Source organism: Promicromonospora sp. NPDC019610 (assembly GCF_044389365.1).
Classification (GTDB): Bacteria; Actinomycetota; Actinomycetes; order Actinomycetales; family Cellulomonadaceae; genus Promicromonospora.
On record NZ_JBIRXX010000001.1, the window covers coordinates 1,585,303 to 1,641,746 of the forward strand.

General features: G+C 71.6%; 56 protein-coding genes (1 of these 56 running past the window's edge). 38 read left to right on the forward strand and 18 right to left on the reverse strand.

The genetic code is table 11. The features are described 5' to 3' along the window. The 3 genes from ACH45N_RS07070 to ACH45N_RS07080 all read left to right on the forward strand — a co-directional run. Positions 1 to 524 (forward strand): hypothetical protein (locus ACH45N_RS07070; RefSeq protein WP_397392479.1); only part of this gene is annotated, 524 nt, incomplete at its 5' end. Further along, entirely contained in the window at positions 521 to 1,057 is a 537-nt protein-coding gene (locus ACH45N_RS07075) for a hypothetical protein (protein ID WP_397392481.1), read from the forward strand. The genes ACH45N_RS07070 and ACH45N_RS07075, both read left to right, overlap by 4 nt. 67 nt (positions 1,058 to 1,124) lie before the next feature. Then, entirely contained in the window at positions 1,125 to 1,418 is a 294-nt protein-coding gene (locus ACH45N_RS07080) for a hypothetical protein (protein ID WP_397392483.1), read from the forward strand. Positions 1,419 to 1,434: 16 nt separating this feature from the next. On the opposite strand, the gene ACH45N_RS07085 is transcribed toward ACH45N_RS07080, so the two are convergent. The 4 genes from ACH45N_RS07085 to ACH45N_RS07100 form a co-directional block, all read right to left on the reverse strand. Beyond that, on the reverse strand, positions 1,435 to 1,800 hold the full coding sequence (locus tag ACH45N_RS07085; RefSeq protein WP_397392485.1) for a nuclear transport factor 2 family protein: 366 nt from the start codon (positions 1,798 to 1,800) through the stop codon (positions 1,435 to 1,437). A 128-nt stretch (positions 1,801 to 1,928) separates the two neighbouring features. Continuing rightward, complete coding sequence (locus tag ACH45N_RS07090) at positions 1,929 to 3,611, reverse strand: discoidin domain-containing protein (protein WP_397392487.1); 1,683 nt, start codon at positions 3,609 to 3,611, stop codon at positions 1,929 to 1,931. A gap of 246 nt (positions 3,612 to 3,857) precedes the next feature. Then, positions 3,858 to 5,147 carry an endo-1,4-beta-xylanase gene (locus tag ACH45N_RS07095; RefSeq protein WP_397392489.1) on the reverse strand — a complete coding sequence of 430 codons (1,290 nt, stop codon included), beginning with the start codon at positions 5,145 to 5,147 and terminating at the stop codon, positions 3,858 to 3,860. An 83-nt stretch (positions 5,148 to 5,230) separates the two neighbouring features. Beyond that, positions 5,231 to 6,346, reverse strand: a complete 1,116-nt coding sequence (locus tag ACH45N_RS07100; RefSeq protein WP_397392491.1) for a LacI family DNA-binding transcriptional regulator — start codon at positions 6,344 to 6,346, stop codon at positions 5,231 to 5,233. A 93-nt stretch (positions 6,347 to 6,439) separates the two neighbouring features. Between ACH45N_RS07100 and ACH45N_RS07105 the strand changes: the two genes are divergently transcribed. The 11 genes from ACH45N_RS07105 (at position 6,440) to chrA (ending at position 15,808) form a co-directional block, all read left to right on the forward strand. After that, positions 6,440 to 7,831: an extracellular solute-binding protein gene (locus ACH45N_RS07105; protein ID WP_397392493.1), complete on the forward strand. Its 1,392-nt coding sequence runs from the start codon at positions 6,440 to 6,442 to the stop codon at positions 7,829 to 7,831. Positions 7,832 to 7,940: 109 nt separating this feature from the next. Further along, positions 7,941 to 8,888: a carbohydrate ABC transporter permease gene (locus ACH45N_RS07110; RefSeq protein ID WP_397392495.1), complete on the forward strand. Its 948-nt coding sequence runs from the start codon at positions 7,941 to 7,943 to the stop codon at positions 8,886 to 8,888. A gap of 2 nt (positions 8,889 to 8,890) precedes the next feature. Next, on the forward strand, positions 8,891 to 9,679 hold the full coding sequence (locus tag ACH45N_RS07115; protein ID WP_397392497.1) for a carbohydrate ABC transporter permease: 789 nt from the start codon (positions 8,891 to 8,893) through the stop codon (positions 9,677 to 9,679). A gap of 47 nt (positions 9,680 to 9,726) precedes the next feature. After that, positions 9,727 to 10,470: an SDR family oxidoreductase gene (locus ACH45N_RS07120; RefSeq protein ID WP_397392499.1), complete on the forward strand. Its 744-nt coding sequence runs from the start codon at positions 9,727 to 9,729 to the stop codon at positions 10,468 to 10,470. 60 nt (positions 10,471 to 10,530) lie between these two features. Continuing rightward, positions 10,531 to 11,604, forward strand: a complete 1,074-nt coding sequence (locus ACH45N_RS07125; RefSeq protein WP_397392501.1) for a Gfo/Idh/MocA family protein — start codon at positions 10,531 to 10,533, stop codon at positions 11,602 to 11,604. After that, positions 11,601 to 12,053, forward strand: a complete 453-nt coding sequence (locus ACH45N_RS07130) for a VOC family protein (protein ID WP_397392503.1) — start codon at positions 11,601 to 11,603, stop codon at positions 12,051 to 12,053. The genes ACH45N_RS07125 and ACH45N_RS07130 overlap by 4 nt, the downstream gene beginning before the upstream one ends. Beyond that, a complete protein-coding gene (locus tag ACH45N_RS07135) occupies positions 12,053 to 12,904 on the forward strand; it encodes an amidohydrolase family protein (protein ID WP_397392505.1) in 852 nt (283 codons plus the stop codon). The genes ACH45N_RS07130 and ACH45N_RS07135 overlap by 1 nt, the downstream gene beginning before the upstream one ends. Positions 12,905 to 13,018: 114 nt before the next feature. Beyond that, on the forward strand, positions 13,019 to 13,396 hold the full coding sequence (locus tag ACH45N_RS07140; RefSeq protein WP_397392507.1) for a DUF4259 domain-containing protein: 378 nt from the start codon (positions 13,019 to 13,021) through the stop codon (positions 13,394 to 13,396). Between the two features lie 44 nt (positions 13,397 to 13,440). Beyond that, complete coding sequence (locus ACH45N_RS07145) at positions 13,441 to 13,962, forward strand: Chromate resistance protein ChrB (protein WP_397392509.1); 522 nt, start codon at positions 13,441 to 13,443, stop codon at positions 13,960 to 13,962. Then, a complete protein-coding gene (locus tag ACH45N_RS07150) occupies positions 13,959 to 14,390 on the forward strand; it encodes a chromate resistance protein ChrB domain-containing protein (protein ID WP_397392511.1) in 432 nt (143 codons plus the stop codon). Before ACH45N_RS07145 ends, ACH45N_RS07150 begins: the two co-directional genes overlap by 4 nt. Before the next feature lie 29 nt (positions 14,391 to 14,419). Beyond that, positions 14,420 to 15,808 (forward strand): chromate efflux transporter, encoded by a 1,389-nt coding sequence (chrA, locus tag ACH45N_RS07155; RefSeq protein WP_397392513.1) that lies wholly within the window; start codon positions 14,420 to 14,422, stop codon positions 15,806 to 15,808. A gap of 36 nt (positions 15,809 to 15,844) precedes the next feature. On the opposite strand, the gene ACH45N_RS07160 is transcribed toward chrA, so the two are convergent. Continuing rightward, positions 15,845 to 16,222: an ArsR/SmtB family transcription factor gene (locus ACH45N_RS07160; protein WP_397392515.1), complete on the reverse strand. Its 378-nt coding sequence runs from the start codon at positions 16,220 to 16,222 to the stop codon at positions 15,845 to 15,847. An 86-nt stretch (positions 16,223 to 16,308) separates the two neighbouring features. Between ACH45N_RS07160 and ACH45N_RS07165 the strand changes: the two genes are divergently transcribed. After that, a complete protein-coding gene (locus tag ACH45N_RS07165; RefSeq protein ID WP_397392517.1) occupies positions 16,309 to 17,823 on the forward strand; it encodes an FAD-dependent oxidoreductase in 1,515 nt (504 codons plus the stop codon). Positions 17,824 to 17,893: 70 nt separating this feature from the next. Here ACH45N_RS07165 and ACH45N_RS07170 read toward each other — a convergent pair whose 3' ends face one another. From ACH45N_RS07170 to ACH45N_RS07190, 5 genes are all read right to left on the reverse strand, one after another. Continuing rightward, positions 17,894 to 19,579 carry an FAD-dependent oxidoreductase gene (locus ACH45N_RS07170; protein ID WP_397392519.1) on the reverse strand — a complete coding sequence of 562 codons (1,686 nt, stop codon included), beginning with the start codon at positions 19,577 to 19,579 and terminating at the stop codon, positions 17,894 to 17,896. After that, positions 19,576 to 20,298, reverse strand: coding sequence for an aquaporin (locus ACH45N_RS07175; protein ID WP_397393815.1), 723 nt, complete (start codon positions 20,296 to 20,298; stop codon positions 19,576 to 19,578). Before ACH45N_RS07175 ends, ACH45N_RS07170 begins: the two co-directional genes overlap by 4 nt. A gap of 77 nt (positions 20,299 to 20,375) precedes the next feature. Then, entirely contained in the window at positions 20,376 to 20,801 is a 426-nt protein-coding gene (locus ACH45N_RS07180) for an arsenate reductase ArsC (protein ID WP_397392521.1), read from the reverse strand. A 26-nt stretch (positions 20,802 to 20,827) separates the two neighbouring features. Then, complete coding sequence (locus tag ACH45N_RS07185) at positions 20,828 to 21,856, reverse strand: metalloregulator ArsR/SmtB family transcription factor (protein WP_397392523.1); 1,029 nt, start codon at positions 21,854 to 21,856, stop codon at positions 20,828 to 20,830. Between the two features lie 173 nt (positions 21,857 to 22,029). Beyond that, entirely contained in the window at positions 22,030 to 23,742 is a 1,713-nt protein-coding gene (locus ACH45N_RS07190; protein ID WP_397392525.1) for a DUF1349 domain-containing protein, read from the reverse strand. A gap of 284 nt (positions 23,743 to 24,026) precedes the next feature. On the opposite strand from ACH45N_RS07190, the gene ACH45N_RS07195 reads away from it, so the two are divergent. The 7 genes from ACH45N_RS07195 (at position 24,027) to ACH45N_RS07225 (ending at position 32,841) form a co-directional block, all read left to right on the forward strand. After that, positions 24,027 to 25,142, forward strand: coding sequence for a LacI family DNA-binding transcriptional regulator (locus ACH45N_RS07195; RefSeq protein WP_397392527.1), 1,116 nt, complete (start codon positions 24,027 to 24,029; stop codon positions 25,140 to 25,142). Next, positions 25,139 to 26,761 (forward strand): FAD-dependent oxidoreductase, encoded by a 1,623-nt coding sequence (locus ACH45N_RS07200; protein ID WP_397392529.1) that lies wholly within the window; start codon positions 25,139 to 25,141, stop codon positions 26,759 to 26,761. Before ACH45N_RS07195 ends, ACH45N_RS07200 begins: the two co-directional genes overlap by 4 nt. Positions 26,762 to 26,827: 66 nt before the next feature. Next, entirely contained in the window at positions 26,828 to 28,141 is a 1,314-nt protein-coding gene (locus ACH45N_RS07205; RefSeq protein WP_397392531.1) for an ABC transporter substrate-binding protein, read from the forward strand. Positions 28,142 to 28,143: 2 nt separating this feature from the next. Continuing rightward, positions 28,144 to 29,034 carry a carbohydrate ABC transporter permease gene (locus tag ACH45N_RS07210; protein WP_397392533.1) on the forward strand — a complete coding sequence of 297 codons (891 nt, stop codon included), beginning with the start codon at positions 28,144 to 28,146 and terminating at the stop codon, positions 29,032 to 29,034. Next, positions 29,024 to 29,992, forward strand: coding sequence for a carbohydrate ABC transporter permease (locus tag ACH45N_RS07215; RefSeq protein WP_397392535.1), 969 nt, complete (start codon positions 29,024 to 29,026; stop codon positions 29,990 to 29,992). The genes ACH45N_RS07210 and ACH45N_RS07215 overlap by 11 nt, the downstream gene beginning before the upstream one ends. A 175-nt stretch (positions 29,993 to 30,167) precedes the next feature. After that, a complete protein-coding gene (locus ACH45N_RS07220) occupies positions 30,168 to 32,009 on the forward strand; it encodes a BCCT family transporter (protein WP_397392537.1) in 1,842 nt (613 codons plus the stop codon). A gap of 43 nt (positions 32,010 to 32,052) precedes the next feature. Beyond that, positions 32,053 to 32,841, forward strand: coding sequence for a GNAT family N-acetyltransferase (locus ACH45N_RS07225; protein WP_397392539.1), 789 nt, complete (start codon positions 32,053 to 32,055; stop codon positions 32,839 to 32,841). A gap of 3 nt (positions 32,842 to 32,844) precedes the next feature. Here ACH45N_RS07225 and ACH45N_RS07230 read toward each other — a convergent pair whose 3' ends face one another. Together ACH45N_RS07230 and ACH45N_RS07235 are read right to left on the reverse strand one after the other, a co-directional pair. Further along, positions 32,845 to 33,375, reverse strand: coding sequence for a GNAT family N-acetyltransferase (locus tag ACH45N_RS07230; protein WP_397392541.1), 531 nt, complete (start codon positions 33,373 to 33,375; stop codon positions 32,845 to 32,847). A gap of 9 nt (positions 33,376 to 33,384) precedes the next feature. Then, positions 33,385 to 34,020 (reverse strand): histone deacetylase, encoded by a 636-nt coding sequence (locus tag ACH45N_RS07235; RefSeq protein ID WP_397392543.1) that lies wholly within the window; start codon positions 34,018 to 34,020, stop codon positions 33,385 to 33,387. 164 nt (positions 34,021 to 34,184) lie between these two features. On the opposite strand from ACH45N_RS07235, the gene ACH45N_RS07240 reads away from it, so the two are divergent. From ACH45N_RS07240 to ACH45N_RS07260, 5 genes are all read left to right on the forward strand, one after another. Beyond that, positions 34,185 to 34,628: a cold-shock protein gene (locus ACH45N_RS07240; protein WP_397392545.1), complete on the forward strand. Its 444-nt coding sequence runs from the start codon at positions 34,185 to 34,187 to the stop codon at positions 34,626 to 34,628. A 230-nt stretch (positions 34,629 to 34,858) separates the two neighbouring features. Continuing rightward, the gene (locus ACH45N_RS07245; RefSeq protein WP_397392547.1) at positions 34,859 to 36,673 is read left to right on the forward strand and encodes an ABC transporter substrate-binding protein; all 1,815 of its coding nucleotides are present in this window, start codon (positions 34,859 to 34,861) and stop codon (positions 36,671 to 36,673) included. A gap of 194 nt (positions 36,674 to 36,867) precedes the next feature. Further along, positions 36,868 to 38,388: an ABC transporter permease gene (locus tag ACH45N_RS07250; RefSeq protein WP_397392549.1), complete on the forward strand. Its 1,521-nt coding sequence runs from the start codon at positions 36,868 to 36,870 to the stop codon at positions 38,386 to 38,388. 27 nt (positions 38,389 to 38,415) lie between these two features. Beyond that, positions 38,416 to 39,414, forward strand: coding sequence for an ABC transporter permease (locus ACH45N_RS07255; RefSeq protein WP_397392551.1), 999 nt, complete (start codon positions 38,416 to 38,418; stop codon positions 39,412 to 39,414). A 2-nt stretch (positions 39,415 to 39,416) separates the two neighbouring features. Beyond that, on the forward strand, positions 39,417 to 41,234 hold the full coding sequence (locus tag ACH45N_RS07260; protein WP_397392553.1) for an ABC transporter ATP-binding protein: 1,818 nt from the start codon (positions 39,417 to 39,419) through the stop codon (positions 41,232 to 41,234). Between the two features lie 65 nt (positions 41,235 to 41,299). On the opposite strand, the gene ACH45N_RS07265 is transcribed toward ACH45N_RS07260, so the two are convergent. Then, a complete protein-coding gene (locus ACH45N_RS07265) occupies positions 41,300 to 42,268 on the reverse strand; it encodes a hypothetical protein (RefSeq protein WP_397392555.1) in 969 nt (322 codons plus the stop codon). A gap of 89 nt (positions 42,269 to 42,357) precedes the next feature. Then, a complete protein-coding gene (gene dapD, locus ACH45N_RS07270; RefSeq protein WP_397392557.1) occupies positions 42,358 to 43,305 on the reverse strand; it encodes a 2,3,4,5-tetrahydropyridine-2,6-dicarboxylate N-succinyltransferase in 948 nt (315 codons plus the stop codon). 42 nt (positions 43,306 to 43,347) lie between these two features. On the opposite strand from dapD, the gene dapE reads away from it, so the two are divergent. The 4 genes from dapE to ACH45N_RS07290 all read left to right on the forward strand — a co-directional run bounded on the left by dapE (position 43,348) and on the right by ACH45N_RS07290 (position 46,706). Beyond that, positions 43,348 to 44,499 (forward strand): succinyl-diaminopimelate desuccinylase, encoded by a 1,152-nt coding sequence (dapE, locus tag ACH45N_RS07275; RefSeq protein ID WP_397392559.1) that lies wholly within the window; start codon positions 43,348 to 43,350, stop codon positions 44,497 to 44,499. A 9-nt stretch (positions 44,500 to 44,508) separates the two neighbouring features. Next, positions 44,509 to 45,360 (forward strand): TIGR00730 family Rossman fold protein, encoded by an 852-nt coding sequence (locus ACH45N_RS07280; protein ID WP_397392561.1) that lies wholly within the window; start codon positions 44,509 to 44,511, stop codon positions 45,358 to 45,360. Beyond that, positions 45,361 to 46,368, forward strand: coding sequence for a dihydropteroate synthase (locus ACH45N_RS07285; RefSeq protein ID WP_397392563.1), 1,008 nt, complete (start codon positions 45,361 to 45,363; stop codon positions 46,366 to 46,368). 170 nt (positions 46,369 to 46,538) lie between these two features. After that, on the forward strand, positions 46,539 to 46,706 hold the full coding sequence (locus tag ACH45N_RS07290; RefSeq protein WP_084467633.1) for a DUF3117 domain-containing protein: 168 nt from the start codon (positions 46,539 to 46,541) through the stop codon (positions 46,704 to 46,706). A 64-nt stretch (positions 46,707 to 46,770) separates the two neighbouring features. On the opposite strand, the gene ACH45N_RS07295 is transcribed toward ACH45N_RS07290, so the two are convergent. Further along, positions 46,771 to 47,343, reverse strand: coding sequence for an O-methyltransferase (locus ACH45N_RS07295; RefSeq protein WP_397392565.1), 573 nt, complete (start codon positions 47,341 to 47,343; stop codon positions 46,771 to 46,773). 175 nt (positions 47,344 to 47,518) lie between these two features. Here ACH45N_RS07295 and sigE point away from each other — a divergent pair, with 175 nt between their 5' ends. From sigE to ACH45N_RS07330, 7 genes are read left to right on the forward strand one after another with little or no spacing between them, the layout of a single operon-like run. Continuing rightward, positions 47,519 to 48,124, forward strand: a complete 606-nt coding sequence (gene sigE, locus ACH45N_RS07300) for an RNA polymerase sigma factor SigE (protein ID WP_397392567.1) — start codon at positions 47,519 to 47,521, stop codon at positions 48,122 to 48,124. Continuing rightward, on the forward strand, positions 48,121 to 49,059 hold the full coding sequence (locus tag ACH45N_RS07305; RefSeq protein ID WP_397392569.1) for a zf-HC2 domain-containing protein: 939 nt from the start codon (positions 48,121 to 48,123) through the stop codon (positions 49,057 to 49,059). Before sigE ends, ACH45N_RS07305 begins: the two co-directional genes overlap by 4 nt. After that, positions 49,056 to 50,570, forward strand: a complete 1,515-nt coding sequence (locus tag ACH45N_RS07310; RefSeq protein ID WP_397392571.1) for a trypsin-like peptidase domain-containing protein — start codon at positions 49,056 to 49,058, stop codon at positions 50,568 to 50,570. Before ACH45N_RS07305 ends, ACH45N_RS07310 begins: the two co-directional genes overlap by 4 nt. Before the next feature lie 55 nt (positions 50,571 to 50,625). Then, entirely contained in the window at positions 50,626 to 51,012 is a 387-nt protein-coding gene (locus ACH45N_RS07315) for a twin-arginine translocase TatA/TatE family subunit (protein WP_397392573.1), read from the forward strand. 40 nt (positions 51,013 to 51,052) lie between these two features. Beyond that, a complete protein-coding gene (trpS, locus tag ACH45N_RS07320) occupies positions 51,053 to 52,126 on the forward strand; it encodes a tryptophan--tRNA ligase (protein WP_397392575.1) in 1,074 nt (357 codons plus the stop codon). Then, entirely contained in the window at positions 52,123 to 52,662 is a 540-nt protein-coding gene (locus ACH45N_RS07325) for a 2'-5' RNA ligase family protein (RefSeq protein ID WP_397392577.1), read from the forward strand. The genes trpS and ACH45N_RS07325 overlap by 4 nt, the downstream gene beginning before the upstream one ends. Positions 52,663 to 52,672: 10 nt before the next feature. Next, positions 52,673 to 53,566: a YihY/virulence factor BrkB family protein gene (locus tag ACH45N_RS07330; RefSeq protein WP_397392579.1), complete on the forward strand. Its 894-nt coding sequence runs from the start codon at positions 52,673 to 52,675 to the stop codon at positions 53,564 to 53,566. A 35-nt stretch (positions 53,567 to 53,601) separates the two neighbouring features. Here ACH45N_RS07330 and ACH45N_RS07335 read toward each other — a convergent pair whose 3' ends face one another. The 3 genes from ACH45N_RS07335 to ACH45N_RS07345 all read right to left on the reverse strand — a co-directional run. Continuing rightward, on the reverse strand, positions 53,602 to 54,363 hold the full coding sequence (locus ACH45N_RS07335) for a succinate dehydrogenase iron-sulfur subunit (RefSeq protein ID WP_397392581.1): 762 nt from the start codon (positions 54,361 to 54,363) through the stop codon (positions 53,602 to 53,604). After that, positions 54,363 to 56,195, reverse strand: a complete 1,833-nt coding sequence (gene sdhA / locus ACH45N_RS07340) for a succinate dehydrogenase flavoprotein subunit (protein ID WP_397392583.1) — start codon at positions 56,193 to 56,195, stop codon at positions 54,363 to 54,365. The genes ACH45N_RS07335 and sdhA overlap by 1 nt, the downstream gene beginning before the upstream one ends. Positions 56,196 to 56,263: 68 nt before the next feature. Continuing rightward, positions 56,264 to 56,444 carry the 3' end of a succinate dehydrogenase hydrophobic membrane anchor subunit gene (locus ACH45N_RS07345; RefSeq protein WP_377228863.1) on the reverse strand. 284 nt of this gene lie beyond the right edge of the window, so 181 of the gene's 465 nt are visible here — the last part of the coding sequence; its start codon lies beyond the right edge, outside the window — the gene reads right to left on this strand; it ends in the stop codon at positions 56,264 to 56,266.

Below are 56,444 nucleotides of genomic sequence, written 5' to 3' on the forward strand. Positions count from 1 at the left end.
CGGTGCAGAGGCAAGATCTGCAAGTGCCTGACCTGCGGTGGGTCGAAGTCAAAGAGTTCTTCGACCCCGATCTGATGGGTGCGTTGCCGGACTTGCTCGTACCCGGCGCGTCGGTAGAGGACTGGCAGGCCGTCCTCGACCTCATCGACGAGCGGGGTTGGAAGCACCAGTACTCTGACGGGCAAGGGGTAATTCCGGTGCCGCGGTCGGAAATCGTCCTGTCGCGTGCGTCGGATGACGTGAGCCCAGAGCTGCAGGTCTGGTTCGCCGCCGACGCATTGGCGATCTTCCGCTTCCACTCGGCGGACGAGATCGACTTTGATGTCGATCTGCGGGAGCTTCAGGGGCAGGACCGCCTCGACCTGTTCTGCGAGTTTCTCTCCGCGATAGGACGGAAGGTGGCGAAACCAGTGCTGATGAGCTCTGAAGGCGGAGACTGGCACCATCCTCTACTCGGCTTCGATGTCGAGAGCGATCGGGTAGTGCTGTTGGCGGAGCCGTTCAAGAACACGGTCAGGACATGATCGACAAGATCCAGCGCCGTGCGCGTTCGCGGCTGGTCATGATCAGCGGCCCGATCGCGTCCGGGAAGAGCACACTGGCCGGCGAAGTGGTTCGGCTGTTACGGCTGGAAGGCTTCTCTGTGGCGCTCACCGACCTCGACACCGTCGCGGAGATGGCGCTACCGACGCTTCCGGACTGGGACTGGGCGCATGGGATCCATGCACAGCTGGTCGGCACCTGGCTGACGACTGATATCGACATCGTGGTCGACGAAGGCACGTCCAACCCGACCGAAGTGCAACAGGTCCTTGACCAGGTGCCTGAGGGCACCGATGTTCTCCACGTCGTGCTGACGGCTGACTTCGACGCTTCTCTCGCCCGGGCGAGAGCAGATTCCGGACGCGGGGTGAGTAAGGATCCAGGGTTCCTCCGCGCTGAGCACGAGGCCTACTCGCATCATGTGGCGCACCTGCCGGGCGGCCTACGCCTGCACGTCGAGGGTCAGGAACCCGCGGGGTTGGCGCGCCAGGTGATCAACAGCCTTCTGCCATGAAGACATCGCACGCGGCGAGAGGTCGCGGGGCGCCGCACCGAAACCACGCGCCCCATAGGCTGTCCCGATGGCAAGAGTGCGGGCTACCGCCGTCAGATGGGAGTCAGACGACTTTCCCGGATTCATCGAGGCCTCCGTCCGCGATGCCGGCGGCGAGGACCACCGCATCATCGACAAAGTTGCCGTTCTCACGACGCTGGACATCACCCCCGGGTCGACTCTTCCCCTTGAGCTCTGGATCGAAGCAGATATCGAACTCGTCGAGGCCAAAGGGGTTCAGGTGACGTTCAAACATGGAGTCCGGACGGTGAATGGCTTGGGAAAGCTGGTTGTCTCGGCTGATGACGTGACAACCGATTGACCCCCGTTCGCCCCGGTCAGGCCGCCTCCGCCGCCGGCGCAAGCGTCGCCGCCAGCACCCGCCACCCCTCGTCCGAACGCACCCAGAGCCGCGTGTAGACCAACCGCGCGGAGACCGCGACGCCGCCCTGCATCGCATCCACGGCGGCGACCAGCCTGGTCGCCCCGCTCACGGCGTCCTCCTGGACGTCCAGCGCCTCCTCCTCCAGGTGCGTGATCCGCAGCGCACCCGAGCGGTAGCTCTCCAGGTCGTCCTCCTTGGAGAACACCGACCCGTCCGGGCCGGCGCCGACGCACCGAGGATGAAGCAGCGCGTCCAGCGCGTCGACGTCGCCGGCCCGCTGGGCGGCCTGGAGCGCGTGCTCTGCGGCAAGAAGGCTCATCGCCCGAGTCTAGGCACCGGGACCGGACGATTGCGGGCATATCTCCCGCAAGCGAAATCGCGACAGCCACGCCGCCGAGGGCCGGGCCGCGCCTCGAAGAGCGCGCCCCGACCCCAGGCGAGAACCGATCAGTGCCCGGCGTTCACCCTCTCCAGCGCCTCCTTGTACCCCCGCAGCTCCCGCCACGTCGAGTCCTCGTCAAGCCGCGCGGTCTCTGCGGCAACCAGCAGATCGCCGACCGTGCCGCCCCCGCGAACCCGGTCCGACAGGGCGACCGAACCCGCCGCGACGTTGAGCCACGCTCCGAGCAGCTGCCGGTCGAACGCGTCGACCCGCTCGTCGTGGTGGCGCGCCCACAGCACCTGCACGGCGTCGTCCAGCGTGGTCAGGTCGACCACCTCGTCGAACACGTCGCTCCGCGCGCGGGTGGCCGACAGGAAGCACTCCAGCTCGTCGGTCGTGTGGTCCGGGTTCCTGACCTGCCGGTACTCCGACGTCCAGTACCCGGCGTCGCGGGTCTCGGGCTCCGGCGTCGGCTCCGCGCCGGCCGGCGTGCCGTAGACCTCCAGCTCGTAGAGCGAGAAGCCCCACTGCGTCGCGCGTTCGGTTGCGTACAGGCGCACATGCCGGCCGGTGCCCGAGAGGTCGATCTCGTCGAAGAAGCCGTCACCGTCGGCGACGGTGTGCACCGTGGTCCAGGTCTCGCCGTCCGGCGAGGTCTGGATCTCGTAGCCCGACGCGTACGCCGTCTCCCAGTCGATCACGACGCGGCTGAGGTCGTACTCGGCCCCGAGGTCCACCGCGATCCACTCCGGCTCGCTCCACTGGCTGCCCCACCGGGTGCCGGCGTTGCCGTCCACCGCCTTGTCGCCGGTGCGCGTCGGGTCGTCGATGCTGGACGTGGTGACCGGGCGCCCCAGCGCCAGCGACGGACCGTCGTCCGGTTCGCAGACGTCGCCCCCGCCGTCGGCCAGGTAGCAGCGCAGGTACCGGTAGGACTCCGCGGACGTCTCGAACGACGGCGCGTTGTCCCACTCGTAGGTGTAGTACTCCACGTACGGCTCGGACGCGGCGATGATCGCGGGCAGGTCGATGTCTCCGCTGCCCAGGGCGACCTGCCGCATGTCGCCCTCGGCGTTGACGTTCACGGCGTCCTTGACGTGCAGGAGCTCGATGCGGTCCCCGTACTCCTCGATCCACGCCGGGACGTCGATGCCGGCGTCCGCGGCCCAGCCGACGTCGAGCTCGAACGTCACGTAGCGCGGGTCGGTGTTCTCCTCGATGACCTGCCAGGCGCTGACCGTCTCACCCGTCTCCGGGTCCGCGTAGCGCGTGGTGAACTCGCTCTGGTGGTTGTGCAGCACGATCTTGCCCGCGCCGTGCTCGTGCGCGTACTGGCCGAGCTCGTTGACGTACGCCGCGGTCGCGACCGCTTCCTCGTAGGTGCCGTAGTTGCCGGCCATCCCGCCGGTCCCGATGTAGTCCTGGCCCAGGGCGACGGCGTAGTCGACCGTGGCGGGCCACGTGCCCCGGTCCGTGCTGCCGTGGCTCGAGGACACCTCGAGGCCGTACCTGTCGAGGATCGCCTTGTAGTCGTCGACCGGCATCGAGTAGGGCTGGTTGAACGGCTCGACGTTGGTGAAGCCCGCGTTCGCCACCTCCCCGAGCACGCGGTCGATCGTCTCCGGGCTCGGTGTGCCGGACCCGAGCTCGCCGACATGGGTGTACAGCTGGATGGAGATCTTGGAGTCGGGCAGCCCGTCGCCCTCTCCACACTCCTGGGCTGCCGTGGTGGTCGGCGTAGAAGCCACGAGGGTGGAAGGAGCGGCGACGGCCGGGGCCCCGGCGAGTGCGCCCGCGAGGAGCGCACCGCCCGTCAGGGCCGTTGTGAGGCGGCGCGCACGACGCGAATCTAGCGAGATTTGCATGGATGCTCCGATTGACGACTTTGTCGGTTGATAGCGACGACCATGCGACTTCTGCCGCTATACGTGCAAAAGTAGGATGCTGGTCGGCCAATGTCCGTGTCAAGGGTGGAGCGAGTCCAGGCGTCCAGGTCAGAGGGCGATCGACAGCTCCTGGTCGCCGGCGGCCAGTGCGAGGTCGGCCCTGCGGCCGTCCGTGCTGAGCCGGAAGTCTCCCGCGAAGGCGTCGATCTCGATCCGGCCGCGCTCGTCGGTGCGCGCCGTCGTCGGCGGCAGCCACCACGCGCCCTTGATCAGGCCCTTGAGCGCCTCGTACGCGGGCTTGGGCGTGTGGTCGGCGCGGACGAGCCCGCACGGCGCGCCCAGCCAGGCACCTTCGTCGGTGAGCCCCCAGTAGTTGACGGCCTGGACGGCGGGGTGCGCGACGAGCTGGCTGTAGTGGCGCACGATCTCGTCGGCCTGCCTGGCCTCGCCCTCGGGGGTCGACGGCCAGTGGTCGACGACGTAGTCGTTGAGGTCGGTGATCTCGGCCGGCATGGGGTCGCCGGACAGCAGCGTGTTCTCGGTGAGGTGCAGCGGCAGCCCGAAGCGGCTGAACCGGTCGAGCACGTCGGCGAAGTACTCCTCGCCGCGGTAGCCCTGGTGCATGTGCGACTGCAGCCCGATCGCGTCGATCCGGATCCCGGCCGCCAGCACCTCCTCGACGAGCCGCTCGTAGTCGGCCGAGAGGTTGAAGTCGTTGAGCACGAGCGAGACCGGCCGGTCCGCGTCCCGGGCGGCCTCCCGGGCGGTGTCGACCGCGAGCCCCACCATGCCGACCCGGCCGAGCCGCTGCGCCAGGCGTGTGACCGCGTTGTCCTCCCGGTCGAACACCGGCATGATCACCACCTCGTTGATGGCGTCCCACGTGGGCACGACGTCGCCGAGCGTGGACACCTCGCGGGTGATCCGGTGCCGGATCTCGTGCTCGACCTCCTCGTCGGAGAGGTCGAGGAGCCAGGTGGGCGCCAGCGTGTGCCACAGCAGGGGGTGGCCCTTGACGGCGACGCCGTGCTCGGCGAACCACTCCGCGGTGCGGCGCAGCCGCTCGGTCTCGGGCGCGCCGCGCACCGGCTCGAACCCGCGCCAGTAGAACGGCAGCGTCACCTGGTTGAACAGGTCGAACCAGAGTGGTGCGACCGCGCGCGCCGCCTCGACCGACGCCCCGCCGAACGGCGAGGAGGGCGGCGTCGTGCCGAGGTCGTTGGCCAGGTCGACGAAGTCGAAGCCGATGTTGCCGAACAGGAACGCGTGCCCCGTCTGCTCGACACGGACCTCCTGCCCTGCCAAGGGTCGGCCCGCACCGTCGGTGACCGTGACGGTGGCCCGGGTGTGCCGGTGGGAGTTGCGGGGATCGGCGGTGATCGCGACGCGATGGTTCATGGAAAGTTTCCTTAACGGGAGTTCAGTGTTGTGGGCGGGCTTCGCGCGGCGTCAGTGCCGCGGGGTGTCGTTGCCGCGCGGCGTCAGTGCCGCGGGGCTGCCGTAGAGCGGCGCTCGACGAGCGACGTCGCCAGCTCGGTGCGCAGGGCCGGCCGCAGCTCGTTGCGGGACATCTCGATGACGATCCGCGCCGCCTCGCGGCCCATCTCGAGCAGGGGCTGGCGCACGGTGGTCAGGTGCGGCGTGACCCACTGGCAGAGCTCGACGTCGTCGAACCCGACGACGGACACGTCCGCCGGCACCGAGAGCCCGAGCTCCTCGGCGGCGAGGTAGACGCCGTAGGCCTGCTCGTCCGAGCCGGAGACGACGGCGGTCGGGCGGTCCGGGAGCGACAGCAGCTCGCGGCCGTGCTCGCGGCCGCCGCCGACCAGCGAGTCGCCGTGCCGGACCAGCGCCTCGTCGACGGGCAGGCCGTGCCGCTGCAGCGCGCTGCGGTACCCGTCGAGACGGTCGCGGTGCGCCTCCTCGTCCATCGGGCCGGTGATCACGGCGATCCGGGTGTGGCCCAGGGCGATGAGGTGCTCCGTCGCGTCGCGCCCGCCGGCCCAGTTCGTGGCGGCGACCGTCGGGAGCGACGGGGGAGCGGCGCCTATCGGGTCCACGAGCACCACGGGCACGCGCAAGCGGGACAGCTCGGACTCGACCGACTCCTGCACGTGCGCCGCCACCAGGACGACGCCCTCCGAGCCGCGCTCGGCGAGGTGGTCGACCCAGGCCGCCGTGCCGAACGAGTCGCCGCTGGAGGTGGTGAGCACCAGGTCGAGGCCGAGCCGGGCGGCCTCCGTCTGGGCGCCGCGCAGCAGCGTCGTGGCCCACTGGGTGTCGAGGGTCTCGATCACGAAGTCGACGAGCCCGCTCCCGGCGCCGGGGTGCGGGCGGCGCTGCTCGTAGCCCCGCTCGGCGAGCACCTCCTCCACCTGGCGGCGCGTGGCCGCGGAGACTCCCGGGCGCCCGTTGAGGACCTTCGAGACCGTGGGCGCCGAGACCCCGGCGGCCTCGGCGACCTCGGCGATGGTGACGCCGCCGCGCCGCTCCCTCTTCCCCGCGCCGGCCTCGGGCCTCGTGGCCGTCCCTGTCATCTCGCGCCCTTCCTCGGTGTCGAACAGCGTGCACGACGGGTGTTGACGCCGTCGTGGCACGGACTCTATCGTACCGACAAGCGAAAGTATTAAAGAAACTTTCGCGCCTCGCTGAGACCGCAGCGGTCGCGAGGACGAGGAAAGGATGCAGAGATGCAGACGTCGAAGAAGACGTTGTCCGGCCGTCGTGTCGGTGCTGTCGCGGCGGTGGCCACGGCGAGCCTCCTCCTGGCGGCGTGCACCCCGAGCGCGATGGGCGGCCAGAGCGGAGCCGTGAGCGGTGACGCGACCAAGGGCAGCATCACCTGGTGGGGCTGGACGCCCGACGCGAACAACGCGGAGAAGCTGATCGCGGCCTTCAACGAGGAGTACCCCGACATCGAGGTCGAGTTCGTCTCGAAGCCGATCGACAGCTACGACTCGGTGCTGTCGCCGGCGATCACGTCGTCGGACGGCCCGGACGTGTTCAACGTCGCGCCGGGCTCGGCGAACGGCGGCGTCGACACGTTCGGGCCGGGGGCGATCGACCTCACCCCGGCGGTCGAGAAGGCGCTCGGCCCCGACTGGGCGACCAAGGTCTCCGGGCTCGGCGTCAGCGGCCTGACCGTGGACGACAAGCTGGTCGGGCTGTCCGCCGGCGCCGTCTACTCCGGCAACCTGTGGATCAACCAGGGGATCTTCGACGAGTACGGCCTCGAGCCGCCGACCGACCTCGCCTCCTGGAAGCAGGTGTGCGACACCCTCGAGGCGGCCGGCGAGGGCTGCTTCGTCCAGGGCGCCGGGCAGTGGGCGTTCGACATGGACACCTTCGAGGCCATCGTCGAGAACATCGAGCCCGGGCTGTACCAGAAGGCCTCGCTCGGGGAGGCGTCGTACACCGAGGGCGACTCCGGCCAGAAGTTCACGCAGGCGATGGAGACCTGGAAGTCGCTGTTCGACGAGGGGATCATGCAGGACGGCGCCGTCGGCCTGCAGCAGTACCCCGACGCGAACAACGAGTTCATGCAGGGCAAGTACGCCATGATCATGATGGGCTCCTGGTACACCCAGTACGCCGTCAAGGACTCGATGGTCACGGCCATGGAGGCCGCGGGCGTCTCCGACCCGGACCCCATCACGCTCGTCCCCGTGGACTTCCCCGACCTCGCCGGGACCGGCCAGGTGGGCAACATGTTCGGTGACGCGGACTACGGCCTCGCCGTCTCCGGCCGCTCGGACAACCAGGCCGCGGCCACCACGTTCGTCACCTGGCTCTCCACGTCGCAGGCCGGCCAGCAGGCCGTGGCGAACACGCTGAACAACATCCCCGCCCTGCAGGGCGTCACCCCCGACTGGGACCAGATCGACCTCGTGGACCCGGCCGCGCAGGCGGACGTGCTGTCCGCCTACAGCGAGCGGGCCGCGGCGGCCACGCAGCCGCGCTTCGCGTCCGTCAGCTCCGAGCTCAACACGGCCTTCCGCGACGCGCTGGTCGGCGTCGCGAGCGGGGACGTGTCGATCCCGGACGCGCTCCAGACCCTCCAGGGCGTCGTCGACGCGGAGTGAACGACCGGGGTGGGCCGGCCGACCCCTTGCGGTCGGCCCACCCCTTCCTCCCGGCACGAGCCGCCCGGCGCGGCGTCGTCCCACCCTCAACCCACCCGAAGGACAAGTGATGAGCCTCAGCGCAACGCTGCCTGACGCCGCGACACCCACCGGGCGCGCGCCCGCCGCGCGACCCCGCCGCCACGGGCTGAAGCCGACGGCCAACGGTCTGCCGTGGATCCTGCCCGCGGTCGTCGTGGTGGTCGGGCTGATCTACTTCTCGATCGGTTACACCGGCTACGTCTCCACCCTCGACTGGAACGGCTTCATCCTCACGGAGCCCACGTTCCTGGGGCTCGCGAACTTCTCCGAGATGTTCGGCGACCCGGTCTTCTGGAAGGCGCTGGAGCACACTGCCGTCTTCTACGTGGTCACGTTCACCGTGCAGACGGCGCTCGGCTTCACGTTCGCGGCGCTCATGCACTCCCAGGTCCACCTGCGCGGCGTGTACAAGGTCGTGATCTTCGTGCCGACCGTGCTCGCCCCCGCCACGATGGCGCCCGTGTTCCGCCAGATCTTCGACGCGGACGGTCAGCTCAACACGTTCCTGCGGGCCGTCGGGCTCGACGGTCTCGCGCAGACCTGGCTGGCCGGCGGCACCACCGCGATGGCCGTGGTCATGCTCGCCACCATCTGGCAGTGGACCGGCCTGACGTTCATCCTCTTCTACGCCGCCATGAGCCAGATCGACACCGAGGTGCTCGAGGCGGCCCGGGTGGACGGCGCCGGCAACCTTCGGACGCTGTGGTCGATCGTGTGGCCGATGTGCCGGGGCACCACCGTCGCGCTCGCCACCCTCGGCCTCATCGGGGCCCTGAAGACGTTCGACTGGCCGTACCTGATCACCAAGGGCGGCCCCAACTACGCGACCGAGTTCCTGGGCACGTACATCTACCACACGATGCTGTCGGAGAAGCGGTTCGGCTACGCCGCCGCGATCTCGGTCGCCCTCCTCGTCCTCGCCCTCGCCTGCGGCGTCTTCATGTCGCTGCGCAACCGCCACGAGGGAAGGGCCTGACCATGCTCGTGACACGTACACGCACGTCGAGGATCGTCATCCAGGTCGTCGTGACCCTGCTGGCGCTGCCGTTCCTGGCGCCGCTGGTGGCGATGGTCCAGGGGTCGCTCGGCGGCCTGGGCCTCGGCAACTACGTCAAGGTCTGGGAGACGGGCGTCCTGCCCACCTACCTGCTCAACTCCGTGCTGATCTCCGTCTTCGCGATCCTCATCGTCTACGCCTGCACCATGCTCGCCGGGTTCGGGTTCTCCAAGCTGCGCATCGCGGGCAAGGAGGTCTGGTTCTGGGCCCTGCTCCTGGCGCTGACCATGCCCGAGGCGGTGCTGCTGACGCCGCTGTTCGTCACCGCGTCGGCCTTCGACATGTACAACCAGCTCGTCGCGGTGATCCTGCCGGTCGCGGCGCTGCAGATCCCGTTCACGGTGCTGCTGGCCCGCAACTTCTACGACGGCATCCCCTCGGAGATCATGGAGGCCGCCCGCGTCGACGGCGCCAACATCTGGCAGGTCTTCTGGCAGGTCGTCCTGCCCCTGACCCGCCCGATCGCCGCCGCGATCGTCGTCCTGACGCTCATCTCCGCGTGGAACGCGTACCTGCTGCCGATGCTCATGCTCAACGACCCCGGCCGGCAGGTCCTGACGCTGCTCCCGTCGTACTTCGTCAGCCAGTACACGAACGACCAGACCGGGGTGCTCGCCGCGGCGGTCATCGCCGCGATCCCCATGCTCGTCGCCTACCTCGCGCTCCAGAAGTACTTCGAGCGCGGCCTCGCGGCGGGCGCGCTCAAGTGAACAGCGCTCAGGCGAACAGCGCTCCAGCGAACACGGAGGGAACCCCCATGGGGCTGCTCGAAGGACGGCTCGCCGTCGTCACCGCGGGGACGGCCGGCATCGGCCTGGCCGTCGCGACCCGCTTCGTCGCGGAGGGCGCGACGGTCGTGGTGACCTCGCCGTCGGCGGCCTCGGTCGACGCGGCGGTCGCCCGGCTCGGGCCGCGGGCGGTCGGCGTCGTGGGCGACGCGTCCAGCGTCACCGACCTGGAGCGGCTGGCGGACGCCGTCGGCCGGCTCGGGCGGAAGGTCGACGTGCTGCACGTCAACGCGGGCCGCGACGTCGAGCCCACTCCGGTGAGCGAGCTGACGCCCGAGCAGTTCGACGCCGTCGTGGGGCTGACCTTCCGGGGCGCACTCTTCACGGTGCGAGCGCTGGCCGGGCACCTGGCCGACGGCGCGTCGATCGTGCTGACGTCGTCGATCGCCGGCACGAACGGCGGCCCCGGCCACGCCGTCTACAACGCGAGCAAGGCGGCCGTGCGCTCGCTGGCCCGCACCCTGACGGCCGAGCTCGGCCACCGCGGGATCCGGGCGAACGCCGTGAGCCCGGGTCCGACCCGGACCGCCGCCTTCGACGCGTTCACCGGCGGGTCGGACGCCGTCGAGGCGGCGGTCGTCGCGCAGATCCCGTTGCGCCGTGTCGGGCGTCCGGAGGAGGTCGCGGCCGCCGTGTGCTTCCTCGCGAGCGACGAGTCGAGCTTCGTCGCGGGCACGGAGCTGACCGTCGACGGCGGCATGAGCCAGGTCTGACCCCGGACCCGACCCGGGCCGATCGACACACCAGACGTTTTCACCGAGAGGACAGCACGAATGAGCAACCCCGTACGTTTCGCCGTCATCGGCAGCGGGTGGCGCGCACGGTTCCACCTGCGCGTGGCCGCCGCCGACCCCACCCGGCTCGAGGCGGTCGCCGTCATGGCGCGCGACCAGGCGAAGGCCGACGCGATCGGCGCCCGCCACGGCGTGCCCGGCGTCACCACGATCGACGACCTCCTCGCCCACGAGCCGGAGTTCGTGGTCGCCGACGTCTCGTGGCCCGCCATGCCCGGCATCATCAAGGAGCTGAGCGCGCGTGGCGTCCGGGTGCTGGCCGAGACCCCGCCCGCTCCCGACCTGGCCGGCCTGCGCGACCTGTGGACCACCGTCAAGGACGAGTCCCTCGTCCAGGTGGCCGAGCAGTACGTGCTGATGCCCGGCCACGCCGCGCGGCTGGCGGTGATCGCCGGCGGCGTCATCGGCACGCCGCAGGCGGTCGAGGTCGCCTCGACGCACCTTTACCACGCGACGTCGCTGATCCGCGCGTTCCTCGCGGTGGGAACCGACCGGGCGGTCGTGTCCGGGCGCTCCTTCGAGACCCGGATGGCCCTGCCGCTCGGCTTCGACGGCTGGAACACCGACCCGCAGCCCGAGGCGCAGACCTCCACCTACGCGACCCTCGACTTCGGCGACGGGCGCGTGGGCGTGTACGACTTCATGAACATGCAGTGGTGGAACCCGCTGCTGGCGCGTCGCGTCGTGGTGCGCGGCACCTTGGGTGAGCTGGTCGACGACACCGTGACCTCGTGGGACGGCCACGACCCCGTCACGTCTCGGATCGAGTACCGCCGGACCGGCGTCGACATGAACCTGGAGGGCAACGAGGTGGTCCACGCCTCGTTCAACGGCACGGTGGTGTGGCGCAACGCCTGGGTCGGGACCCGTCTCTCGGAGGACGACCTGGCCGTCGCCGACCACCTGGTCGCCGTCGGCGTGTGGGCGCGCGGTGAGGCCGAGGGTCCGTACTCGCTCGCCGCCGCCTGCCAGGACCATGCGCTCGGGCTCGCGATCGAGGAGTCGGCCCGCACGCACCAGGACGTCGTCGTCGAGGGCGAGCCGTGGGCATGAGCGCCCCGGTGCCCGTGGCCGGGCTGATCCAGGTGGCGCTCGCCGTCGAGGACATCGAGGCGTCGCTCGACCGGTGGTGCGCCCTGTTCGACATCGAGCGGCCCGAGGTGGTGACGCTGGAGCCCAACCCCGACGAGACCTACCGGGGACAGCCGGCCGGCTACCGGCTGCGGCTCGCCGTCATCACGGTCCCCGGCAGCCAGGTGGTCATCGAGCTCAACGAACCCGACGCCAACCCGTCGACGTTCCGCGAGTTCCTGACGGAGCACGGCGAGGGCGTCCACCACCTCGGCTTCGCCGTCGGCGACGCCCGCGACGCGGTCGTGGCCGGACTCGGGGCGGCGGGCTTCGCCAAGCGCGTCGAGGCCTACTACCCGGGCGGCTCCTGGACCGTCCTGGACACCGAGGCCGCGCTCGGCGTCAACCTCAACATCAAGCCGCACGCCTGATGTTCGTCGACACCCACGTGCACCTCTGGGACCGGCGCGGGCGCGACCTCGGGTACGGGTGGCTGGACGGCGACGACTTCCCCTTCGGGGACCTCGTCGCCGTCCGCACGGCCCGCTTCTCGGTACCCGAGCTGCGGGCGGAGGGGCGCCTGGCAGGGCTCACCAAGGTGGTGCACATGAACGCCGCCTCCACCGCCGCCGACCCCGTCGCGGAGACCGCCTGGCTCCAGCAGCTGTCCGACGCGACGGGCTGGCCCGACGCCGCCGTGGTGACCTGCGACCTCGCCGCTCCCGACGTCGTCGAGCAGCTCGCCCGGCACGCCGCCCACCGCATCTTCCGGGGTGTGCGCGAGATGGGGCCCGTCGCGCGGTTCGCGGACCCCGCCTTCCGGCGCGGCTACGCCGAGCTCGGCCGGGTCGGCGGCCTGTTCTTCCACACCGTCGGCCTGACGGGCACGGCGGCGGCGCTGGACCTCGTGCGCTCGAACCCGGGGACCGTCTTCGTGCTCGACCAGGCGGGCATGCCCCCGGACCGCGGCATCGACACCTTCGAGGCGTGGACGGCCATGCTGCGGGCGCTCGCGGCGGAGCCGAACACGCTCTGCAAGGTCTCCTCGCTCGGCATGGCCGACCCGGTGTGGACCCCGGCGTCGCGCAGGCCGTGGGTGCTCGCGCCGATCGAGGCGTTCGGCGCCGACCGGGTCTTCCTCGGGTCGAACTGGCCGGTCGAGCGGCTGTACTCCAGCTATACCGACGTGGTCGACGCCTTCCGGCACGCGGTCCGGGACCTCGCCCCCGCGGACCGGGACGCCGTGCTGGCGGGCACCGCCGAGCGGGTGTTCAGGATCTAGCGGGGCGTTCCAGGGCGCAGGTCCTGGGCCGCGACCAGGAACGCGGCGCATCGGTAGGCTCCGACCGTCACTCGGCCCGCGGCAAGCGCGGGACGGCGAACGGGAGAGAGATCCATGGGTACCTGGGGTCCGGGAAACTTCGACGACGACACGGCCGCCGACCACCTCTCCCGCCTCTCCGACCAGCTCGTCACCGAGGTGGCGGAGGCGATGTCCGGTGATCCGGTGGGCATCGAGCCCGACGAGTACTGGGGCGTGGCGGTCCCGGCGAACCTCGAGCTGCTGGCGCTGCTCGCCCGCACGAGCTACGTCGGTGTCCTGCTGCCGGAGGTCGCGACGCTCGAAGCCTGGAAGAGCGCCTTCCTGGCGGTCTGGGACGGCGCGATCGACGGGCTCGAACCCTCGGCGGCGTTCAAGGACGCCCGGCGTTCGGTCCTGGTGCGCACGTTCGACGACCTCGTCGAGCTCAGGAAGGCGGAGGACGCCGGCTGACCCGGCCCTTGTCGCTGCGCGTGTAACCGTGGTTACATCAGGAGGTGACGGGTGAGTGGGTGCTCCTGAGCTACCGGCTCCCGCGGGAGCCGTCGGCCCCGCGGGTCGCGCTCTGGCGCCGGCTCAAGCGGCTCGGCGTCGCACAGGTCCTGGACGGGCTGGTGGCCCTGCCCGCGGATGCCCGCACCCGTGAGCAGCTGGACTGGGCGGCCGACGACGTGATCGAGCGCGGCGGTACTGCGCACGTGTGGCTGGCACGACCTGCGTCGGTGGCGCAGGAGCGCGATCTCGCGAGGGCCATGGCAGCCGACCGCGCCGCGGAGTACGTCGAGCTCGAGTCGACCGTGGTCCAGGCGCTGGGCGCGCCACCCGCCGAGCGGCGCAAGGTGGTCGCCAAGGCGCGTCGCGCGATCCGCGAGGTGCGGCGCCGGGACTTCTTTCCGCCCGGGGAGCGCGACCGTGCCCAGGCGGCGCTGAGCCGTCTCGAGCGGTCGCTCGACGAACCGCCAGGGGCCGACGCCGACGCCGCGTCGGCCACCCGAGCGGTCGCGCGAGGTGAGTCATGAGGTGGGCCACGCGCGCCGGCGTGCACATCGACCGCGCCGCGTGCGCCTGGCTGATCGGGCGTTTCGTCGACCCGGACGCCGAGTTCGTGTTCGTGACCGATCCGTCCGAAATCCCCGTCGACGCGACGCCGTTCGACATGCGCGGTGCCGGGCTGGGCCACCACGGGCAGGACTGCAGCTTCGAGACCTTCCTGAGCCGGTACGACCTGGCCGACCCGGTCCTGGCGCGGATCGGCGAGATCGTGCACGAGGCCGACCTGGACGACGGCCGGTACGACGCCCCCGAGGCACCCGGTCTGGACGTCGTCCTGCGCGGGCTGTCGATGATCGGGGACGACGAACGCACCCTGGCCGTCTCCGGACCGGTGTTCGACGGCCTGTACGAGTTCTTCCGACGTTCCTACCTGCTGGGACGTGAACCCTCGTGACCCCACGACCATCCGAGCGCAGGAGAACCATGAGCACCGAGCAGGACGGCGCCGGCCCGCCCGCCGCCACCCCGCGCGACCTGATCCCGTTCCGGACCGCGGTGCGGGCCTGGTTCGCGATCTCCTGGCAGACGTTCGGCGGCCCCGCCGGCCAGATAGCCGTCATGCAGCGCACGCTGGTGGACGAGAAGCGGTGGATCGGGCAGGGCAGGTTCCTGCACGCCCTGAACTACTGCATGCTGCTGCCCGGACCCGAGGCGCAGCAGCTCGCCGTCTACACCGGCTGGCTGCTCAACGGGTGGCGCGGCGGCCTGGTCGCCGGGGGACTGTTCGTGCTGCCCGGGATGCTGGCCCTGCTGCTCCTGTCCGCGGTGTACGTCGCGTTCGGCGACACGACCCTGGTGGCCGGGCTGTTCGCCGGCCTGGCGCCCGCGGTGCTGGCCATCGTGGTCCAGGCCGTGCTCCGGGTCGGCAAGCGCGCCCTGACCAGCCCCGCCCTGATCGTCCTCGCGGTGGGCGCGTTCGTGGCGCTGACGCTGTTCGGTGTGCCGTTCCCGCTGGTCGTCCTCGGCGCCGGGGTGGTCGGCTGGCTGGTGCACCGCCTCGCGCCGTCCTGGATCGCCACGCCGACGTCCGCGGTCGAGGACGACGGCCCCGCGCCCCTCATCCCGGACGACACCCTGCACGCCGAGCGTCCGTCGGGCCGCCGGGCGCTGCGCGTGCTGCTGCTCGGCCTGCTCGCCTGGTCGCTCCCGGTCGCCGCGGTCGCCCTGCTGACCGGCGTCGACAGCGTGTTCACCCAGCAGGGCCTGTTCTTCTCCGGCAGTGCCCTGGTGACGTTCGGCGGGGCGTACGCCGTGCTGGCCTACGTGGCGCAGCAGGCGGTGCAGACCTACGCCTGGGTGACGCCGGGGGAGATGACGCGCGGCCTGGCGCTGGCCGAGACCACGCCGGGTCCGCTGATCATGGTGGTGCAGTTCGTCGCGTTCCTGGGCGCCTACCGCAACCCCGGCGACCTCGACCCCTGGGCCGCGGCGCTGCTCGGCGCGCTGCTGACCACCTGGGTCACGTTCGTGCCGTCGTTCCTGTTCATCTTCCTCGGCGCGCCCTACGTGGAGCGGCTGCGCGGCAACCGCACCCTGTCCGCCGCGCTGACCGCGATCACGGCCGCGGTGGTCGGCGTCATCGCCAACCTGGCGCTGTACTTCACCACCCACACCCTGTTCGCCGACTCCACCACCTGGACCGCCGGGCCCCTGAGCCTCGACGTCCCGGACCTCACCAGTGTGGAACCGGTCGCGCTCGGCGTCGCCGTCCTGGCCGCGCTGCTGCTCTTCGTCGTGCGCTGGTCGGTGCTGCGCACCCTCGGCGTGTGCGCGGTGCTCGGTCTCGCGCTCGGGCTGGCCGGGCTGGTCTGAACGCCCTGGCCGGCCCGGCCAGACCGTCGCCGAGGCTCAGCCGGTCGCCTCCGTGAGCAGCAGCCCGAGCCGGTTCAGTGCGCCCGGCACCACCGAGTAGTAGGCCCACTTGCCGCGCTGCTCGCGCGTGAGCAGGCCGGCGTCGACCATCAGCTTGAGGTGATGGCTCACGGTGGGCTGCGACAGCCCGACGGGCTCGGTGAGGTCGCAGACGCACGCCTCGCCGCCGTCGTGCGCCGCGACGATCGACAGCAGGCGCACCCGGGTGGGGTCACCCAGCGCCTTGAACACCCGGGCCAGCTCGGCGGCGGTCTGCGGGTCCGCCGCCTCGCGAACAAGGGGCGCGCAGCAGGCGCCCGACGCCGTGTCCGGGCTGGTGCGCGACATGTCCGTGAGGGTGAGAGCGGTGGCCATGCGCCCATCTTGCCACGCATTGAAGATTATGGATATGTTGCACACGTCATCCCATCGAGAAACTTCGATCTGAGAAGGAGTGGGTCATGTCCGAGACGTCCCGCGAGAACCTGCCCGTCGTGGTTGTCGGCGCCGGGCCGGTCGGCCTCGCCGCCGCGGCACACCTGCTGGAACGCGGCCTGGAGCCGCTCGTGCTGGAGGCCGGCGGCGGCCCTGGCGCCGCCGTCGCCTCGTGGGGCCACGTGCGCCTCTTCTCCCCGTGGCGGTACGACGTCGACGCCGCCGCCCGCCGTCTGCTGACGGGGACGGGCTGGTTGGAGCCCCACCCGGACGCCCTGCCCACCGGCCGCGACCTGGTGGAGAGCTACCTGGCGCCGCTGGCGGACGCCCTCGGCGACCGCGTCCGCTACGGCGCCCGCGTCACCGACGTCGCCCGGGACGGGGCCGACCGGTCCCGGTCGCTCGGTCGCGAGCGCCGTCCGTACCTCGTGCGGTACACCACCGACGGGCAGGTCCGCGAGACAAGGGCGCGCGCGGTGATCGACGCCTCGGGCACGTACGGCACGCCCAACCCGCTGGGCCTGTCAGGTCTCCCGGCGATCGGCGAGGAGTCGGCGGACGGCCACCTGACCGGCGCCCTGCCCGACGTGCTCGGTGCCGACCGGGATCGCTTCGCCGGGCGCACCGCCCTGGTCGTGGGCATGGGTCACTCGGCTGCGAACACGCTGCTCAGCCTGGTCGAGCTGGCGAAGGACGAGCCCGCTACCCGCATCGTGTGGGCCATCCGCGGCGGGTCGGCACGCCGCCTGTACGGCGGCGGGTCGGACGACGAGCTGCCCGCCCGCGGCCTGCTCGGCACCCGGCTGCGCGACGCGGTCGAGGCCGGGCACGTCGAGCTCCTCACGCGGATGGCGATCGAGCGACTGGAGCCGGCGGCCTCGGGTGTCCGCGTGCTGGGGACGGCGCGTGCGGACGGCGTCGACGCCGCCCTGGACCTGCGCGTGGACACGATCGTCAACGCCACCGGCTTCCGGCCCGACCTGGGCATGCTGCGCGAGGTGCGCCTCGACCTGGACCCCGTGGTCGAGGCACCGCGGCGGATCGCGTCCCTGATCGACCCGAACCTCCACTCCTGCGGCACGGTGCCCGCGCACGGCGAGACGGAGCTGGCCCACCCGGACGACGGGTTCTACCTGGTCGGCATGAAGTCCTACGGCCGGGCGCCGACGTTCCTGCTGGCCACCGGGTACGAGCAGGTGCGGTCCGTGGTGGCCGCGCTGGCGGGGGACCGCGCCGCGGCCGACGCCGTCGAGCTGAACCTGCCGCAGACCGGCGTCTGCTCCTCGGACCTGGCGTTCGCGGCGGACGCGGACGGCGTGGTCTCCCCGGACGCCCTCGCGCTGGCGGGCGGCTCGGGCGGCGGGTGCTGCGCGGCGCCGTCGGGCCCGCAGGCGGTGACGCTCGGCCTGGGCGCCCCCGCCGCGCCGGCGGGCGGTTGCGGTGGGACGGACGAGGCGGCGTCGGGCTGCGGCTCCGCGCCCGAACCGGTCAAGGTCGGGTTCGCGACCGGCGTCGAGCACGGCCGCTCCGGCGACGAGTGAGTCCGCGGTGAACGGCGGGCGCGAGCCCGGGCACGGTGCCCGGGCCCGCGCCCGCCGGCCCCAGCGATGACTACCGGACGCTCGCCCAGGACTGGTAGTTCTTGTTGCCGCCGGAGAGGTTGTAGACCCGTTCGAACCCGAGGTTGCGCAGCACGTTCTGGCCGGCGTTCCCGGTGACGCCCTTGTTGCAGTACGTCACGGTGAGCACGGCCGGGTCCAGCTCGCTCGATCGAGCCCGCAGCTCCGCGAGCGGAATGTGCACGGACCCGTCCACGAAGCCCTTGGCCCGGTCCTTGGCCGAGCGCACGTCAACGACCTGCACCTTCTCGCCGTCCGCTCGGCGCCGGGCCAGCTCGGCCGGAGTGATCAGCGGCGCGCTCCCGTGGATCGCGTTCGTCAGCGCCATTCCCGTGTAGTGCACCGGGTCCTTCGTGGTCGCGTACGTGGGGGAGTAGGCCAGGTCGAGGTGGAACAGGTCGGCGACGTCCGCCCCGTAGGTGATGGCGGTGGCCAGCACGTCGATGCGCTTGTCCGCGCCCGAGGCGCCGATCGCCTGGGCGCCCAGCAGCCGCCCGGAGGCGCGGTCGGCCACAGCCTTGATGAGCAGGGGCTTTCCGCCGAGGTACTCCGGCCGGTCGGGCTTGACGTTGTGCAGCACCTCGACGTCGTACCCGGCCGCCCGGGCCTGGTCCTCGGTGAGTCCTGTCTGGGCCACGGCCACGTCGAAGACCCGGACGATCGAGGTGCCGAGGATGCCGCGGTGCTCCAACGTGCCGCCGGTGATCGCGTCGCCGGTGATGCGGCCCATCTTGTTCGCCGTCGAGCCCAGCGACACCCAGGCCGGCTCGCCGGTGATCAGGTTGAACGACTCGGCGACGTCACCGACCGCCCACACGTGCGGCACGTCCGTGCGCCCCTGAGGGTCGACGGCGATCGCACCGGTCGGCCCGATCGTCACGCCGGCCTGCCGTGCGAGCCCCAGGTCGGGCCGCACGCCCACCGAGACGATCACCAGGTCGGCCGGCACGGACTCGCCGTTCCCGGCCGAGCCGACGCGCACACCGGTCACACCCGTCCCGTCGCCCTCGATCGCGCCGACCCGCGTGGCCAGGCGCAGGTCGACGTCGTTGCGGCGCAGCTCGGCGTCCACGCGTGCCGACATGTCGGCGTCCATCCGGGGCATGGCGTGCTCCAGGGCCTCGACCACCGTCACCGCGATGCCGCGCTCGGTGAGCTGCTCGGTCATCTCCAGCCCGATGTACCCCGCGCCGACCACGACCGCCCGGTGTACCTGACGGGTCTCGACCCAGTCGCGGATCGCCCGGGCGTCCGAGGGGTTGCGCACGGTGAACACGCCGGGCAGGTCGACACCGGGCAGCGGCGGGACCACGCTGCGCACGCCGGTGGCCAGGACCAGCTCGTCGTACGCGTCCTCGGACGTGGCCCCCGTGGCCAGGTCGCGCACCGTGACGGTGCGGGCAGCGGCGTCCACGGCCGTGACCTCGTGACCGGTGCGGACGTCGACGTCGTACCGGTCCTTGAACCACGCCGCGTCGCGGGGAGTGAGCTCGTCGATCGTCTCGACCTCGCCGCCCACGAAGTAGGGCAGGCCGCAGCCGGAGTAGGAGATGTCGTGGTCGCGCTCGTAGATGGTGATCCGGGCGGTCTCGCTGTTGCGCCGCGCCTTGGCGGCGGCCGAGGTGCCCGCAGCCACGGATCCGACGACGACGATCTTGAGGGACGGTGAGGTGCTCACAGGGTTTCCTCTGGTGGACGGGCGGCGGTCGCGCCGCTCTCGATCTGCCGGACGGGCAGTCGTGGGAACAGGGCCGCTGCGATCAGCACGCCGAGCGCACCGCCTACCAGCTGGGCGGCCACGAACGGCAGCACCGAGGGCGGGGCGATACCGGCGAACGTGTCGCTGAACAGACGCCCGACGGTCACGGCGGGGTTGGCGAACGACGTCGAGCTCGTGAACCAGTAGGCCGCGCCGATGTAGGCGCCGACCGTCGCGGGGATCCAGGCGGCCCGCCCGGACCGCTGCAGCCCGAGGATCACCAGCACCAGCCCTGCGGTCGCCACGACCTCGGCCAGCAGGTGCGGCCCGGTCACCCGTTCGGTCGCCGACAACCCCGCCGGGACGCCGAACATCGCGTTCGCCAGCAGCGCGCCGCCCACTGCTCCCGCGACCTGTGCGAGGACGTAGACGCCGCCGTGGCCCGCGCGCACACCGGACCCGTCGCGGCGACCGGTGCACCAGTCCACCCCCGTGACCACCGGGTTGAGGTGCGCTCCGCTGACCGGTCCGAGCACCCCGATCAGCACGGCGAGCCCGAGGGCCGTGGCCAGGCTGTTCTGCAGGAGCTGCAGCCCGACATCGTCCGGCGAGAGGCTCTGCGCCGCGATCCCGGACCCGACCACGATCACCACCAGCAGTCCCGTGCCCAGGGCCTCGGCGAGGGCGCGCCGCCACAGCTCCGGTCGAGCCGGAGCGGCGGGCGCGGCGGGCTCCGGCCCGACCTGCTGGAGTGTGGGCGTCGAGACGTCGTGCGTCACGCGGTGGGCTCCACGCCGAGCTGCGTCAGCAGGCCGCGCACGCGGCGCTCGATCTCGTCGCGGATGGGCCGCACCGCCTCGATGCCCTGGCCGGCCGGGTCGTCGAGCGCCCAGTCCTGGTAGTCCTTGCCGGGGTACCAGGGGCAGGCGTCTCCGCAGCCCATGGTGATGACGACGTCGGAGGCCCGCACGGCCTCGTCCGTCAGCACCTTCGGCTGCTCGGCGCGGAGGTCGATGCCGCGCTCCAGCATGGCCTCGACGGCGGTCGGGTTGATCAGCTGCGCGGGCATGGACCCGGCCGAGCGCACCTCGACCGCACCGCCGGACAGCTCGCGCAGGAACCCCGCGGCCATCTGGGAGCGGCCCGCGTTGTGCACGCAGACGAACAGGGCGGACGGCTTGGTGGTCTCGGTGCTGCTCATGAGTCTCTCCGGCTCTGTGCGGTGGGTCAGGCGGCCTGGGGTGCCAGGTCGGCGAGCAGGGCGCGGACGCGCTCGTCGAGCTCGTCGCGGATCGCGGCGACGCCGGCGGGGGAGGCGAGGGCGGGGTCGCCCACCATCCAGTCCTCGTACCGGGTGCCGGGCAGCACCGGGCAGACGTCGCCGCAGCCCATGGTCACCACGACGTCGGCGGCACGGACGGCGTCGTCGGTCAGCGGCTTGGGGTAGAAGCGGGTCACGTCGTCCACCTCGTCGGCCGCCGCGGCGTCGCCGAGCTCGGCGAGGAGCCCGCGGACGCCGGCGTGCACGTCGGACGCCGGGGCCGAACCGGCGGAGCGGACCACCACCCGGTCGCCCGCGTAGTGCCGCAGCAGGGCGGCCGCGAGCTGGGACCTGCCGGCGTTGGCCACGCAGACGAACAGCACCTGCGGGCGCCGCGCGCCGTCCGCGCCGCTCTCCCGCGCGTGCGCCCGCTCGGCGTCGGCGATCCGCTGGCGGGCGAAGTGCTCGGTGAGCGGCACGAGTTCGCCGGCCTCGCCGCCCCGGCGGGCCAGCGCCACGTACGACTCGCGGACCACCCGCACGCACTCGCCGCGCGGCGTCGCCGGGAACTGCCCGGCCAGCACGGCGGCCAGGCGGTCGAGGTCCGGGTCGACGTCCTCCAGGGCGGCCGGGTGCGCCCGGACCGCCCTGTCGACGGCGGCCGGGGCGAACCGGTCCAGCAGCGTGTGCACCGCGCCGCGGTAGGCCGGCTCGATGCGGTACCAGACCGAGGTGCCGCGCCGGTCCGCGGCGAGCACGCCGACGTCGCGCAGCACCTTGAGGTGGTGGGACACGGTGGGTTGCGACACGTCGGTCAGCGTGGCTAGCTCGCCCGCGGAGAGCTCGTCGTCCGCGCTCGTCGCGAGGGCCGACAGCATGCGCAGCCGCAGCGGCTCGGCCAGGGCCTTCAGCGTGGACGCCACGGCGGTCGCGGCGTCCACGCCGATCGCGTGCGACTCCAGCCCGCGGGAGGCTGACGGCGTGGACGCTGTCATCGCGGCCCTCCTGCTGTATCGATGTGTGTCTATGTTGACGCTCATCAATATAGCTGGCCGGGGGTCGCGACCGGAAGTGGGAGAACCTGGCGATCTTCGACGGTGCACTCACCGACGACGACGCCCCCTGATCACCGCCCTGGACCACCCGGCCCCGGCAGCGCCGCACCACCTCACCCGCAGGCGGCCAGCTCCTCCTCGTCCGGCGTGAACCGGATCCAGTCGAAGGCCGCCGTGAGCTCGGGCGTCGCCGCCGGCCCGCGGTACGCGAACGGCCCGACGTCGGTCGCGGCGAGCTGTCCGGCCGGGGTGGCGCGCCCGAGGTTGACGAACGTCGCGCCATCCACGCTGTACGAGGCCGTGAGCCACTCGCCGTGGTGCGTGATCCGCAGCCACACGGTGTCGCCCGTCTCGGGCGGGGCGAGAGCGGAGTCCTCCGCCGTCCAGGAGTTGTTCCGGTCCACCCCGTTGTTGCGCCACACGAAGTCGAACCGCTTGCCCGCGTCGACGTGCGAGATGTCGATGCGCACCGAGTTGGCGTCGTCGCGCCGCACGATCAGGCCGGCCTGCTGGAAGTTGACCTGCGGATCCAGCGTGACCTGGGTCGTCACCTCCCAGGGCGTCTCCGGCACCGGCTGCAGCACCAGCGGGGCCGACGTCGAGTTACCGGTGTACGTCGGGATGCGCCACGCGCCGTCGGCCACGACGGAGCGGTCCAGGGCGCCCCGCACCGACGTCGACCACAGGGTGCGGTCGAGCGCATCGCCGTCCAGCTCGTCGGAGCCCGCGCCCGTGCACTGCGCGTACATCGGGTCGTCCGGCCGGGTGTTCAGCGGGTCCCGGACGCCGTCCGGGTCGAGCACCGCGTGCCCGATCGTCGTGTGCGACCGCTCGCCGTACTCGTAGACCAGGTGCGTCCGGCCGCGGTCGGTGACGATCTGCGGGGACGACGCCCGACCGGCCTCGGGCGGCGCCGGGCGCGGGACGAACAGCGGCTCCGGCTCGCCGACGTCGGTCAGGGTCCGGTCCACCTGGCGCGCGAAGATCGTGCCGACCGTGGAGCCGTAGACGATGTAGTCCTGGCCCTTCCAACGCCACAGGTCGGCGGCCGACACGTTCGTACCCTCCGCCGGTCCCGGCGTCACGATCGGCTCGGGCTCGACCCGCCAGTCCTTGCCGTCCCGCGAGTACGCCAGGTTGATGTGCCGCACGTTCGTGTCGTAGTTGGTCATGAACAGCATCGCCCAGCGGTCGCGGGACGAGCGGTCCGGGTTGGGGAAGACCCGCGCGTACGACGTCTCGGTGGCGTGCCGGCCGGGCTGGGCGGCGTCGACCATCTCGGTGGTGACCGCCTCGTCGCCGTAGTCGAAGGTGACGCCGTCGGTCGAGGTCGCGTAGCGGGTCACCGTGTTGTCGCCGTGGAAGTACAGGTACATCTTGCGCTCGGCGGCGTTCCACACGGCGTCGGGGGAGGAGACGTGCGGCACGTCGTAGATGCCCTCCCACTGGTTGGCGACCACCGGGCTGCCCTCGTACTGGGTCCACGGTCCGTCGAGGGAGTCGGCGTACATCAGGTTGATGCCGCCCGGGTCGTCGTGCGGCGCGTAGTAGACGTACCACTCGCCCAGCGGGTCGCTCAGGTGCGCCCCGGCGTGGAACACGGACGGGAAGATGAACTCCTGGTTGGGGTTGTGCGGGAGCGTGTCGTCGAGCGGGTCGACGATCGCGCCGGTCGAGGTGAAGACCGGCAGCGCGGCCCCGGGCGCCCCGGGTGCGCCATGACCCGGTGGCGCGGCGGTCGCCGCCTGCGTCACGCCCGGGATCAGCGCGACCACGAGGGCGAGGGCGGCGCCGGCGAGGGCTCGGCGCGCGGTGGGAACAGCCATGATGCGTACTCCTTCGTCGCAGTTCCATGACGTCGTGTGTCACGACCCGCGCCAGCCTTCGGGCGCACCGGACCGGCGGTCAAGGGAGGTAATCAAGCTCAGCAACGCGGCCGCTGATAATGCGCCACATCCGGCGCCGACGGCGGTCCGGGCGCGGTTTCCGGGCCCGGCGCCCTCGTCGGGCGGGTTGCTAATAATGCGCATCATCAGATTGACCGCGCGCTCGGCGGCCCGTGAGACTCCCGGGGTCAACGATGACCCGACCGGGCGTTCGAGGAGGAGCCGTGCCACGTCGTCGCATCACCCAGACGGACGTCGCCGCCATGGCGGGCGTCAGCCAGGCCACCGTCTCGTTCGTGCTCAACGGCAGCACGCCGGCCGGCGTGCGGATCAGCGAGGAGACCCGTCAGCGCGTCCTGGACGCCATCCGCATCACCGGCTACACCGCCAACCCGGCCGCGCAGCGCCTCGCGGGCGGGCTCGCCCAGATCCTCGGCGTCTTCACCTACGAGGCCACGTTCCCGCGGGCCAGCCGCGACTTCTACGGGCCGTTCCTGACCGGGATCGAGCACGCCGCCGAGCGGCTGGGCGTCGACATCCTGCTGTTCACCAGCGCGCCCGTGGCGGACGGGCGCCGCCGGCTCACCCGGGACGGCTGGCAGCGGCTCGGCGTGGCCGACGGCTGCCTGCTGCTCGGGCAGCACGAGCACCGCGGTGAGCTGCAGCACCTGCTCGACACCAACTACCCGTTCGTCTTCATCGGCAAGCGCGGCAGCGACGGGGGCCGGCTGCCCTACGTGGGCGCCGACTACGTGGGCGGCACCGTGCGGCAGATCGACCGTCTGGTCGCCCACGGCCACCAGCGCATCGGCTACGTGGGGATGCGCGGCACCGACCAGCCCACGCTCGACCGCGTCGAGGGCTACCGCACCGCGATGAAGACCCACGGGCTCACCACCCGGTTCGTCGAGCTGGAGGACGTCGCCGCGACCGCGGCCGAGATCGTCGACCAGCGCTTCACCGCCGTCGTCGTGGCCCCGGAGAACCATCCCGAGGAGCTCGCCGACGAGCTCGAACGGCGCGGACGGCGCGTGCCCGACGACGTCTCGGTGCTGCTGCTCGGGCAGCCGCACCACCCGCGGCGCGGCGGCCGGCAGTGGTCCGGCTTCTCCGTGCCCCGCGAGGAGATGGGCGCCCGCGCGCTCTACCTCCTCTCACGCCTCGTGTCCGACGACGAGCCACGGCGGGAGCGCGACACCCGGCGGCCCGCCGCCGTGACGGACGCCGAGCTGCACCAGGTCCTCGTGTGCCCGGACGTGGAGGGCGCCACCGTCGCGCCGTCGCCGGGCGCGCGCACCAGCCCCCGAACCGCAACTCATGACAGGACGGACCCCGCGTGACCCCTCAAGACCTGCAGACCGACGTGCTCGTGGTGGGCGCGGGGCTCGGCGGCATCGCCGCCGCGCTGGCCGCCGCCGACCGGGGCGCGAGCGTCGTCCTCACGGAGGAGCATCCGTGGATCGGCGGCCAGCTCACGTCGCAGGCCGTGCCGCCGGACGAGCACCCCTGGGTGGAGCGGTTCGGCGTGACGGCCCGCTACCGCGCGCTGCGCGACGGGATCCGCGACGTCTACCGGCGGCGCTACCCGCTGACCGACGGGGCGCGGGACCGGGCGGAGCTCAACCCGGGGGCCGGGTGGGTTTCCAAGCTGTGCCACGAGCCGCGGGTCGCCGTGGGCGTGCTGGAGGAGATGCTCGCCCCGTACCGCTCGTCCGGCCGCATCCGGCTGCTGGAGCGCGTCCGCCCGACGTCGGCCACCACCGACGGCGACCGGGTCACCTCGGTGACGCTCCGCTCCGTCGTGGACGGCGCGGACGTGACGGTCGGCGCGGCCTACACGATCGATGCGACCGAGACCGGCGAGCTCCTGCCGCTGACCGGCACGGAGTACGTCACCGGGTTCGAGTCGCGGCACGAGACGGGGGAGCCCAGCGCCCCGGACGAGGCCCAGCCGGACAACGTCCAGGCCCTGAGCGTGTGCTTCGTCGTCGAGCACACGGACGGCGACCACACGATCGACAAGCCCGAGCGCTACGACTTCTGGCGTGCCTACGCGCCCGCCGCCTGGGGCGGCGAGCAGCTCCTGTCGTGGACGGCGCCCAACCCGCGCACGCTCGCGCTGGAGAAGCGGTCGTTCACCCCCAACCCGGGCGACGACCCCCTTGCCGTGGACGCCGACCAGTCGAAGAACGCCGGCGACGGCAACCTGTGGCTGTTCCGGCGCATCGCCGCGCGCGACCTGCACGCCCCGGGCTTCTACGCCAGCGACCTCTGCCTGGTGAACTGGCCGAGCATCGACTACTTCCTGGGCCATGTCCTGGACGTGCCGCGCGACGTCGAGGAGGCACGGATCGCGGACGCCCGGCAGCTCAGCCTGTCGATGCTCTACTGGATGCAGACCGAGGCGCCGCGCGCCGACGGCGGCACGGGGTTCCCGGGCCTGCGCCTGCGCCCCGACGTCATGGGCAACCCGGACGGGCTGGCCCAGGCCGCGTACCACCGCGAGTCCCGCCGCATCAAGGCGGTTACGACCGTCACCGAGAACGACGTCTCCTACGCCGTGCGCGGCGACCGGGGCGCCACCCGGTACGCGGACTCGGTCGGCGTGGGCATGTACCGCATCGACCTGCACCCCTCCACGGGCGGCGACACGTACATCGACGTGCCGTCCACCCCGTTCGAGATCCCGCTCGGCGCCCTGCTGCCGCGGCGTACGACCAACCTGCTCGCCGGCAACAAGAACATCGGCACCACGCACATCACGAACGGGTGCTACCGGCTGCACCCGGTCGAGTGGAACGTCGGCGAGGCCGCCGGCCACCTGGCCGCGCACTGCCTCGCCACCGGCCGCACCCCGCACGCGGTCCAGTCCGAGCCGGACCTGCTCGCCGACTACCAGGGCGAGCTCGTCGCCTCCGGCGTCGAGCTGCGCTGGCCGGCCGAGGCCCACCCGTACTGACGCCGTCGACGCTCAGCCGTACGGCGCCCACCCTCATTGCCGCACCCCCCGTTCAAAGGAGAACTGATGTCTGCACTGCACCCCCGGACCCGCAGGACGGCGGGAACCGCCGCCGTCCTCGGGACGGCCCTGGCCCTGTCCGCCTGCGCGGGCGGTAACGACGCGCCCGTCGGCGAGCCCGAGACCCCGTCCGAGCCGGTCGACCTGCGGATGACCGTCTGGACGGCGGACGAGACCCAGCTCGACCTCTTCCAGTCCATCGCGGACGCCTACGTGGCCGACAACCCGGAGCTGGTCTCCGGCGTGACGTTCGAGACCATCCCGTTCGAGGACTACACGACGGCGCTGACCACGCAGCTCGCGGGCGGCAACGCACCTGACCTGGCGTGGGTCTTCGAGAGCAACGCCCCGGAGTTCGTGGCCAGCGGCGCGCTCGTGGACCTGGCCCCGGTGCTCGAGGGCACCGAGGGTTACGCGTACGACGACCTGGTGCCCAGCGCCCTGTCGCTGTGGCAGGACGGCGACGGGCTGTACGCCTACCCGTTCTCCAACAGCCCGTTCGCGATGTTCGTCAACACCGACCAGATCGAGGCGGCGGGCCAGCCCAACCCGGTCGACCTGGTCGAGGACGGCGAGTGGACCTTCGACGCCGCCCGGGACATCGCCGCGGCGACGGCGGCGGACTCCGGCAAGCAGGGCCTAGTGGTGCGGGACTTCGACTACCAGGCGTGGGAGAACCTGGCCACGGTGTGGGCCGGGTGGAAGGCGGCCCCGTGGAGCGCGGACGGGACCCAGTGCACGTTCACGGAGCCCGAGATGGTCGACGCCATGACCTGGTTCCACGACGCCGTGTTCACCGACGGCGCCCTGCCGACGCCGGGCACCACCGCCGACTTCTTCGCCGGTGACGCCGCGATGACGATCACCCAGATCAGCCGGGCGTCGTCGCTCGACGACTCCTTCCACTGGGACATCGTGCCCATGCCCGAGGGGCCGGCCGGCCGGCAGAACGTCGTGGGCCAGGCCGGGGTAGGGGTCTTCGCCGCGGGCGAGCACCCGGACGTCGCCGCCGACTTCCTCGCGTACTTCACCAACCCGGAGAACGCCGAGCAGCTCGCGGCTTACTTCCCGCCGCCCCGCCAGTCCCTGCTCAACGGGGACAGCCTGGCCGCCGCCAACCCGAAGCTCACCGCCGACCAGCTCGAGGCCGTGGTCGTCGAGGGTGTCGAGGACGCGGTGACCAAGCCCGCGCACAAGAACTTCGCCAAGCTGTCGGAGACGGTGCGCGCCGAGCTCGACGCGCTCTGGGTCGAGGACGCCGACGTCGAGGCCGTCCTGACCGACACCTGCGCGGCGATCACGCCGCTGCTGGAGGACTGACCGTGGCAACGGCGTCAGCGGCGGTGCGCCGCGACTGGCTCGTCGGGTACACCATGGTCGCCCCGGTGGTGCTGGGGTCTCTCGCCTTCGTCGTCCTGCCGCTCGGCATGGTGGTCTGGTACTCCCTGCACGAGTGGAACGTCCTGGCGAACACGTTCACGTTCGTCGGGGCGGAGAACTACCAGCGCATGGCGTCCGACCCCGGGCTGACGGACGCGCTGCTCGCGACCGTGTGGTTCTCGATCGGGCTCGTCGTGGTGAACATCGCGCTGGCGCTGTTGCTCGCCGTCCTGCTCAACCAGAAGCTGCCCGGGACCACCACGTTCCGGACGTTCTTCTTCTCGCCGGTCGTCGTCTCGCTGGTCGCCTGGACCATCGTCTGGAGCTTCCTGCTCCAGGCCGACGGCGGCATCAACGGGTTCCTGGAGCAGGTAGGCGTCCAGGGCCCGAACTGGCTGCGGCACCCCACCACGGCCATGATCGCCGTGATCGTCGTCCAGGTGTTCAAGAACGTCGGGCTGAACATGATCCTGTTCCTCGCCGCGCTGCAGGGCGTGCCCGAGGAGCTGCAGGAGGCGGCCCGGCTGGACGGCGCCGGCGCGTGGCGGCGGTTCCGCTCGATCACCCTGCCGCTGATCAGCCCGACGATCCTGCTGGTCTCGATCATCACGATCGTCGGCTCGCTCGAGGTGTTCGCGCAGATCGACGTCCTCACCGGCGGCGGCCCGGGGAACTCGACCACGGTCCTCGTCTACTACCTGTACCAGCAGGCGTTCCGGTTCAACGAGTTCGGCTACGCCAGCGCCCTGGCGGTGCTGCTGTTCCTCATCGTCCTCGTACTGACGCTCCTGCAGTGGCAGTCGCGCAAGAGGTGGGTCTTCCATGAAGTCTGAGGTGAAGTCTGACGTGCAGCCGGACGTGGCGTCCGGCGTGCAGCCGGCCCCGGCGTCCGACGTGCGGCCGGGTCCCGGGCCCGCGCCCGTCGCCCCGGCCCGCCGCCGGGGCCTGGGCGCCCGGGCCCGTGGGCGCCTGACCCGCTGGCTGCTCGTGCTGGTCCTGGCCGTGCTCAGCGTGCCGTTCGTCTTCCCCACCTGGTGGATGGCGACCTCCAGCCTCAAGCCGATGAGCGAGATCCTGCGCCGGGTGCCGACCATCTGGCCCCAGGACCCGTCCCTGGAGGCCTACGGGCGGGTGTTCACGCTGCAGCCGTTCGCGCAGCAGTACTGGAACTCGCTGTACATCGCGGTGCTGGTCACGGTCGGCACCATGCTCGTGGCGGCGATGGCCGGCTACGCGTTCGCGCGGATCCGGTTCCCCGGGGCCAACGCGCTGTTCGTCCTGGTGCTGGTGGGGCTGCTCGTGCCCTCGGAGGTGACGATCGTCCCGCTGTTCCGGATCGTCAACAGCCTCGGGCTCACCAACACGCACTGGCCGCTCGTCGTGATCCCGGTGCTCGGGGCGCCCGCGGTCCTGGCCGTGTTCATCATGCGGCAGTTCTTCCTGGGGCTGCCCACCGAGCTGGAGGAGGCGGGCCGGATCGACGGCCTCGGGCGCTGGGGCGTCTTCTGGCGCATCGCCGTCCCGCTGTCGCGGTCGGCCCTCGGCGCCGTGGCGATCTTCACGTTCCTCAAGTCCTGGAACCTGTACCTCGAACCCATCGTGTACCTGTCGAGCAAGGAGAACTTCACGCTCCCGCAGGCGCTGACGCAGTACGTCGATGCGTACGGCGGCCCGATGTGGAACGTCCAGCTAGCAGCGACGACGCTCACCGTGCTGCCCGTCCTGGCCGTCTTCCTCGTGGCGCAGAAGCAGTTCGTCCAGGGGCTCGCGCACAGCGGCCTCAAGGGCTGACCGACGGCGGCGCGCTCGACGGGCGTGCCGCCGTCCGCCACCCCACCTCGCCGGGTGAAAAGCAGGTGTGATGCTAACGTGAAGCGCTCGGTAAATCGCCGCTTCATGTGTAAAGGAGTCCTGGCCCTCCCGTGTGACCACCCGGCAGACCCGGGCGGAGCGGAGGGCCGTTGTGATGAGTACTTCAGAAACCACCAAGACCCTGCTGGGGCGTGTCCAGCACGCCGCGCGCCGGGTCGAGCGGGCCGCACGCGGCCCGCAGGACCACCGCGTCGGGACCGACCGCATCGTCTTCGGCGTCGCCGGCCTGATCGCGCTCGCGTTCATCGTGTGGGGCTTCGCCAGCCCCGACAGCCTCGGCTCCGTGGCCGACAGCGCGCTGAGCGCCGTCCTGAAGAACTTCGGCTGGCTGTTCGTCACCGCGGCCACCATCTTCACCGTCTTCGTGATCGTCGTGGCGATGGGCAGGTTCGGCAAGATCCCCCTGGGGCAGGACGGCGAGAAGCCCCAGTTCTCCACCCCGTCCTGGATCGCGATGATGTTCGCGACCGGGATGGGCATCGGCCTCATGTTCTACGGCGTGGGCGAGCCCCTGTACTTCTACATGGCGCCCCCGCCCGGCACCGTCGACGGGTCCACCCCCGCCGCCGCGTCCACCGCGATGGGGCAGACCCTGTTCCACTGGACCCTCTACCCCTGGGCGATGTACGCCATCGTGGGCCTCGGCATGGCCTACGGCACCTACCGCCTGGGCCGCGCGCAGCTGTTCAGCTCGATGTTCACCTCGCTGTTCGGCCGCAAGGCCGTCAACGGCGCGGGCGGCCGGGTCATCAACATCCTCGCGATCCTCGCGACCCTCTTCGGCTCCGCCTGCTCCCTGGGCCTCGGCGCCCTGCAGATCGGCGGCGGCATCCAGCACTCGGGCGTCATGGAGTCCGTCGGCACGGCCACGCTCGTGGTCATCATCGCCATCCTGACCTGCCTGTTCGTCCTCTCCGCCGTCTCCGGCATCGAGCGCGGCATCCAGTGGCTGTCCAACGCCAACATGTGGCTCGCGCTCCTGCTCGCGATCATCGTCTTCATCGGCGGACCCACGCTGTTCATCCTCAACGTGCTGCCCGCCTCCCTCGGCGCCTTCGTCGGCGACCTGCCGGAGATGGCCTCGCGGACCGCGGCGTCCGGCGACCAGGCACTCGCCGACTGGATGGGCTCCTGGACCATCTTCTACTGGGCCTGGTGGGTCTCCTGGACGCCGTTCGTCGGCCCGTTCATCGCCCGCATCTCGCGCGGCCGCACGGTGCGCCAGTTCGTCACCGGCGTGCTGCTGGTGCCGTCCATCGTGTCCACGGTGTGGTTCGCGATCTTCGGCGGCGGCGCCATCGGCCTGCAGGAGCGTGCCGAGCAGGCGCAGGACACCGGCGCGGCGCTCGCCGCGATCGGCCAGGGCGGGGCCGACATCAACTTCGACCTCATCTTCTTCCAGATGCTCGGCGCCCTCCCGGTGCCCGGCTGGGTCGGGATCGCGCTGATGATCCTCGCCGTCGTGCTCGTGGCGATCTTCTTCGTCACCGGCGCCGACTCGGCCTCGATCATCATGGGCGGCCTGTCCGAGAACGGCGCCGAGAACCCCACGAAGAAGTCGGTGATCTTCTGGGGTGTGAGCACGGGTGCCGTGGCCGCCGCGATGCTGCTGGCCGGCGGCGACGACCCGGCCGCGGCGCTGAACGGCCTGAAGAACATCACCATCGTCTCGGCGCTGCCGTTCGTCGTGGTGATGCTGGTGCTCTGCGTCGCGCTCTGGAAGGACCTCTCCAGCGACCCGCTCGTCCTGAAACGGGAGCTGGCGGTCCAGGTGCTGGCCGAGACGGTCGACACCGGCGTCGAGAAGCACGACGGCGAGCCGTTCGAGCTCTCCACGTCGGCGTCGGCCCCGGAGGCGGACGCGGACGACACCCCGGCGACCCCGGAGAACGGGGTGCCGCTCGTCGCCGACGGCGGCGCGGTCGTCAAGGACTGATATTCCGTTGCCGGGCTCCGGCCCGGCAACGGAGCATCACCCCATGACCGACACCTCGCGCCTGCTCCAGGCGTACGACGAGCAGCTCCGCACCGACGCCGAGACCCCGAGCGCGATCTCCGTGACCGTCCTCGGGCCGCTGCGGCTGGTCACCTTCCTGGGCGGGCGCGGCTTCGTCACCTACCGCGACCTGGGCGGGGCCGACGAGGCGCGGGTGCAGGAGCTCGTCGAGGGGGCCGTCGCCCACTTCCGGGCCGACGGCGGCATCACGAAGGTCGAGTGGAAGACCCGCGGCCACGACCACGCGCCGGGCCTGCACGAGGCCCTGCTGAAGCACGGGTTCGTCGCCGAGGAGCCCGAGTCGATCATGATCGGCGACGCGGCGGCCCTCGCGGTCGACGTCCCGCTGCCCGACGGCGTCTCCCTGTGCCAGGTCACCGAGGAGCCGGACGTGCGCGCCATGTGCGCCATGCAGGACGAGGTGTTCGGCAGCCCCGTCTCGGACAGGACGGCGAACGCCATCCTGCGCCGGCAGGCGATCGACCCCGAGATGGAGCTGTGGGTCGCGGAGGCCGACGGCCGGATCGTGACCGCGGGACGGCTGGAGCCCGTGCCGGGCACCGACTTCGCCGGGATCTGGGGCGGCAGCACGCGCCCGGAGTGGCGGGGCCAGGGCATCTACCGGGCGCTGACGGCGGCCCGCGCGCGCTCGGCCCTCGCGCGGGGCAAGACCCTGATCCACAGCGACTCGACCGAGTACTCGCGCCCCATCCTGGAGCGCTACGGCTTCCACAGGGTGTCCACCACCACGCCCTACGAGTGGCAGCGCTGAGCGTCAGCCCGCGCGCCGTCGGCCCATGATGTTCGCCGGCTCGGTGACGCCGGCATACCGGAACCCGGGGATCAGGTCCACGAACCCGAGACGGCGGTAGAGCACCTTGGCCCGGTCGGCGGGGTCCGCGGTGGTGGACAGCAGGGTGTGGCGGTGCGGTGTCCGGCCGAGCAGCTGCCGCATCAGTGCGGTCCCGAGGCCCCGCCCCTGGTGCTCCGGCAGGACCTCCAGCTCGTTCAGCTCGAACGCGTCCTCGGCCCACTCGCCGTGCCCGGCACGCTCCAGGGCGGGCCCCACCTGCTGCGGCCACCAGTGGCCGGGCTGGTAGTCGAACCCGTACACGAACCCTACGAGCGCCTCGTCCTCGAAGGCGCCGAGCGTCAGGGCGCCGTCGTACAGCGGCAGGTAGGCGAGCCGGGTGTCCCGGAAGTGGTCGCGCCGCTCGTCGGAGTAGCCGAACGCCCGCTGGAAGACCCCGGCGATCTCGTCCGCGCGCCGGCGCACCTCGGAGGTCTCCAGCGCACGGATCGTCATGTGCGCACGCTAGCGCCGTCGGGTGGCGCCGTCGCGAGGGACGACCGACGCCAGGTAGGTGCGCACGTCGGCGTCGGACCAGCCGTGCGCCTCACGCAGGCCCGTGGCGATCGTCGCGAGGTAGGCGGGGGACGGCGCCGCGTGCGGCCGGCCCGCGTGCCCGTGCGGCGCGGTGAAGGTGAGCATCGGCAGCCCGTCCAGCCGCCCGACGGCGATCAGCGTCTCGTACCGGCCCGGCCCCGCGGTGTGGCGTCGCGCGATCCCCGAGCGGAGCGTGGCCTCCAGCGGATCGTCGAGGACGGGGACGCGGTGCATCTCCTGGGCCGCGATGTCGGCGAGCTGGGCGGTGGTGATCCGGTAGGCGCGGGCCGGCGTCGGGCCCACGGCGTCGTGGTCGTAGAACGCCGTGCCGCCACCCCAGACGGCGGAGTCGCCCGCGAACCAGAGGCGTCCGGGCAGCTCGACCGCCCGGTCCTCGCGCGGCATGGTGCGGTCGCGCGCCCCGGGGTAGCGGCGTCGCGCACCGGGCGGGCACCCGCCCTCGAGGTAGCAGGCGAGCCGGGCCCGGGCCATGTTGGACCCGTAGCTCACGTACCAGACGTCGGTGCTCAGGGGGCTCTCCTCGGGTGCCAGGGTCTCGAACACGGTACGCAACATGCCACCGGCACGGAACCGCGGTGGCCGTCCTGGGCCTGTACGGAGGGTCTCCGGACGGAACGTGCCGGGCACCGTGTACGTTGCCCAGGCGGAGTTGGACAAGCGTCCTAGACTCGAAGACGCAGGGTTTCTCACGAGGTGGAGTGTGTGCCGTGGTTCAAGGCAAGGTCATCAGGTTCGACGAGGTTCGCGGCTATGGTTTTGTTGCCCCGGACACCGGTGGGGACGACGTGTTCATCCACGTCAACGACCTCGAGTTCGACAAGCGCAACCTCGCGGTGGGCGCGGTCGTGGACTTCGCGGTGGAGGACGGCGACCGGGGTCTGAAGGCCTCGACGGTCACGCTGGTGACGCCGGCGCCGGCGATGGCGTCGGCCGCCGTCGGCGCGGGTGCGACCACCACGCCCGTCCCCACCTTTCTCCCGCCCCTGCCTGACGCCGGGTCGCGGCCCGACGGCGAGGGCCCGTCCGAGCGTGAGCTCGCGGTCGAGGTGACCGAGGTGCTGCTCGCCGCGGTGCCGACGCTGACCGCCGAACAGGTGCTCGCGACCCGTGGCGCGTTCGTCGCGGTGGCGCGTTCGCACGGATGGGTGTGAAATTTCACCCGAGGTGTTACCGCCCTGTTTCCGTTCTTGATGCGCGGCGACGATGCCGCTACGGAGCGATATCAGGTCGGTAACGATCAGTTCCGGCAAACGGCGAAGTAGGGCAAACCCTCCCATCGCGTGAGTAGCGTGAGCGGAAACCTTGACGGTGACGGACATCTCACCCCTGCGCTCAGGCGGACGGCGGTGGTTCGTGACCGTCATCCCCATGAGGAGGAACATTGAAGATCAGGCGACTGAGCGCCGCCGTCGCAGTGGCCGCCAGTGGCGCGCTGCTGTTCTCGGCGTGCACCAGCCCGGCGGGGAACGACGACCCGACCGAAGGTGAAGCCACTGCGACCTCGGCCTCGGCCGACGGCCCGTGCAAGGCAGATCTCGGGGATGTCACCACCGCAGACGGTGAGATCAAGGTGTCCGTCGAGGACGAGTTCCTCGGCTACAACTCGAACACCCCGGAGACCTACTCCACGTACAACAGCGCCGTGACCGAGCGTCTCTTCAGCGGCTTCTGGTACTTCGGCGACGACGGCTCCATCTGCACCGACGAGGAGTACGGCACCTACGAGGCGCTGTCCGAGGACCCGCTGCAGGTCGAGTACACCCTCAACGACGAGGCTGCCTGGTCCGACGGCACCCCGATCACCTACGCCGACTACCTGCTCGACTGGGCCGCCCAGGCGATCACCGAGGACGGCAAGGTCACCAAGGACGGCTCCGAGGTCCCGCTGTTCAACCACATCTCCGGCCTGACCCTGGGCGACTACGTCCCCGAGGGCCCGCAGGCGGACTCGCCGGACGCGAAGTCGTTCACCTACGACTACGAGCGCGTGTACGCCGACTGGAAGATCCAGATCGGCTCGCCGTTCCCGGCGCACGTGGTCGCCGAGCAGGCCGGCGTCTCCACCGAGGAGCTCGTCACCGCCATCCAGGACCTCGACCTCGACGTCCTGAAGAAGGCCGCCAAGTTCTGGAACGAGGGCTGGCTGTCGCAGCCGGGCGAGGTCCCGGACCCGGCGATCGCCCCGGTCAGCGGCCCGTACAACTTCAAGGCGGACGGCTGGGAGGCCGGTCAGTACATCACCCTTGAGGCGAACGACAAGTACTGGGGCACGCCGGCTGCGACCAAGGAGCTGACGATCCGCTTCGTCGCCGCCGACGCGCAGATCCAGGCGCTCGCCAACGGTGACCTCGACGTCATCCAGCCGAACGGCCCCACCGTCGACACGGTGACGCAGCTCGAGCAGCTCGGTGACGCCGTCACGGTGGACACCAACCAGAACCTGACCTGGGAGCACCTCGACTTCAACTTCAAGTCGGGCATCTTCGCCGACTCGCTGGAGGCCCGTGAGGCGTTCGCGCTCTGCGTGCCGCGCCAGAAGATCGTGGACGACCTGATCAAGCCGATCGCCCCCGAGGCCGTCGTGATGGACGCCCGCGAGGTCTTCCCGTTCCAGGACAACTACGAGGCCACGGTCTCCGAGTCCTACGACGGCCGGTACGACGAGGTCGACCTCGACGCCGCCAAGGAGAAGTTCGCTGCCGCGGGCCTCAAGGAGGGCGAGAAGGTTCGCATCGGCTACGCCGCGCCGAACCCGCGTCGTGCCGCCGAGGTCGAGGCCATCAAGTCCTCGTGCGACCAGGTCGGCTTCGACATCGTCGACAACGCCGCGCCGGACTTCTTCGACAAGGACCTGCCGAACGGTGACTACGAGGTGGCGCTGTTCGCCTGGGCCGGCTCGGGCCAGATCGCCTCGGGCGAGAACATCTACTCGACCACCGGTCAGCAGAACTACGGCGGCTACTCCGACGAGACCGTGGACGAGGCGTGGAAGACGCTCGCCGGGACCACGGACGAGGCGGTGCACGCCGAGCAGACCGTGATCATCGAGAAGCAGCTGTGGGACACGCTCTTCGGCATCCCGCTGTTCGCCCACCCGGGCGTCATCGCCAGCAGCTCGAGCCTGGAGAACGTGCGCAACACGGCCGCCCAGAGCGGTGTGGTGTGGAACTCCGAGCAGTGGGCCCGCGCCTCCTGACGCGAGCCTGACGCAAGACCTGCGGGGAAGGGTGCCTCTGCTCCCTTCCCCGCAGGGCTGTTCGCTCCAGGTCAGGATTATTTCCCGTTCTGACCTGGGCGGATGGCAGTTACTTTCATCCGGTGTCCTATAGTGACACGCTGATCGCATTCCCCAGCAGACGCCGTGCTGCGTCCGCCTCGAAGGGCCAACCCGTGCTCAAGTTCATCCTCCGGCGCATCGGCGCCTCGGCGCTCGTCCTGCTCGGCGCCTCACTGCTCATGTACGTCCTGACCATCAACTCGGGCGATCCCCTCAAGGACCTGCGCGAGTCCAACGTCCAGAACAAGCAGCAGCTCATCGACCAGCGGATCGCGCTGATGCGCCTCGACGATCCCTGGTACGAGCGGTACTGGGACTGGCTCAAGGGCGTCGGAGGCTGTTTCACCGGGAACTGCGACCTCGGCGTCACCATCAACGGCGTGGACGTGCTGGGTCTGACCCAGCAGGCGGCGGTCTCCACGCTGCGACTGATCACCGTCTCCACGGTGCTCGCCATCATCGTCGGCATCGCGCTCGGCATCCTCACCGCGATCCGGCAGTACTCCGGCTTCGACTACTCCGTGACGTTCAGCGCGTTCCTCTTCTTCTCGCTGCCGGTCTTCTGGGCGGCGACGCTGCTCAAGGAGTACGCGGCGATCCAGTACAACAACTGGATCGCGGTGGGCCAGTACGCCCCGTGGACCATAGTCATCATCGCGGTGGTGGCCGGGTTCCTGATCCAGGCGGTGCTGGGCGGGAGCAGGAGACGCCGGCTGGTGACCGCGGCGGCGGTGTTCGCGTTCGTCACGATCATGCTCTTCGTCTTCAACGCCCTCGACTGGTGGCGCAACCCGATGTTCGGCATCGGCGGCGTCCTCGTGGTCTCGGCGGCAGCGGGTGTGCTCGTCACCGCGCTGGTCGCGGGCCTGCGCAACCGGCGTGCGCTCTACGCGGCGTTCACCACCGTGGTCGTCGGCATCGTCGCCTACCTCGCCTTCGCGCCGCTCCTGGTCGACAGCCCGAGCTGGGGTCTGCTCGCCGGCCTGTTCGTGCTCGCCGTGCTGGTCTCGGTGGGGATCGGCGCCGCCTGGGGTGGTTACGCCCGCAAGCAGTCCATGCTGGTCACCGGCATCACCGGCGTCATCACCAGCCTGATGGTCTTCGCGGACCTCCTGATCGCGCACTGGGCCAGCTTCCTGGGCGTCAAGTCGCGCCCCATCTCGACCATCGGCTCGCAGACCCCGAACTTCACCGGAGGGTTCTGGGAGCAGGTGCTCGACCTGGGTACGCAGATCCTGCTGCCGACCATCCTGCTCACGCTCGTCTCGGTCGCGACGCACTCGCGCTACACGCGGTCGTCGATGCTCGAGACCCTGAACCAGGACTACGTGCGCACGGCCCGGTCGAAGGGCCTGTCGGAGCGCGAGGTCATCGTCAAGCACGCGTTCCGCAACGCCCTCATCCCGATCACCACGATCGTCGCGTTCGACTTCGCAGCTCTCATCGGCGGCGCGGTCATCACCGAGCAGGTGTTCGGCTGGAAGGGCATGGGCGCGCTGTTCCAGGACGGCCTGAACGCCGTCGACCCCGCGCCGGTCATGGCGTTCTTCCTCGTCACGGGTATCGCTGCCGTGCTGATGAACCTGCTGGCAGACATCGCGTACGCGGCCCTCGACCCCCGGATCCGGCGCTGAGCGCGGGCCACGGCAGGAGACACAGACATGAGTGACATCAGGAACAGCAACCCCGGCGGCGAGGACTACGAGCCCCAGGTCTCCGTGGCCAGCACGGACGCGATCGGCCTGGCGGCCGGCGGCTCGGCGGCCCCGCTGCCCGGCGAGGACAAGTCCTACAGCCAGGGCCAGCTCGTCGCCCGCCGGTTCTTCCGGCACCGGGCGGCGCTCAGCTCGATGATCGTGCTCGGCATCATCATCATCGTGGCCTTCACCTCGATCGGCATCGGGCCGATCCCCGGGTGGTGGCCGAACAGCTACACGCTCCAGTACGACAAGATCGGCGACGGCGCGCCCACCTGGCAGTACCCCTTCGGTCAGGACACCGGAGGCAAGGACTACTTCGCCCTGGTCATGCGCGGCACGCAGTTCTCGCTGATCATCGCCTTCGCCGTGGGCATCATCTCCACGATCGTCGGCACCCTGGTCGGGGCCCTGGCCGGCTTCTACCGCGGCTGGGTCGAGTCGGTCCTCATGCGGCTGACCGACGTCTTCATCGTCATCCCCCTGCTGGTCATCGCGGCCGTGCTCGGCAAGACGGCGTCCGGCTGGGGCATCTGGGGCCTGGCCCTCGTGCTCGGCCTGGTCACCTGGACCAGCCTGGCACGCCTGGTGCGCGGCGAGGTGCTCTCGCTGCGCGAGCGCGACTTCGTGCTCGCCGCCCAGGCCGTCGGCACCAACCCCTGGCGGATCATCAGCAAGCACGTGCTGCCCAACGCGGTGGGCGTGATCATCGTGTCCGCCACGCTCTCGATCTCCAGCGCGATCCTCCTGGAGACGTCGCTGAGCTTCCTCGGCTTCGGCGTCCAGCCGCCCGACACGTCGCTCGGCACGCTGATCTCCGAGTACCAGGCCGCGTTCACGACCCGGCCGTGGCTCTTCTGGTGGCCCGGCCTGATGATCCTCGCCATCGCCCTGTGCGTGAACTTCATCGGCGACGGCCTGCGCGACGCGTTCGACCCCCGCCAGAACCGGAGCAAGGACTGAGAATGACGACCCTCGACATCAGCGCGCCGGGTTCTGCTTCGGCGACCGGCGACGCCGTCCTCTCCTTCGAGGACCTCAACGTCACCTTCAAGACCGAGTTCGGCGACGTGCACGCCGTCAAGGGCATCGACCTGGAGGTCCGGCCCGGCGAGGTCGTGGCGCTCGTGGGCGAGTCCGGCTCGGGCAAGTCCGTCACCTCGATGACGGCGCTCGGCCTGCTGCCCCGCAACGCGCGGGTCGGCGGCACCATCCGCGTGGGCGACAAGGTCGTGGGCGGGCTGGACGGCCGGGCCCTGCGCAACATGCGTGGCAACGACGTGGCCATGGTGTTCCAGGAGCCCATGACCGCGCTGAACCCGGTGCTCACGATCGGTGACCAGCTCACCGAGGGCCTGCAGCTGCACGGCATCGCGTTCGGCAAGCAGGCCATGGCGCGGGCGGCCGAGCTGCTCGCCATGGTCGGCATCCCCGAGCCCGAGCGCCGGCTCAAGCAGTACCCGCACGAGCTCTCCGGCGGTCAGCGCCAGCGCGTGGTCATCGCCATGGCCATCGCGTGCGACCCCAAGGTGATCATCGCCGACGAGCCCACCACGGCCCTCGACGTGACCGTGCAGGCCGACATCCTCGACCTGCTGCGCTCGCTCAAGGACAAGCTGAACACCGGCATCCTGCTGATCACCCACAACATGGGCGTCGTGGCGGACATGGCCGACCGCGTCGCCGTCATGCTCAAGGGCGACCTCGTGGAGACGGGCACCGCCGACCAGGTGCTCAACCACCCGCGGCACGAGTACACGAAGCGACTGCTGGCCGCCGTGCCCCACCTGGGGTCCGGGCCGGGCCAGTTCGGCGAGGTCGCCCCGGTCGAGGCGGCGCCCGAGGACCTGCCGGCGCTCGACCTGGGCAACCTCGTCATCGAGTACCACCGGCTGGGCAAGCCGACGTTCCGGGCCGTCGACGACGTGTCGCTGGCCGTGGCGCAGGGCGAGATCGTGGGCCTGGTGGGCGAGTCGGGCTCCGGCAAGTCCACCATCGCCAAGTGCGCGCTGGGGCTCATCCCCGCGGCCTCCGGCTCGGTGTCGATCCTCGGGACGGACTTCGGCAAGCTGCGCGGCAAGGAGCTCAAGGCCCTGCGCAAGCGCATCGGCGTCGTGTTCCAGGACCCGGCGTCGTCGCTCAACCCGCGCCTGCCGATCGGCGACGTGATCGCCGAGCCGCTCGTGGTGCACAAGGAGGGCGATGACAAGTCGCGCCGGCGCCGCGTGCTGGAGCTGCTCGACGCCGTCGAGCTGCCGCGCAGCGTCTTCAACCGGTACCCGCACGAGCTCTCCGGCGGCCAGCGCCAGCGCGTGAGCATCGCCCGTGCCCTCACGCTCGACCCCGAGCTGCTGGTCGCGGACGAGCCGACGTCGGCGCTGGACGTGTCCGTCCAGGCCAACGTGCTCAAGATGTTCACGGCGCTGCAGGAGCGGTACAAGTTCGCCTGCCTCTTCGTGAGCCACGACCTCGCGGTGATCGACCTGCTGGCCCACCGCGTGGTGGTGCTGCAGAACGGCCGGATCGTGGAGCAGGGCCCGCGCGAGGAGGTGCTGCACCACCCCCGCGAGGAGTACACGCAGCGCCTCATCGCGGCCGCCCCCGTGCCGGAGCCGCTGGAGCAGCGGCGCCGTCGCGAGGCGCGGCACGCGCTGCTGAACAAGCTCGGCGACGACATCGCGGAGCTGCACGTGGAGGACGACTACGAGCGGCCGCGGCCCAAGCACGACGAGCCCAGGAACCCGTCCGGCTTCGCCGGCTACGGGGCCGACGGCGGCAACTGATCCGTCGGTGAGTCGTGTCAGACCCTCAGGTCACCCCGGTGACCTGAGGGTCTGACACGTTTCTGCTACTCCGCGGCGTCCACCGTGATGCGGACCTCGCCGGGGTGCAGCCGCGTCTCGGCCTCGGTCCAGGCGGCCTCGTCGCGCAGCCACACCTGGTCGTCCACGTGCACCTCGACCGCCTGCGTGGCCTGGGCCGTCGCGACGGCCCACTGGGCGGTGGCCCAGGCGCCGCGCACCGGGTCGTCGGGCGTCAGCGGCGTCGCGTCCACCGTCACGGTCGCCGATGCCGGGTCCTGCCGGTTGGGGTCCGCCGCGCCGGTCGCGGGCGCGAGCCCGAGGTCCCGGCCCAGGCGGCCCGCCACGACGTCGCGGGCGGCCTCGGGGGCGATCTGGTCGCCGTCGGCCACCGGGGCGAGCTCGCAGGACAGGGCGGCGGGGGAGTTGCCCGTGAGCGCCGAGGCCCAGGCCCGCGACCGCGTCTCGTGCTGGGCGTACGCGTCGGGGTACGCGGAGCGCTGCACGGTCTGCGCGGCGTCCGTCACCTCCATGTCCTCGTACCCCTCGACCTCGATCAGCACGTCGTAGAAGGCGTTGGTCGAGTAGGCCGGGTCGAGGATCTCGTCGACGGTGCCCCAGCCCTGGGACGGCCGCTGCTGGAACAGCCCCACGGAGTCGCGGTCGCCGTAGTCGATGTTGATGAGCTTGGACTCCTGCAGCGCCGTGGCCAGGCCGATCGTGGCCGCCCGGGCGGGCAGGCCGCGGGCCACCGCGGTGCCGGCCACGAGGGCCGCGTTGTCCGCCTGGTCGGGCGAGAGGTACCAGTTCGCGTCCTCCAGCACCGCCGTGCAGCGCTCGGTCACGGGACCGGACCCCGCGAGGCGGTTCAGCCCCACGACGACGCCCACGGTCGCGACGACGCACACCGCCCCGACCGCCACCACATACTTCAGGGCGCGCCCGACCGACCGCGGCGGCGTGGTGCCGTCTGCGGGTGGCGGGACCGGCGAACCGGTCTCAGCCAGGAGGGCCATGGGAGCTCCCTGTCGTCCGGGGCGGTATCAGGAGGGCCACGAATTGTAATCCGCCTGGTCAGGGATGGTGCAAAACGGGGACGGATGCCTCAGTTGGCGTGCAGCACCTCGTTGAGCTCGATGCCGACGCCGGTCCGGTCGAGCACCTCGACGGCGCCCGTGGTGGAGTTGCGCCGGAACAGCAGGTTGCTGCGACCCGCGAGGTCGCGCGCCTTGACCGGGGCGGTGCCGTCGCCGTACGGGTCGGCCGCCGCGCCCAGGACCGTCACCTTGGTGCCCGCCGTGAGGTACAGGCCCGCCTCGACCACGCAGTCGTCGCCGAGGGGGATGCCGAGGCCCGCGTTGGCGCCCAGCAGGCAGCGCTCGCCGAGCGACACGACCTGCTTGCCGCCGCCGGACAGGGTGCCCATGATCGACGCGCCGCCGCCGACGTCGGACCCGTCGCCGACCGTGACGCCCGCCGAGATGCGGCCCTCGACCATGGACGTGCCGAGCGTGCCGGCGTTGAAGTTGACGAAGCCCTCGTGCATCACGGTGGTGCCCGGCGCGAGGTACGCGCCGAGGCGGACGCGGTCGGCGTCGGCGATCCGGACGCCCGACGGGACGAGGTAGTCGACCATGCGGGGGAACTTGTCGACGCCGAACACGGTGACGTGGCCGCGGGCCCGCAGGCGCAGGCGGGTCTCCTCGAAGCCGTCGACGGCGCACGGGCCGGCGCTGGTCCAGACCACGTTCGTCAGGGCCCCGAAGATGCCGTCCATGTTGAGCCCGTGCGGGCGGACCAGGCGGGCGGACAGCAGGTGGAGCCGCAGGTACGCGTCAGAGACGCTCTTGGGCGGGTCGGCGAGGTCGATCTGCGTGGTCACGACCTCCAGCCGGACCCGGCGCACGTCGTCCGTGCCGGCGGCCGCGGCGAGCGACTCGGGCGGCGTGGCGCCGGCGGGCGCGTCGCCGAGGGCGGGCGCCGGGTACCAGGTGTCGAGGGTGGTGCCGTCGTCGGCGATCGTGGCAAGGCCGAAGCCCCATGCGGTCGTCATGCGTCCAGCCTAACGGCCACGGGGAACCCATAGGCTTGCCCTGTGGACACCGCGATCGACCCTGCCCTGCTCGACCCGTCCGGTGAGGGGGCCGACCTCGTCGCCCTCACCCGGATCCTCTGCGACATCCCGTCCGTCAGCGGCGACGAGAAGGCCCTCGCCGACGCGATCGAGGAGGTGCTGCGCGGCTGCCCGCACCTGGAGGTGCTGCGCGACGGCGACGCCCTGGTGGCCCGGACGCACCTCGGCCGCGACCGGCGCGTGGTCGTGGCTGGGCACATCGACACCGTGCCGATCGCGGACAACCTGCCGACCCGGCTGGTCGAGGGGACCGACGGGGCCGACGGCGCAGGTGCCGAGGGCGCCGTCCTCTGGGGCCGCGGCACCGTCGACATGCTGGGCGGCGTCGCCGTGGCCCTCGCGCTGGCGGCCGAGCTCGGAGCGCCCGGCACCGCGCCCGCCCACGACCTGACGTGGATCTTCTACGACCACGAGGAGGTGGACTCCGCGCTGAACGGTCTGGGCCGGCTGGCGCGCAACCACCCCGAGCTGCTCCGGGGCGACTTCGCGATCCTGGGGGAGCCCTCGAACGCCGGGATCGAGGGCGGCTGCAACGGCACGATGCGGATCGAGGTGCGCACGCACGGCGTCGCCGCGCACTCGGCGCGGGCCTGGACGGGCGAGAACGCGATCCACGCGGTTGCGCCGGTGCTGACCCGGCTGGCGGCCTACGCGCCCCGCGAGGTCGAGGTGGACGGTCTGGTCTATCGCGAGGGCCTGAACGCCGTGCGGATCGAGGGCGGCATCGCGGGCAACGTGATCCCGGACGCCTGCACGGTGGAGGTGAACTACAGGTTCGCCCCCTCGCGCTCCGTCGCGGAGGCGGAGGCCCACCTGCGGGAGGTCTTCGACGGTTTCGAGGTCCTCGTGACGGACGCCGCCGGCGGTGCCCGCCCGGGTCTCGACGACCCGGTGGCGGCGCAGTTCGTGAAGTCGGTGCTGGCCACGACGGGTGGTGCCCCGGCCCCCAAGTACGGGTGGACCGACGTCGCCCGGTTCTCGGAGCTGGGGGTGCCCGCGGTGAACTTCGGGCCCGGCGACCCGCTGCTCGCGCACAAGGACGACGAGCACCTGCCGGTCGCGCAGCTCGCGCAGTGCCGCGACGCGCTGCGAGCCTGGCTCCTCGACGACTAGTTTGGACGCATGAGCGACGACGGCATTCCACAGTCCGGCCGCGGCTATCGCCGTGGTCCGGTGCTCCTGCGCGGGAACCAGATCCCGCGCACCACGACGGACCAGCGCCTCCTGGCCTCCGACCAGGACACCGACTGGCTGCACTCCGACCCGTGGCGGGTGCTGCGCATCCAGAGCGAGTTCGTCGAGGGTTTCGGCGCGCTCGCCGAGCTCGGCCAGGCCGTCTCGGTGTTCGGCTCGGCCCGCACCAAGCCGGGGCACGCGGACTACGCGGCCGGCGAGACCGTCGGCCGGCTGCTCGTCGAGGCCGGCTACGCCGTCATCACGGGCGGCGGGCCCGGCATCATGGAGGCCGCGAACAAGGGCGCCGCCGAGGCGGGCGGCACGTCCGTGGGCCTCGGTATCGAGCTGCCCTTCGAGCAGGGCGTGAACGAGTACGTCAATCTCGGAATCAACTTCCGCTACTTCTTCGCGCGAAAGACGATGTTCCTGAAGTACGCGCAGGGATTCATCGTCATGCCGGGCGGTTTCGGCACCTTCGACGAGCTCTTCGAGGCCGTCACCCTGGTGCAGACGCACAAGGTCACCCAGTTCCCGATCGTCCTGGTGGGAAAGAAGTACTGGGGCGGGCTCCTGGAGTGGGTCCGGACGACGGCGCTGGAGCACGGTGTGATCAGCGCCGCCGACCTCGACATCATCCACCTGACCGACGACCCGGCGGACGCGGTCCGGCACGTCGTCGACCGAGCCCACCAGATCGCGGCGGAGCAGGCGGCCCTGCAGGCGGCGGTGGCCGCCGAGCGGGCCACCGAGCAGGCATCGGCCGCCGGCTGGCACGACGCCGTCGTGGGCAACTCCTAGGTGGACGACCCGGAGGTCCCCGCCGGCTCGGTTCCGGCGGCGTCCGCCCCGCTGGTGCTGCGCGGGCGCGAGGTGGGGCGGGCCGGCCGCGCGGTGCGCCCGGTGGTGATGGCGGTGCTCAACCGCACCACCGACTCGTTCTACGCGCCCGCCCGGCTGCCCGACGACGCCGCGGCGCTGGCCGCCGCGGAGCTCGCCTGGGCCGACGGCGCCGAGATCCTCGACGTCGGCGGCGTGCGGGCGGGCAACGGCGCCCCGGTCGACGAGGCCGAGGAGATCCGCCGCGTCGTGCCGTTCGTCGCCGCCGTACGCCGTGCCGTGCCCGATCTGCTGGTCTCGGTCGACACGTGGCGGGCGGGGGTGGCCCGCGCCGCGATCGACGCCGGCGCCGACCTCATCAACGACACCTGGGCCGGGCACGACCCCGGCCTCGTCGAGGTGGCGGGCGCCGCCGGCGTCGGTGTCGTCTGCTCGCACACGGGCGGCGCCGTGCCGCGCACCGACCCGTACCGCGTGGAGTACCGCCCCTCGCCGGTCGCCCTTCCACAGGCTCCGGACCCGCGTGCCGAGACCCGGGTGTCGACAGGCCCGACCAGCGAGGACGGGCGCGACGGCCTGGTGGCCGACGTCGTGGCGACCCTGCGGGCTGCCGCCGAGCGGGCCGTCGCGTGCGGCGTGCCGCGCGAGTCCGTGCTCGTGGACCCGACCCACGACTTCGGCAAGAACACGTGGCACTCGCTGCATCTCCTGCGGCGCACCGAGGCGCTCGCCGGGCTCGGTTTCCCCTTGCTCATGGCGCTCTCCCGCAAGGACTTCGTGGGGGAGACGCTCGACCTGCCGCCCGAGGAGCGCCTGGAGGGCACGCTGGCCGCGACGGCGGTGGCCGCCTGGCTCGGCGCGCGGGTCTTCCGGGCCCACGACGTGACCGCGACGCGCCGCGTGCTCGACCTCGTGGCGGCCCTGCGCGACGAGGCGCCACCGGCCGCAGCCCTGAGGGGTCTTGCCTGAGCCCACGCACGATTCGACTCTCTTCCGGGTACCCGGTCGGGTGAACGACCGACGAATGGGCGAGTGGAAAGTAAGGGGCGTCATTTGAACTAGAATGGCTCTGTGCCCTCGGCGTTCGCCGGAGACATGAATGCTGCTACACACCGGACAACGGAATGGGAGAGCCACACATGGCTGCGATGAAGCCGCGAACGGGTGACGGACCGCTCGAGGTCACCAAGGAGGGGCGCGGCATTGTCATGCGTGTGCCGCTCGAGGGCGGCGGTCGGCTCGTCGTCGAGCTCAACGCGACCGAGGCCAGTGAGCTCGGAGACGCTCTCCAGACCGTCGTCGGCTGACCCGGCCGACCCGGCCTCCAGTCTTTCGGCGGCCGTCCGTCGCGAGAACCAGCCTCTCGGCAGGTCAGCGGCGGACGGCCAGCAGCAGCCCGTCCCCGCTCGGCAGCATGGCGGGCAGCACCCGCTCGTCGTTCCGCAGCGTCCGGCCCACCTCACGCACCACGGTGGTGAGCTCGTCGCGACGCGCGGGGTCCGCCACCCGGTCCCGCAGCAGGGCGCTGTCGACGGCGAGCACACCGCCCGGGCGCAGCAGCCGCAGGGCCTCGTCCACGTACTCGGGGTACGCCAGCGGGTCGCTCGCCACGAGCACCAGGTCGTAGGCGCCGTCCGCCAGCCGGGGCAGCACGTCCCCGGGCCGCCCGGGGATGATCCGCGTGCGGTGCGGGGCCACGCCGTCCTCCAGGAACGCCGCCCGCGCGGCGCGCTGGTGCTCCACCTCGCGGTCGATGGTGGTGAGCTGGCCGTCCTGCGGCATGCCCCGCAGCAGCCAGAGCGCGGCCACCCCGGCCCCCGTGCCGACCTCCACCACGGCGTGCGCGTTCGTGGCGGCCGCGAGCAGCCGGAGCACCGCCCCGACCCCGGGCAGCACGGCGGTGCAGCCCAGCTCCGAGGCGCGTTCGCGGGCGCGCAGCAGCACCTCGTCCTCGGGGACGAAGGCCTCGCTGTAGACCCAGGCCGCGACCCTGCCGTGGCCTGACGGCTCCGCTGTGCTGATGGCTTCCTCCGCTGAACCGGGCAGTTGTGTACATCACGTGCGGCGTCAGGGTACAGCCCGTGGGAACGCCTGGGCTTTGACGTACGTTGAGAGGACGATGACTTCTGTGAGCACTCGCCCAGCAGCAGACGCGACCGCGTCGGTACCCTCCGGGGCCGGCGGGGCAGAACTGCCGTGGCAGCCGCCGACCTGGGAAGAGATCGTGCGCGAGCACTCCGCGCGCGTCTACCGGCTCGCCTACCGGCTGACCGGCAACAAGCAGGACGCCGAGGACCTGACGCAGGAGACCTTCATCCGGGTGTTCCGTTCGCTGTCCAGCTACACGCCGGGCACGTTCGAGGGCTGGCTGCACCGCATCACCACCAACCTGTTCCTCGACCAGGCGCGTCGCAAGAAGCGCATCCGCATGGAGGCGATGGGTGACGACGACGGCCACGTCGCCGACACGGGCGACTTCGGCCGGCCGGAGCGCGGGTACGAGCACGCCAACCTCGACCAGGACGTGCAGCGCGCGCTCGACGCCCTGCGCCCCGAGTACCGCGCGGCCGTGGTGCTGTGCGACATCGAGGGCCTGAGCTACGAGGAGATCGCCGTGACCCTGGGCGTCAAGCTCGGCACCGTGCGCTCCCGGATCCACCGTGCCCGCGCCCAGCTCCGCGACGCGCTGGAGCACCTCGCGCCGACGCGCGGGGGCGTGCGATGAGCCACCTCGGTGACCTGGTCAGCGCGCTGGCCGACGGGCAGCTCTCGCCCGCGGAGACCGAGCGCGCCCTTTCCCACGTGACGATGTGCCGCCTGTGCGCCCGCGAGCTCGACACGGCGCGCGCCGCGCGGCGGGCGCTCTCGTCGGCCGCCGACGTGGTGCCCGACCCGGCCCTCACCGCCCGGCTCATGGCGCTCCAGGCGAGCATCCCGTCCACGGACGAGGACCCGCTGCGCCGACCGTTCCTGGGCCCGGACCCGCTGGCCGCGCCGGTGTGGCAGGCCTCGGGGTTCGGCGACTTCGACGGCCGGCTCGACCGCCCGGCACGCCGCCGCAGGACCGCCCGGATCACCGCGCTCGGCGTCGGCGGCGCCGGCGTGCTGGGCCTCGCCCTCTTCACGCTCGGCGACGTGCCCGTGGTGTCCCCGCAGCTCTCCGCGCAGACCAGCATGACGATGCTCGGCCGCACGGGGCCCGACGCCGCGGCGGCCGGCCAGGACGTGCTCGCGGAGCTCGACGTGGACCCCGCCCAGGTCACGCCCGCCGCGCTCGACTGGGCGGCGGAGAACGGCTGGGTGGCGCCCGCCGACCTGCCCGACGGCTACACGGTCTCGGCCATGCGGCTGGTGGGCGACCAGGGCCAGACGCTGGAGATCGACCTCACCGGCCCCTCGGGCCACGCCGTGGTGCGCGAGCGCGCCGGGCAGCTCGCCCAGGCCGGTACGACGGTCGGCGGCGTCCAGGTGCTGGCCACGGAGCCCGCCCACGTGGCGTGGCAGTCCGACGACATGGTGGTCGACGTCGTCGCCGACGCGCCGGAAGAGGTACTGACCGAGCTCGTGGCGTCGTTCGGTGAGCATGGCTACGATGCCGGGGTCCTGCCCCGCATCGCCCGCGGGTGGCACACCGTGACAGGAGCCATCGAAAGCCCATGACCGACGAGAACCCGTTCGCGCCTCCCACACCGCGCGCAGCAGTGCCCCCCGCGAACGAGCCGACGCCGGCCGCGGGGCGCACGCCTGAACCCGCGCCCGCGGGCACGCCGGCAGAGCCGCCGGCCGCCGAGCGCCCGACGGAGCGGCTCCCGGCGCAGCACGCCCCGGCCCAGCCGGTCCCGGCCCCGCCGGCGCAGGCTCAGCCGACCCAGCAGCTCCCGGCGGCGGGCTACCTGACCACGATCCCCGCGCCGTCCGGCGCCGCGCCGTCCGGCCCCGGGCAGGACGCGCACACGGCCGCCGAGCGCGCGTCCCACGCAGGGACCGACCCGCACGGCACCACGTCCCACGGCACCGCGCCCCACGGGACGGACCCGTACGGCACGACCCAGCCGCCCCGCTCGCGCCGGAGCAGGCTCGGCGCCGGCGCCGTGTCCGCCGTCGTGCTGCTGGGCCTGCTCGCCGGTGCCGGCGGCGGCGTCGGCGCCTACGCGCTGCTGGACGCCCGTGGGACGGCGCGCCCGGCCGACGCCGCGCTGCCCCGGCCCGCCGCGGGCACCACCCACGTGGACCGCCCGGAGGGTTCGGTGGCCGCGATCGCCGCGGCCGCGCTGCCGAGCGTGGTCTCGATCGAGGTGCGCGCCCAGCAGGGCGTGGCCACCGGGTCGGGCATGATCCTGAAGTCCGAGGGCTACATCCTCACGAACAACCACGTGGTCGCCGAGGCGGCCTCGGGGGCCGACGTGACGGTCACCTTCTCGGACGGCCACGAGCAGCCCGCCAAGCTGGTGGGGGCCACGCCGGACTACGACCTCGCCGTCATCAAGGTCGACGAGACGGGGCTGGAGCCGCTCGTGCTGGGCGACTCCGACGACGTCGTGGTCGGCGACTCGGTGCTCGCCGTCGGCTCGCCGCTGGGCCTGGAGGCCACCGTGACCACGGGCATCGTCAGCGCGCTGCACCGCCCGGTCAAGGCGGGGGAGTCCGCGGAGGCGGCGTTCATCGACGCCATCCAGACGGACGCCGCGATCAACCCCGGCAACTCCGGCGGCCCGCTCGTCAACTCGGCGGGCGAGGTGATCGGCATCAACTCGGCCATCGCGCAGGGGCCGGGGACCACCACGGCCACCGGCAACATCGGCCTCGGCTTCGCCATCCCGTCCAACCAGGCGCGGCACACGGCCGAGCAGCTCATCGAGACGGGCTCCGCGACGTTCCCGATCATCGGCGTGCTGCTGGACCCCAGCTACCAGGGCGAGGGCGTCCAGGTGTCGCAGGAGGCCCAGCAGGGCACGCCCGCGGTGACGCCGGACGGTCCCGCCGACCAGGCGGGCATCAAGCCCGGCGACATCATCCTCGCGGTCGACGGCCGTCCCGTGTCGGTGGCCGACGAACTCATCGTCGCGATCCGTGCCAAGGCGCCCGGCGACCCGGTGACGCTCCAGGTGCGCTCCGGGAACGACGAGCGCGAGGTCCGCGTGGTGCTCGAAGAGCGGTCGAGCGGCCAGTGAACGGGATTCATCCGGCGTTCTCCGGGCCGTCCCGCGACGCGAGTAGGCTCTGACCGTGTTCGGTATCAACGGCTGGGAGTTCGTGATCATCCTGGTGGTCGCGATGCTCGTGATCGGCCCGGAGCGTCTGCCCACCTATGCGGAGCAGCTCGGCGCCCTCGTGCGCCGTGGCCGCGACCTGCTCCAGAACGCCAAGGCCCGCGTCGACGACGAGCTCGGGCCGGAGTTCAGCGACGTCGACTGGTCCAAGCTCGACCCGCGCCAGTACGACCCGCGCAGGATCGTGCGGGACGCGCTGATGGACGACAGCCCCTCCGACTACACCCGGTCCGCCGCCGCGCGGGCCGCGGACGGGGCGGCGGCCCGCAACGGCATGTCAGCGACGTCGGCCGGACCGGCCGCGGAACCCGGGAAGGCGCCGTACGACGACGAAGCGACCTGAGGATTCGGTGAGCGCGCATGGACCTGCCAGAATGTTGGCCATGTCGTCCCACACCCCGACCGCGCCGGACACCGCTGCCGTGGCCGACCACCCCACCCGGAAGCGCATCTTCTCCGGGATGCAGCCGACCGACGGCTCGCTCCACCTGGGCAACTACATCGGCGCCCTGTCCCAGTGGATCGCGCTGCAGGACTCCTACGACGCGCTCTACTGCGTCGTCGACCTGCACGCGCTGACGGTCAACCCCGACCCGGCGCTGCTGCGCGAGCGCACCCGTCGCACCGCGGCGCAGTACCTGGCCGGCGGCATCGACCCGGAGCGGTCCATCCTCTTCGTGCAGTCGCACGTGGCGGCGCACGCCGAGCTGGCGTGGCTGCTGAGCTGCCAGACCGGGTTCGGCGAGGCCGGGCGCATGACGCAGTTCAAGGACAAGTCCGCGAAGCAGGGCAGCGAGGGCACCACCGTCGGGCTCTTCACGTACCCGGTGCTGATGGCGGCCGACATCCTGCTGTACGACGCCGCCCTGGTCCCCGTGGGTGAGGACCAGCGCCAGCACCTGGAGCTCACCCGCGACCTCGCGGAGCGGCTGAACGGTCGCTTCGGCGCGGGCACCGCCGTCGTGCCGGACGCGCACATCGTCAAGGCCGTGGCGAAGATCCAGGACCTGCAGGACCCCAGCGCCAAGATGAGCAAGTCCAGCACGGGCGGCAAGGGCGTCGTCTGGCTCCTGGAGGACCCCAAGAAGGCGGTCAAGGCCATCAAGTCGGCCGTGACCGACGCCGACGAGTCGTACGGCGTGCGCTTCGACCCGGCCGAGAAGCCGGGCATCTCGAACCTCCTGACGATCTTCTCGGCCGTGACCGGCCGCGACGTCAACGCCATCGCCCAGGAGTACGACGGCCGTGGCTACGGCTACCTCAAGGTGGACCTGGCCGACGCCGTCGTCGCGTTCCTCGAGCCGTTCCAGGCCCGGGCCGACACCTACCTCGCGGACCCCGCGCAGCTCGACAAGGTGCTGGCCGACGGCGCCGACCGGGCCCGCGCGATCGCCCGCCCGGTGCTGGACCGGATGTACGAACGGTTCGGGCTGCTGCCCGCGCGAGGCGAACGGTGAACCTCCCCGAGCGCGGACCGGGCCAGGTCCGCATCGGGATCGCGATCGAGATCCCGGAGCCCTACGCCGCGCAGCTCAGCGCGGCGCGGGTGGCTGCCGACGACCCGCTCGCGAACTTCATCCCCCCGCACATCACGCTGCTGGGACCCACGCTGCTCGACGCCGGGCGGCTCGCCGAGGCGCGGGAGCACCTGGCGGCCGTGGCCGCCACCGCGGCGCCGTTCACCGTGCGGCTGCGCGGCACGGCCACCTTCCGGCCCATCTCTCCGGTGGTGTTCGTGGCACTGGCGCAGGGCATCTCCGAGTGCGAACGCCTCGAGGCGAGCGTGCGCTCGGGGATCCTGGACGGCGAGCTGCGGTTCAACTACCACCCGCACGTGACCATCGCGCACGAGGTGCCCGACGCCGACCTCGACAAGGCGTTCGAGGCGATGGCGGACTACTCCGCGGACTTCGACGTCGACCGGTTCTACCAGTACGAGCACGGTGACGACGGGATCTGGCGACCCCAGGCGGCGTTCCCTCTCGGCGTCTAGTCTCGTCGCGATGAGGCGGCTGATCGAATGGGGGCAGGCACTCTGGGTGCGCTGGGAGGCGACCCGTCCCGGCCGGGCACTGACCCGGTTCAACACGGCGAACGGCGCCGTGCTCAGCGGGGGCATGGCCTACGCCGCCCTGTTCTCCCTGTTCGCGGCCCTCGCGATCGGCTACACCGTGTTCGTGCGAGTGCTCGGCGGCGACGCCGAGCTGCGGGCCGCGATGCTGAACCAGATCGACACGTGGATCCCGGGGCTGGTGGACACCGGCAGCGGCGGGGTGCTGTCGCCGAACGACCTCGTGATCTCCACCGGCCTGAGCTGGACCTCGGCCGTCGCGGCGCTGGTGCTGCTGTGGTCCGCCACGAACTTCATGGGCGCCCTGCGCACGTCGGTGCGGGCGATGTTCACGGAGGTCGACGGCCACGGCAACCCGGTGACCGACCGCCTGCGGCAGCTCTTCGGGTTCGTGCTGCTCGGCGTCGGCGTGCTCGTCACGGCGGCGGCCAGCGTGGCGGTCTCGGCGGCGGTGCCCTGGACGCTGGAGAGCCTCGGCCTGGACGGGGGCGCGGTGTCCCTCGCGGTACGCGTCGGCGGGGCCCTGGTGACCCTGGCGCTGGACGCGGTGGTCGTGGCCGCCGTGGTCCGGTACGTGGGCAGCGTGCGGCCCGCCTGGCGGGACCTGCTGCTCGGCTCGCTCGCGGTCGGCGTCGTCGCCGGCGCGCTGCGCTACCTCGGCACCGAGGTGATCTCGAACGCCGCCGCCCGCAACGCCCTGCTGGCGTCGTTCGCGGTGGTGGTGACCATCCTGGTGCTGGTCAACCTGCTGGCCCGGGTCCTGCTCATGGCCTGCGCCTGGATGGCAGACCCGCCGGCCGCGGAGGACGAGAACGGGGCGGCATAGGACCTCGTCCCGTGCCGCCCCGTTCTGCCGAAAGGTCAGAACGCGCGGGTGATCATCGCGCGCTTGACCTCCTGGATGGCCTTCGTCACCTCGATGCCACGGGGGCACGCCTCGGTGCAGTTGAAGGTCGTGCGGCAGCGCCACACGCCCTCCTTGTCGTTCAGGATCTCCAGGCGCTGCGTGCCACCCTCGTCACGGCTGTCGAAGATGAAGCGGTGCGCGTTCACGATCGCGGCCGGGCCGAAGTACTGGCCGTCCGTCCAGAACACCGGGCAGGACGACGTGCACGCGGCGCACAGGATGCACTTGGTGGTGTCGTCGAACTTCGCGCGGTCCTCGGGGGACTGGTAGCGCTCCTTGGAGGGCTCGTTCCCGGAGGTGATGAGGAACGGCATGATCTCGCGGTAGGAGGCGAAGAACGGCTCCATGTCGACCACGAGGTCCTTGACGACCGGCAGGCCCTTGATGGGCTCGACCGTGATCGGCTTGTCCGGGTTGACGTCCTTCAGGAGCGTCTTGCAGGCCAGGCGGTTACGGCCGTTGATCCGCATCGCGTCCGACCCGCACACCCCGTGCGCGCAGGAGCGGCGGAACGTGAGCGAGCCGTCCTCGTCCCACTTGATCTTGTGCAGGGCGTCGAGGATGCGGTCGGTGCCGTGCGCCTCGACGGTGAAGTCCTGCCAGGTGGCCTCTTCGGACACCTCGGGGTTGAACCGCCGGATGCGCAGCGTGACGGTGAACGAGGGGATCTCGCCGGCGGCAGGGGCGGGTGCGGCGGCTTCGAGTGTGGCAGTCATCAGTACTTACGCTCCATCGGCTCGTACCGGGTCTGGACGACGGGCTTGGAGCCCAGGACGACCTTGTAGCCGTCGAACTCCTCGACGTGGTCGAAGTAGCCCTCGACGTGACCCTCGGCCTGGTCGGACGCCGCGGTGGGGCGCCGGTAGGCCATGGTGTGCAGCATGTAGTTGGCGTCGTCGCGGTTCGGGAAGTCCTCCCGGTAGTGACCGCCGCGCGACTCCTTGCGGTTGATCGCCGCGACCACGGTGACCTCGGCGATGTCGAGCAGGAAGCCCAGCTCGATCGCCTCCAGCAGGTCGGTGTTGAAGAGCTTGCCCTTGTCCTGCACGGACGCGTTGCGGTAGCGCTTCTGCAGCTCGCGGATGTCGGCCAGGGCCGCGTTCAGCGAGTCGCCCGTGCGGAACACCTGGGCGTTGAGGTCCATGGTGTCCTGCAGCGCCTTGCGGATGTCCGCCACGCGCTCGCCGTCGGGCCGGTTGCGCATCTCGTCGAGCTGCTCGACCACGCGGACGGTCGGGTCCTCGGGGAGGTCGTGGAACGTCGCCGTCTTGGCGTACGCGGCGGCGGCACGGCCGGAGCGCTTGCCGAAGACGTTGATGTCCAGCAGCGAGTTCGTGCCGAGGCGGTTGGAGCCGTGCACGGACACGCAGGCGACCTCACCGGCGGCGTAGAGGCCCTTGACCACGTTGACGCCGTCGCGGAGCACCTCGCCCTGGATGTTGGTCGGCACGCCGCCCATGGCGTAGTGCGCCGTGGGGTACACCGGGACGGGCTCGGTGTAGGGCTCGATGCCGAGGTAGGTGCGCGCGAACTCCGTGATGTCCGGGAGCTTGGCGTCGATGTGCGCCGGCTCCAGGTGCGTCAGGTCGAGCAGCACGTAGTCCTTGTTCGGACCGGCGCCGCGGCCCTCACGGACCTCGTTCGCCATGGACCGGGCCACGATGTCGCGGGGCGCGAGGTCCTTGATGGTGGGGGCGTAGCGCTCCATGAAGCGCTCGCCCTCGGAGTTGCGCAGGATGCCGCCCTCGCCGCGGGCCGCCTCCGACAGGAGGATGCCCAGGCCCGCGAGGCCTGTCGGGTGGAACTGGAAGAACTCCATGTCCTCCAGCGGCAGGCCGCGGCGGTAGGCCAGCGCCATGCCGTCACCGGTCAGGGTGTGCGCGTTCGAGGTGGTCTTGAAGATCTTCCCGGCGCCGCCCGTGGCGAAGATGATCGCCTTGGCCTGGAACACGTGGATCTCGCCGGTGGCCAGGTCGTAGGCGACGACGCCGGTGGCGTTGACCTCCTCGCCGTCCGCGATCTCCTCGGTGGTGAGGTCGTGGTCGGTGATGAGGTCCAGCACGTAGAACTCGTTGAAGAACTCGACGTCCTGCTTGACGCAGTTCTGGTAGAGCGTCTGGAGGATCATGTGGCCGGTGCGGTCGGCGGCGTAGCACGCGCGGCGCACGGCGGACTGGCCGTGGTCACGTGTGTGCCCGCCGAACCGGCGCTGGTCGATCTTGCCCTCGGGGGTGCGGTTGAACGGGAGGCCCATCCGCTCCAGGTCGAGGACCGACTCGATGGCTTCCTTCGCGAGGATCTCGGCCGCGTCCTGGTCGACGAGGTAGTCGCCGCCCTTGACGGTGTCGAAGGTGTGCCATTCCCAGTTGTCGTCCTCGACGTTGGCGAGGGCCGCGGCCATGCCGCCCTGGGCGGCACCGGTGTGGGAGCGGGTGGGGTACAGCTTGGAGATCACCGCGGTGCGGGCCTCCTTCGACGACTCGAGGGCGGCGCGCATTCCTGCGCCGCCGGCGCCGACGATCACGACGTCGTACTGATGGGTCTGCATCGGGCTCGATGCCTCCTGCTATGAGGTTCGGAGTGTGGGGCTGGGGGTGTGCCGGTCGCGCGGGAGCGCTAGGCCGTGCAGAAGGAGGCGAGCAGCTCTGCGGGAGCGTCCGGCGGGCACGGGTCGAACGTGAAGATCACGAGGGTGCCGAGCACGACCACGACGGTGAACGCCAGGAGCAGCAGGCCCTTGAGGATGCCGCGCGTCAGGTCCCGTGTCGCGTAGTCGTTGATGATGGTGCGCACGCCG

Coding starts and splice junctions, on each gene's coding strand:
- ACH45N_RS07075 (WP_397392481.1), top strand. CDS start 521: ATGATCGACAAGATCCAGCGCCGTGCGCGTTCGCGGCTGGTCATGATC.
- ACH45N_RS07080 (WP_397392483.1), top strand. CDS start 1,125: ATGGCAAGAGTGCGGGCTACCGCCGTCAGATGGGAGTCAGACGACTTT.
- ACH45N_RS07085 (WP_397392485.1), bottom strand. CDS start 1,800: ATGAGCCTTCTTGCCGCAGAGCACGCGCTCCAGGCCGCCCAGCGGGCC.
- ACH45N_RS07095 (WP_397392489.1), bottom strand. CDS start 5,147: ATGAACCATCGCGTCGCGATCACCGCCGATCCCCGCAACTCCCACCGG.
- ACH45N_RS07105 (WP_397392493.1), top strand. CDS start 6,440: ATGCAGACGTCGAAGAAGACGTTGTCCGGCCGTCGTGTCGGTGCTGTC.
- ACH45N_RS07110 (WP_397392495.1), top strand. CDS start 7,941: ATGAGCCTCAGCGCAACGCTGCCTGACGCCGCGACACCCACCGGGCGC.
- ACH45N_RS07115 (WP_397392497.1), top strand. CDS start 8,891: ATGCTCGTGACACGTACACGCACGTCGAGGATCGTCATCCAGGTCGTC.
- ACH45N_RS07120 (WP_397392499.1), top strand. CDS start 9,727: ATGGGGCTGCTCGAAGGACGGCTCGCCGTCGTCACCGCGGGGACGGCC.
- ACH45N_RS07125 (WP_397392501.1), top strand. CDS start 10,531: ATGAGCAACCCCGTACGTTTCGCCGTCATCGGCAGCGGGTGGCGCGCA.
- ACH45N_RS07130 (WP_397392503.1), top strand. CDS start 11,601: ATGAGCGCCCCGGTGCCCGTGGCCGGGCTGATCCAGGTGGCGCTCGCC.
- ACH45N_RS07135 (WP_397392505.1), top strand. CDS start 12,053: ATGTTCGTCGACACCCACGTGCACCTCTGGGACCGGCGCGGGCGCGAC.
- ACH45N_RS07140 (WP_397392507.1), top strand. CDS start 13,019: ATGGGTACCTGGGGTCCGGGAAACTTCGACGACGACACGGCCGCCGAC.
- ACH45N_RS07150 (WP_397392511.1), top strand. CDS start 13,959: ATGAGGTGGGCCACGCGCGCCGGCGTGCACATCGACCGCGCCGCGTGC.
- chrA (WP_397392513.1), top strand. CDS start 14,420: ATGAGCACCGAGCAGGACGGCGCCGGCCCGCCCGCCGCCACCCCGCGC.
- ACH45N_RS07160 (WP_397392515.1), bottom strand. CDS start 16,222: ATGGCCACCGCTCTCACCCTCACGGACATGTCGCGCACCAGCCCGGAC.
- ACH45N_RS07165 (WP_397392517.1), top strand. CDS start 16,309: ATGTCCGAGACGTCCCGCGAGAACCTGCCCGTCGTGGTTGTCGGCGCC.
- ACH45N_RS07180 (WP_397392521.1), bottom strand. CDS start 20,801: ATGAGCAGCACCGAGACCACCAAGCCGTCCGCCCTGTTCGTCTGCGTG.
- ACH45N_RS07185 (WP_397392523.1), bottom strand. CDS start 21,856: ATGACAGCGTCCACGCCGTCAGCCTCCCGCGGGCTGGAGTCGCACGCG.
- ACH45N_RS07190 (WP_397392525.1), bottom strand. CDS start 23,742: ATGGCTGTTCCCACCGCGCGCCGAGCCCTCGCCGGCGCCGCCCTCGCC.
- ACH45N_RS07205 (WP_397392531.1), top strand. CDS start 26,828: ATGTCTGCACTGCACCCCCGGACCCGCAGGACGGCGGGAACCGCCGCC.
- ACH45N_RS07215 (WP_397392535.1), top strand. CDS start 29,024: ATGAAGTCTGAGGTGAAGTCTGACGTGCAGCCGGACGTGGCGTCCGGC.
- ACH45N_RS07220 (WP_397392537.1), top strand. CDS start 30,168: ATGAGTACTTCAGAAACCACCAAGACCCTGCTGGGGCGTGTCCAGCAC.
- ACH45N_RS07225 (WP_397392539.1), top strand. CDS start 32,053: ATGACCGACACCTCGCGCCTGCTCCAGGCGTACGACGAGCAGCTCCGC.
- ACH45N_RS07230 (WP_397392541.1), bottom strand. CDS start 33,375: ATGACGATCCGTGCGCTGGAGACCTCCGAGGTGCGCCGGCGCGCGGAC.
- ACH45N_RS07255 (WP_397392551.1), top strand. CDS start 38,416: ATGAGTGACATCAGGAACAGCAACCCCGGCGGCGAGGACTACGAGCCC.
- ACH45N_RS07260 (WP_397392553.1), top strand. CDS start 39,417: ATGACGACCCTCGACATCAGCGCGCCGGGTTCTGCTTCGGCGACCGGC.
- ACH45N_RS07265 (WP_397392555.1), bottom strand. CDS start 42,268: ATGGCCCTCCTGGCTGAGACCGGTTCGCCGGTCCCGCCACCCGCAGAC.
- dapD (WP_397392557.1), bottom strand. CDS start 43,305: ATGACGACCGCATGGGGCTTCGGCCTTGCCACGATCGCCGACGACGGC.
- ACH45N_RS07280 (WP_397392561.1), top strand. CDS start 44,509: ATGAGCGACGACGGCATTCCACAGTCCGGCCGCGGCTATCGCCGTGGT.
- ACH45N_RS07290 (WP_084467633.1), top strand. CDS start 46,539: ATGGCTGCGATGAAGCCGCGAACGGGTGACGGACCGCTCGAGGTCACC.
- sigE (WP_397392567.1), top strand. CDS start 47,519: ATGACTTCTGTGAGCACTCGCCCAGCAGCAGACGCGACCGCGTCGGTA.
- ACH45N_RS07305 (WP_397392569.1), top strand. CDS start 48,121: ATGAGCCACCTCGGTGACCTGGTCAGCGCGCTGGCCGACGGGCAGCTC.
- ACH45N_RS07310 (WP_397392571.1), top strand. CDS start 49,056: ATGACCGACGAGAACCCGTTCGCGCCTCCCACACCGCGCGCAGCAGTG.
- trpS (WP_397392575.1), top strand. CDS start 51,053: ATGTCGTCCCACACCCCGACCGCGCCGGACACCGCTGCCGTGGCCGAC.
- ACH45N_RS07330 (WP_397392579.1), top strand. CDS start 52,673: ATGAGGCGGCTGATCGAATGGGGGCAGGCACTCTGGGTGCGCTGGGAG.
- ACH45N_RS07335 (WP_397392581.1), bottom strand. CDS start 54,363: ATGACTGCCACACTCGAAGCCGCCGCACCCGCCCCTGCCGCCGGCGAG.
- sdhA (WP_397392583.1), bottom strand. CDS start 56,195: ATGCAGACCCATCAGTACGACGTCGTGATCGTCGGCGCCGGCGGCGCA.